The 55,373-nt window shown below is 61.1% G+C and carries 55 protein-coding genes and 1 pseudogene; 17 read left to right on the top strand and 39 right to left on the bottom strand.

The window, feature by feature from the left end; genetic code table 11:
- Nucleotides 1-100: 100 nt before the first annotated feature.
- From FHS09_RS20790 to FHS09_RS20805, 4 genes and pseudogenes are all read right to left on the bottom strand, one after another.
- Complete coding sequence (locus FHS09_RS20790) at nucleotides 101-547, bottom strand: OsmC family protein (RefSeq protein WP_183463542.1); 447 nt, start codon at nucleotides 545-547, stop codon at nucleotides 101-103.
- 68 nt (nucleotides 548-615) lie between these two features.
- Nucleotides 616-1,773: an acyl-CoA dehydrogenase family protein gene (locus tag FHS09_RS20795; RefSeq protein WP_183463544.1), complete on the bottom strand. Its 1,158-nt coding sequence runs from the start codon at nucleotides 1,771-1,773 to the stop codon at nucleotides 616-618.
- Between the two features lie 237 nt (nucleotides 1,774-2,010).
- Nucleotides 2,011-2,300 (bottom strand): annotated as a pseudogene (locus FHS09_RS23460) (RNA-guided endonuclease InsQ/TnpB family protein).
- Nucleotides 2,301-2,490: 190 nt separating this feature from the next.
- Nucleotides 2,491-3,000, bottom strand: a complete 510-nt coding sequence (locus tag FHS09_RS20805) for an Lrp/AsnC ligand binding domain-containing protein (protein WP_183463546.1) — start codon at nucleotides 2,998-3,000, stop codon at nucleotides 2,491-2,493.
- A gap of 145 nt (nucleotides 3,001-3,145) precedes the next feature.
- Here FHS09_RS20805 and putA point away from each other — a divergent pair, with 145 nt between their 5' ends.
- Nucleotides 3,146-6,322, top strand: a complete 3,177-nt coding sequence (gene putA / locus FHS09_RS20810) for a bifunctional proline dehydrogenase/L-glutamate gamma-semialdehyde dehydrogenase PutA (protein WP_183463548.1) — start codon at nucleotides 3,146-3,148, stop codon at nucleotides 6,320-6,322.
- 267 nt (nucleotides 6,323-6,589) lie between these two features.
- Here putA and mddA read toward each other — a convergent pair whose 3' ends face one another.
- A complete protein-coding gene (gene mddA / locus FHS09_RS20815; RefSeq protein ID WP_183463550.1) occupies nucleotides 6,590-7,342 on the bottom strand; it encodes a methanethiol S-methyltransferase in 753 nt (250 codons plus the stop codon).
- A gap of 252 nt (nucleotides 7,343-7,594) precedes the next feature.
- Between mddA and cyoA the strand changes: the two genes are divergently transcribed.
- The 4 genes from cyoA to cyoD are packed head-to-tail and all read left to right on the top strand — an operon-like array spanning nucleotide 7,595 to nucleotide 11,308.
- A complete protein-coding gene (cyoA, locus tag FHS09_RS20820; protein ID WP_183463552.1) occupies nucleotides 7,595-8,398 on the top strand; it encodes a ubiquinol oxidase subunit II in 804 nt (267 codons plus the stop codon).
- A gap of 3 nt (nucleotides 8,399-8,401) precedes the next feature.
- Nucleotides 8,402-10,393 (top strand): cytochrome o ubiquinol oxidase subunit I, encoded by a 1,992-nt coding sequence (gene cyoB, locus FHS09_RS20825; protein ID WP_221192168.1) that lies wholly within the window; start codon nucleotides 8,402-8,404, stop codon nucleotides 10,391-10,393.
- Complete coding sequence (gene cyoC / locus FHS09_RS20830) at nucleotides 10,390-10,989, top strand: cytochrome o ubiquinol oxidase subunit III (RefSeq protein ID WP_183463553.1); 600 nt, start codon at nucleotides 10,390-10,392, stop codon at nucleotides 10,987-10,989. The genes cyoB and cyoC overlap by 4 nt, the downstream gene beginning before the upstream one ends.
- Before the next feature lies 1 nt (nucleotide 10,990).
- Nucleotides 10,991-11,308: a cytochrome o ubiquinol oxidase subunit IV gene (cyoD, locus tag FHS09_RS20835; protein WP_183463555.1), complete on the top strand. Its 318-nt coding sequence runs from the start codon at nucleotides 10,991-10,993 to the stop codon at nucleotides 11,306-11,308.
- 41 nt (nucleotides 11,309-11,349) lie between these two features.
- Here cyoD and FHS09_RS20840 read toward each other — a convergent pair whose 3' ends face one another.
- On the bottom strand, nucleotides 11,350-11,745 hold the full coding sequence (locus FHS09_RS20840; protein ID WP_183463557.1) for a glycine zipper family protein: 396 nt from the start codon (nucleotides 11,743-11,745) through the stop codon (nucleotides 11,350-11,352).
- 526 nt (nucleotides 11,746-12,271) lie between these two features.
- Nucleotides 12,272-15,793, bottom strand: a complete 3,522-nt coding sequence (locus FHS09_RS20845; RefSeq protein ID WP_183463558.1) for an indolepyruvate ferredoxin oxidoreductase family protein — start codon at nucleotides 15,791-15,793, stop codon at nucleotides 12,272-12,274.
- Between the two features lie 297 nt (nucleotides 15,794-16,090).
- Here FHS09_RS20845 and FHS09_RS20850 point away from each other — a divergent pair, with 297 nt between their 5' ends.
- Nucleotides 16,091-16,576 carry an Lrp/AsnC family transcriptional regulator gene (locus FHS09_RS20850; protein ID WP_183463559.1) on the top strand — a complete coding sequence of 162 codons (486 nt, stop codon included), beginning with the start codon at nucleotides 16,091-16,093 and terminating at the stop codon, nucleotides 16,574-16,576.
- Here FHS09_RS20850 and FHS09_RS20855 read toward each other — a convergent pair whose 3' ends face one another.
- The 6 genes from FHS09_RS20855 to FHS09_RS20880 form a co-directional block, all read right to left on the bottom strand.
- The gene (locus tag FHS09_RS20855; RefSeq protein WP_183463560.1) at nucleotides 16,577-16,783 is read right to left on the bottom strand and encodes a DUF2905 domain-containing protein; all 207 of its coding nucleotides are present in this window, start codon (nucleotides 16,781-16,783) and stop codon (nucleotides 16,577-16,579) included. It lies immediately after the preceding gene.
- Between the two features lie 254 nt (nucleotides 16,784-17,037).
- Nucleotides 17,038-19,248, bottom strand: a complete 2,211-nt coding sequence (locus FHS09_RS20860) for a M3 family metallopeptidase (protein ID WP_183463561.1) — start codon at nucleotides 19,246-19,248, stop codon at nucleotides 17,038-17,040.
- A 428-nt stretch (nucleotides 19,249-19,676) separates the two neighbouring features.
- The gene (locus FHS09_RS20865) at nucleotides 19,677-20,357 is read right to left on the bottom strand and encodes a glutathione S-transferase family protein (protein ID WP_183463563.1); all 681 of its coding nucleotides are present in this window, start codon (nucleotides 20,355-20,357) and stop codon (nucleotides 19,677-19,679) included.
- A gap of 256 nt (nucleotides 20,358-20,613) precedes the next feature.
- A complete protein-coding gene (locus FHS09_RS20870) occupies nucleotides 20,614-21,978 on the bottom strand; it encodes a class II 3-deoxy-7-phosphoheptulonate synthase (RefSeq protein ID WP_183463565.1) in 1,365 nt (454 codons plus the stop codon).
- A 209-nt stretch (nucleotides 21,979-22,187) separates the two neighbouring features.
- The gene (locus tag FHS09_RS20875) at nucleotides 22,188-23,378 is read right to left on the bottom strand and encodes an amino acid aminotransferase (protein WP_183463567.1); all 1,191 of its coding nucleotides are present in this window, start codon (nucleotides 23,376-23,378) and stop codon (nucleotides 22,188-22,190) included.
- 25 nt (nucleotides 23,379-23,403) lie between these two features.
- On the bottom strand, nucleotides 23,404-23,901 hold the full coding sequence (locus FHS09_RS20880) for a MarR family winged helix-turn-helix transcriptional regulator (RefSeq protein ID WP_183463569.1): 498 nt from the start codon (nucleotides 23,899-23,901) through the stop codon (nucleotides 23,404-23,406).
- A gap of 231 nt (nucleotides 23,902-24,132) precedes the next feature.
- Here FHS09_RS20880 and hppD point away from each other — a divergent pair, with 231 nt between their 5' ends.
- The 4 genes from hppD (at nucleotide 24,133) to maiA (ending at nucleotide 28,220) form a co-directional block, all read left to right on the top strand.
- Nucleotides 24,133-25,194, top strand: a complete 1,062-nt coding sequence (gene hppD, locus FHS09_RS20885; protein ID WP_183463570.1) for a 4-hydroxyphenylpyruvate dioxygenase — start codon at nucleotides 24,133-24,135, stop codon at nucleotides 25,192-25,194.
- Nucleotides 25,195-25,246: 52 nt separating this feature from the next.
- Nucleotides 25,247-26,371 (top strand): homogentisate 1,2-dioxygenase, encoded by a 1,125-nt coding sequence (locus tag FHS09_RS20890; RefSeq protein ID WP_183463573.1) that lies wholly within the window; start codon nucleotides 25,247-25,249, stop codon nucleotides 26,369-26,371.
- A gap of 113 nt (nucleotides 26,372-26,484) precedes the next feature.
- Entirely contained in the window at nucleotides 26,485-27,471 is a 987-nt protein-coding gene (locus FHS09_RS20895) for a fumarylacetoacetate hydrolase family protein (RefSeq protein WP_183463575.1), read from the top strand.
- A 119-nt stretch (nucleotides 27,472-27,590) separates the two neighbouring features.
- Entirely contained in the window at nucleotides 27,591-28,220 is a 630-nt protein-coding gene (maiA, locus tag FHS09_RS20900; RefSeq protein WP_183463577.1) for a maleylacetoacetate isomerase, read from the top strand.
- On the opposite strand, the gene FHS09_RS20905 is transcribed toward maiA, so the two are convergent.
- From FHS09_RS20905 to FHS09_RS20945, 9 genes are all read right to left on the bottom strand, one after another.
- Complete coding sequence (locus FHS09_RS20905) at nucleotides 28,217-29,197, bottom strand: mechanosensitive ion channel family protein (protein WP_221192169.1); 981 nt, start codon at nucleotides 29,195-29,197, stop codon at nucleotides 28,217-28,219. The genes maiA and FHS09_RS20905 overlap by 4 nt on opposite strands.
- A 230-nt stretch (nucleotides 29,198-29,427) precedes the next feature.
- Nucleotides 29,428-30,246 carry a hydrogenase nickel incorporation protein HypB gene (gene hypB, locus FHS09_RS20910; protein WP_183463579.1) on the bottom strand — a complete coding sequence of 273 codons (819 nt, stop codon included), beginning with the start codon at nucleotides 30,244-30,246 and terminating at the stop codon, nucleotides 29,428-29,430.
- Nucleotides 30,246-30,587 (bottom strand): hydrogenase/urease maturation nickel metallochaperone HypA, encoded by a 342-nt coding sequence (locus tag FHS09_RS20915; RefSeq protein WP_183463582.1) that lies wholly within the window; start codon nucleotides 30,585-30,587, stop codon nucleotides 30,246-30,248. Before FHS09_RS20915 ends, hypB begins: the two co-directional genes overlap by 1 nt.
- A gap of 45 nt (nucleotides 30,588-30,632) precedes the next feature.
- Entirely contained in the window at nucleotides 30,633-31,694 is a 1,062-nt protein-coding gene (gene hypE / locus FHS09_RS20920; protein ID WP_183463584.1) for a hydrogenase expression/formation protein HypE, read from the bottom strand.
- Entirely contained in the window at nucleotides 31,691-32,833 is a 1,143-nt protein-coding gene (gene hypD, locus FHS09_RS20925) for a hydrogenase formation protein HypD (protein ID WP_183463586.1), read from the bottom strand. Before hypD ends, hypE begins: the two co-directional genes overlap by 4 nt.
- Nucleotides 32,830-33,516 carry an SIS domain-containing protein gene (locus tag FHS09_RS22990; RefSeq protein ID WP_183463587.1) on the bottom strand — a complete coding sequence of 229 codons (687 nt, stop codon included), beginning with the start codon at nucleotides 33,514-33,516 and terminating at the stop codon, nucleotides 32,830-32,832. The genes hypD and FHS09_RS22990 overlap by 4 nt, the downstream gene beginning before the upstream one ends.
- Nucleotides 33,513-33,824 (bottom strand): HypC/HybG/HupF family hydrogenase formation chaperone, encoded by a 312-nt coding sequence (locus FHS09_RS20935; RefSeq protein WP_183463589.1) that lies wholly within the window; start codon nucleotides 33,822-33,824, stop codon nucleotides 33,513-33,515. The genes FHS09_RS22990 and FHS09_RS20935 overlap by 4 nt, the downstream gene beginning before the upstream one ends.
- Nucleotides 33,815-36,229 carry a carbamoyltransferase HypF gene (gene hypF / locus FHS09_RS20940; RefSeq protein WP_221192171.1) on the bottom strand — a complete coding sequence of 805 codons (2,415 nt, stop codon included), beginning with the start codon at nucleotides 36,227-36,229 and terminating at the stop codon, nucleotides 33,815-33,817. The genes FHS09_RS20935 and hypF overlap by 10 nt, the downstream gene beginning before the upstream one ends.
- 351 nt (nucleotides 36,230-36,580) lie before the next feature.
- Entirely contained in the window at nucleotides 36,581-37,750 is a 1,170-nt protein-coding gene (locus FHS09_RS20945; RefSeq protein ID WP_183463591.1) for a dipeptidase, read from the bottom strand.
- Between the two features lie 39 nt (nucleotides 37,751-37,789).
- Between FHS09_RS20945 and FHS09_RS22995 the strand changes: the two genes are divergently transcribed.
- A complete protein-coding gene (locus FHS09_RS22995) occupies nucleotides 37,790-38,263 on the top strand; it encodes an LEA type 2 family protein (protein WP_183463593.1) in 474 nt (157 codons plus the stop codon).
- 61 nt (nucleotides 38,264-38,324) lie between these two features.
- Here the strand turns inward: FHS09_RS22995 and FHS09_RS20955 are convergent, their stop codons facing one another.
- Genes FHS09_RS20955 through FHS09_RS20970 form a run of 4 tightly spaced genes read right to left on the bottom strand, consistent with a single transcriptional unit; the run spans nucleotide 38,325 to nucleotide 40,354 of the window.
- Nucleotides 38,325-38,690: a hypothetical protein gene (locus FHS09_RS20955; RefSeq protein ID WP_183463595.1), complete on the bottom strand. Its 366-nt coding sequence runs from the start codon at nucleotides 38,688-38,690 to the stop codon at nucleotides 38,325-38,327.
- Nucleotides 38,683-39,237, bottom strand: coding sequence for a sigma-70 family RNA polymerase sigma factor (locus FHS09_RS20960; protein WP_183463597.1), 555 nt, complete (start codon nucleotides 39,235-39,237; stop codon nucleotides 38,683-38,685). The genes FHS09_RS20955 and FHS09_RS20960 overlap by 8 nt, the downstream gene beginning before the upstream one ends.
- A gap of 12 nt (nucleotides 39,238-39,249) precedes the next feature.
- Complete coding sequence (locus tag FHS09_RS20965; RefSeq protein ID WP_183463599.1) at nucleotides 39,250-40,056, bottom strand: DUF6249 domain-containing protein; 807 nt, start codon at nucleotides 40,054-40,056, stop codon at nucleotides 39,250-39,252.
- 34 nt (nucleotides 40,057-40,090) lie between these two features.
- Nucleotides 40,091-40,354 carry a hypothetical protein gene (locus FHS09_RS20970; protein WP_183463602.1) on the bottom strand — a complete coding sequence of 88 codons (264 nt, stop codon included), beginning with the start codon at nucleotides 40,352-40,354 and terminating at the stop codon, nucleotides 40,091-40,093.
- Nucleotides 40,355-40,726: 372 nt separating this feature from the next.
- On the opposite strand from FHS09_RS20970, the gene FHS09_RS20975 reads away from it, so the two are divergent.
- From FHS09_RS20975 to FHS09_RS20985, 3 genes are all read left to right on the top strand, one after another.
- Nucleotides 40,727-41,329, top strand: a complete 603-nt coding sequence (locus FHS09_RS20975; RefSeq protein ID WP_183463604.1) for a DUF924 family protein — start codon at nucleotides 40,727-40,729, stop codon at nucleotides 41,327-41,329.
- On the top strand, nucleotides 41,329-41,946 hold the full coding sequence (locus FHS09_RS20980) for a LysE family translocator (protein WP_183463606.1): 618 nt from the start codon (nucleotides 41,329-41,331) through the stop codon (nucleotides 41,944-41,946). The genes FHS09_RS20975 and FHS09_RS20980 overlap by 1 nt, the downstream gene beginning before the upstream one ends.
- Nucleotides 41,947-42,278: 332 nt before the next feature.
- Entirely contained in the window at nucleotides 42,279-42,617 is a 339-nt protein-coding gene (locus FHS09_RS20985; protein ID WP_183463608.1) for a YebG family protein, read from the top strand.
- A 137-nt stretch (nucleotides 42,618-42,754) separates the two neighbouring features.
- On the opposite strand, the gene FHS09_RS20990 is transcribed toward FHS09_RS20985, so the two are convergent.
- From FHS09_RS20990 to FHS09_RS21005, 4 genes are all read right to left on the bottom strand, one after another.
- On the bottom strand, nucleotides 42,755-43,150 hold the full coding sequence (locus tag FHS09_RS20990) for an MAPEG family protein (RefSeq protein WP_183463610.1): 396 nt from the start codon (nucleotides 43,148-43,150) through the stop codon (nucleotides 42,755-42,757).
- Between the two features lie 70 nt (nucleotides 43,151-43,220).
- Complete coding sequence (locus FHS09_RS20995; RefSeq protein ID WP_343057539.1) at nucleotides 43,221-44,531, bottom strand: amidohydrolase family protein; 1,311 nt, start codon at nucleotides 44,529-44,531, stop codon at nucleotides 43,221-43,223.
- A complete protein-coding gene (locus tag FHS09_RS21000) occupies nucleotides 44,528-45,877 on the bottom strand; it encodes an amidohydrolase (RefSeq protein WP_246395190.1) in 1,350 nt (449 codons plus the stop codon). Before FHS09_RS21000 ends, FHS09_RS20995 begins: the two co-directional genes overlap by 4 nt.
- A gap of 133 nt (nucleotides 45,878-46,010) precedes the next feature.
- On the bottom strand, nucleotides 46,011-46,331 hold the full coding sequence (locus FHS09_RS21005; RefSeq protein WP_183463615.1) for a helix-turn-helix domain-containing protein: 321 nt from the start codon (nucleotides 46,329-46,331) through the stop codon (nucleotides 46,011-46,013).
- Nucleotides 46,332-46,444: 113 nt separating this feature from the next.
- Here FHS09_RS21005 and FHS09_RS21010 point away from each other — a divergent pair, with 113 nt between their 5' ends.
- Nucleotides 46,445-48,073, top strand: coding sequence for a hybrid sensor histidine kinase/response regulator (locus FHS09_RS21010; RefSeq protein WP_183463617.1), 1,629 nt, complete (start codon nucleotides 46,445-46,447; stop codon nucleotides 48,071-48,073).
- Nucleotides 48,074-48,142: 69 nt separating this feature from the next.
- On the opposite strand, the gene FHS09_RS21015 is transcribed toward FHS09_RS21010, so the two are convergent.
- Genes FHS09_RS21015 through FHS09_RS21045 form a run of 7 tightly spaced genes read right to left on the bottom strand, consistent with a single transcriptional unit; the run spans nucleotide 48,143 to nucleotide 53,169 of the window.
- Nucleotides 48,143-49,303, bottom strand: a complete 1,161-nt coding sequence (locus FHS09_RS21015; protein ID WP_221192172.1) for a glutathionylspermidine synthase family protein — start codon at nucleotides 49,301-49,303, stop codon at nucleotides 48,143-48,145.
- 13 nt (nucleotides 49,304-49,316) lie between these two features.
- Nucleotides 49,317-49,916, bottom strand: a complete 600-nt coding sequence (locus FHS09_RS21020) for a DUF1190 domain-containing protein (protein ID WP_183463621.1) — start codon at nucleotides 49,914-49,916, stop codon at nucleotides 49,317-49,319.
- Between the two features lie 12 nt (nucleotides 49,917-49,928).
- Entirely contained in the window at nucleotides 49,929-50,345 is a 417-nt protein-coding gene (locus FHS09_RS21025; protein WP_183463623.1) for a DUF350 domain-containing protein, read from the bottom strand.
- A gap of 15 nt (nucleotides 50,346-50,360) precedes the next feature.
- Entirely contained in the window at nucleotides 50,361-51,011 is a 651-nt protein-coding gene (locus FHS09_RS21030; RefSeq protein ID WP_183463625.1) for a YjfK family protein, read from the bottom strand.
- Entirely contained in the window at nucleotides 50,996-52,069 is a 1,074-nt protein-coding gene (locus tag FHS09_RS21035; protein ID WP_183463627.1) for an ion channel, read from the bottom strand. Before FHS09_RS21035 ends, FHS09_RS21030 begins: the two co-directional genes overlap by 16 nt.
- 3 nt (nucleotides 52,070-52,072) lie before the next feature.
- Complete coding sequence (locus FHS09_RS21040; RefSeq protein WP_183463629.1) at nucleotides 52,073-52,768, bottom strand: PspA/IM30 family protein; 696 nt, start codon at nucleotides 52,766-52,768, stop codon at nucleotides 52,073-52,075.
- Complete coding sequence (locus FHS09_RS21045) at nucleotides 52,765-53,169, bottom strand: DUF2170 family protein (protein WP_183463631.1); 405 nt, start codon at nucleotides 53,167-53,169, stop codon at nucleotides 52,765-52,767. Before FHS09_RS21045 ends, FHS09_RS21040 begins: the two co-directional genes overlap by 4 nt.
- A 137-nt stretch (nucleotides 53,170-53,306) precedes the next feature.
- Here FHS09_RS21045 and FHS09_RS21050 point away from each other — a divergent pair, with 137 nt between their 5' ends.
- Nucleotides 53,307-53,606, top strand: a complete 300-nt coding sequence (locus tag FHS09_RS21050; RefSeq protein WP_183463634.1) for a DUF6471 domain-containing protein — start codon at nucleotides 53,307-53,309, stop codon at nucleotides 53,604-53,606.
- A gap of 51 nt (nucleotides 53,607-53,657) precedes the next feature.
- Here FHS09_RS21050 and FHS09_RS21055 read toward each other — a convergent pair whose 3' ends face one another.
- Both FHS09_RS21055 and FHS09_RS21060 read right to left on the bottom strand, forming a co-directional pair.
- The gene (locus FHS09_RS21055) at nucleotides 53,658-53,957 is read right to left on the bottom strand and encodes a hypothetical protein (protein ID WP_183463636.1); all 300 of its coding nucleotides are present in this window, start codon (nucleotides 53,955-53,957) and stop codon (nucleotides 53,658-53,660) included.
- A gap of 66 nt (nucleotides 53,958-54,023) precedes the next feature.
- Nucleotides 54,024-54,575, bottom strand: coding sequence for a GmrSD restriction endonuclease domain-containing protein (locus tag FHS09_RS21060; RefSeq protein ID WP_183463638.1), 552 nt, complete (start codon nucleotides 54,573-54,575; stop codon nucleotides 54,024-54,026).
- Between the two features lie 422 nt (nucleotides 54,576-54,997).
- On the opposite strand from FHS09_RS21060, the gene FHS09_RS21065 reads away from it, so the two are divergent.
- Nucleotides 54,998-55,300, top strand: a complete 303-nt coding sequence (locus tag FHS09_RS21065) for a hypothetical protein (RefSeq protein WP_183463640.1) — start codon at nucleotides 54,998-55,000, stop codon at nucleotides 55,298-55,300.
- Nucleotides 55,301-55,373: the final 73 nt, after the last annotated feature.

The raw sequence follows: 55,373 nt of genomic DNA on the forward strand, positions 1-55,373 counted from the left end.
CTTGAAAAGGGCGAGCCATTCCCTGCGAGCGGCGCCTTGCTGTGAACATTTTGGGGGGCTCTGATAACCGCATTTAGTACCTTACACCACACTAGTCCATTCATACCAGGACCAGCCGGGTACGCACCTTGATTTCGGAAGTCAGCGTCTGGTGCACCGGGCAGCGATTGGCGATACCCAGCAGCCGCTCCCTCTGCTCCCCGGTCAAGGGCCCCTCCAGGGTGATCTCGCGAATGATCTCGTCGATCTTGCCGTCCTTGGATTCGCAGTCCTCGCAATCTTTGGCGTGCACTTTCCGGTGCGACAAGACCACAAGCACACGCTCGAGGGGAATTTCCTTGCGCTCCGCATACATGCGCACGGTCATGCTGGTGCAGGCACCCAGGCCCATCAGGACATACTCATAGGGGCTCGGCCCCTTGTTGTCGCCACCGGCATCCTCCGGCTCGTCCGCAACCAACTGGTGCGGGCCCGAATGCATATCCTGGATGAATTTCCCTTCCAGGGTTTCCTTGACGCTGACGACAGTGGGCGTTGGGCCGCTCATATTGTTCTCCGTAGAGTTTTCCATGCCAATGTCCGGCCGCTCCTACAAAGGAACAGATAGACCGGAGTTTAGCGCACACCTTCCAGCAGGTGCCGGGCAATAATCAGTCGCTGGATTTCGCTGGTGCCCTCGTAGATGGTGGTGATGCGCACATCCCGCGCCATGCGCTCCAGCGGGAACTCCCGGGTGTAGCCCACACCGCCGTGCATCTGCAACGCGGTGTAGCAGGCTTCGTTGGCCTTTTCACTCGCATAGAGTTTGGCCATGGAGGCGGTGGGGCCGAATTGCATGCCGGCATCTTTCTGCCAGGCGGCTTGCATCAGCAGCAGGCGCGCGGCTTCCATTTCCGTGTACTTATCGGCCAACTGCCACTGCAGGCCCTGGAACTGGGCCAGCTTCTTGCCGAATTGCTCGCGCTCCTGGATATAACCGCGGGCGCGGTCCAGAGCTTCCAGGCCGATGCCCAGCGCCAGGGAGCCGATGCCAATGCGCCCGCCGGCCAATTCGCCGGCGGCGATGCGGAAGCCCTTATTCTCCTCGCCTACCAAGCTGACGGCGGGTATGCGGCAGTCCGCAAAGGACACTTCGTTGGTGACCGAGGCCTTCTGACCCATTTTTTCTTCCGCCTTGCCGATAACCAGGCCCGGTGTGCCCGCCTCCACCAGGAAGCAGGAGATGCCTTTGCCTTTCGGCGCTTCGGGGTCGGTCACCGCCCAGACCACGAAGACGCCGGCGAACTCGGCGCTGCTGATAAACAACTTGCTGCCGTTCAGCACGTAGTCGTCGCCGTCCCTGACCGCGCGGCTGCGCATGGCGGCGGCGTCGGAGCCAGAACCGGGCTCGGTGAGGCAGAAGGCGCCGGCGGCGTATTCGCCGCTGCAGATTTTCGACAGGTATTTGCTTTTTTGCTCGTCACTGCCCACCGCCTGGATCACTTCAGCCACCATATTGGTGACCGAGGTGGTGAGGGCGGTGGAAGCACAGCCGCGGGCCAGTTCGGTGATCGCCAGGCTGAAGGCGACGGTGTCGGCACCGGTGCCGCCGAATTCCGGGTCGATATTGATTCCCATAAAACCCAGCTCAGCCAGCTGCTTGAGCTTGTCCAGCAGCAGCTGGCGGTCGGCGGTCTTGTCCAGTTCCGCGGCGACGGGCTTCAGTTCGCTGTCGGCGAAGTGACGCGCCGCCTCCTGGATCATCTGTTGCTCTTCGGTCAGTGCGAAATCCATAGGGTACCTGTTTCTATTTATTGCTTACTGAGTTGCCAACGACTTTCTGTAGAGGTTTCTCGTGCAGTGCATGCCATCCCTGGCGGGTCGCCAACCAGCGCAGTATGCCTTGCAGGATCGTTACGCCGAGCATAATAAAAAATAGACCGACAATGGTTGCCATATGAACCCTTTCACCAACCAAAATCGCAATGAATAGCAAGGAGAAGGGCGGTGAAAGTTGACATCCTCCCCTTCCTAAAGGAAGGGGATTCCTCCAGTGAGACGCTCATGCCCGAGCGCAAGAATGTTCCTGGCCGCGTTGAGGTCGCGGGTGTGCGAGGCACCACACTCGCAGCAGGTCCATTCCCTTATTCCGAGCGCAGCCCTACCTTTCGGACTGCTGGCGGGAATAACCCCGCAGCACGAGCAGCGCTGGGTGTGTAGGATTCGTCGATCTCTTCGAACACGATGCCTGCGTGTGCGCATTTGTAGTCCAGCATCGTTTTCAATTGGCCCCAGCCGGCATCGAGCACGGATTTGGCCATGGAGGTTTTGACAAGTTGTTTAGAGCTGACATTGCCGACGAAGATGGCGGCACCGCGGTCCACTAGGCGGCGGCTGAACTGGTGCAGGTCGTTCTTGCGCCGGTTTCTGATCTGGCGTGGATGGCGCGCCGAAGCTACGGGGGTGGGCCTACGGCCCGCTGGCCGAGCTAGGGCTCGGCGCTCCCGGCTGTCAGCGCTTGCCACCTTTCGTCTTGGGTTCCGGGTCCGGCACTGCCACCGCGGTATCGGTCTTCACCTCCTCCATCACCACATAGGTGTGGGTCTCGCGCACCCCGGGGACGGACGCCAGTTTTTCACCGAGGAAACGGCGGTAACCGAGCATATCCTTGATACGTATCTTCACCAGGTAATCGAAGCCACCGGCGACCATATGGCACTCCTGAACCTCTTCCAATCCGGATACGTGCCGGTTGAACGCCTCCAGCGCCTCGGTGGCGGTGTCGGTCAGGCTGACCTGGATATAGACCACCAGGCCGGCGTGGACCTTGATCGGGTCCAGCAGCGCCACGTAGTCGCGAATAAAGCCCTCGCGCTCCAGGCGCTTGACCCGCTCCAGGCACGGTGTAGGGCTGAGGTTCACCCGCCGCGCCAGTTCCACATTTGGCAGACGGCCCGCGCCCTGCAAGATGCGCAGTATCTGCCGGTCAATCCGGTCCAGGTCTTCCAGTTGTCGAGACATAGCAACATATCCTACTAGTGATTACACTTTTCAACGTTATATTTAACCACAAGTGACGGCAAAATGGCGATTAATCCTGAGGTATTTACCACATAATCTGGCTTATTGTTCTGGTCACATTATTACAAAAGTTTGGGAGACCACCATGTCGACATCTTTCGCCGGAGATCTGCACAGCGCCCGCCAGCGGGCCCGACAATACCTGCACACCGACGAAAACCAGTGCGTCGGGGAGCTGCTGGCAGCCCCGCGTCCGGATGACGCATTGCGCCAGAAAATTCTCGATACCGCCCGCGACTTGGTGCGCCACTCCCGCCAGCAGCGCAGCAAGCGCGGCACCCTGGATGCGTTCTTACAGCAGTTCGGCCTTTCCAACAAGGAGGGCGTGGCGCTGATGTGCCTGGCGGAGTCCCTGCTGCGGGTGCCGGATGCGGATACTGCTGACAAGCTGATCGCCGAGAAAGTTCATTCCGGCAACTGGTCCAGCCACCGCGGCCAGTCCGATTCGCTGTTCGTCAACGCCTCCGCCTGGGGCCTGATGCTCACCGGCAATATCGTCGAGCTGGACCCGGATATCAGCGAGAAACCCTCCTCCTTTATCAAGCGCCTGGTCAGCCGCATGGGTGAGCCCATGGTGCGCGCCTCCATGATGCAGGCGATGAAGATCATGGGTGGCCAGTATGTGCTGGGCCGCACCATCGAAGAGGCGCTCAAGCGCGGCCCGGCGGAAAATGCCCCCGGCACCCGCTTCTCCTTCGACATGCTGGGGGAAGGCGCGCGCACCATGGTGGATGCCGAGCGCTATTTCAACGCCTATATGGCGGCGATCGAAACCATCGGCAAGGACAATACCCAAAAGGGTGGGGACAAGCGCGATGTGGTCGAGGCCAACGGCATCTCTATCAAGCTGTCCGCCCTGCACCCGCGCTACAGCGTGCTGCAGCGGGAGCGAGTGATGACCGAGTTGCTGCCACAGGTGAAACGTCTCTGTGCAGCGGCGGCCAAGTACGACATGGGCCTCAATATTGATGCCGAGGAAGTCGAGCGGCTGGACATCTCCCTGGATATTTTCGAAGCCCTGGCCCGCGACCCCAAGCTGAAGGACTGGCAGGGCCTCGGTTTCGTGCTGCAAGCCTACCAGAAGCGCGCCCCGCATGTAGCTGACTGGCTGATCGCCCTGGGCCGGGACACTGGCCGCAAGCTGATGGTGCGCCTGGTGAAGGGCGCCTACTGGGATACCGAGATCAAGCATGCCCAGCAACTGGGCCTGCCGGACTACCCGGTGTACACCCGCAAGTGTCACACCGACCTCTCCTACCAGGTGTGCGCCGGGAAGCTGCTGGACGCCCGCGACGCCATCTATCCACAGTTTGCCACCCATAACGCCTACACCGTGGGCCTGATCCTCGAGCTGGCCGGCGACGCCAATGGCAATTCCAACAACAGCTACGAATTCCAGCGCCTTCACGGCATGGGCCACCTACTCTACGCCCAGATCGAAGCGGTGCACGGCAAGCGGGTACCGATACGGGTCTACGCCCCCGTCGGCGCGCACAAGGATCTGCTGCCCTACCTGGTGCGCCGCCTGTTGGAAAACGGCGCCAACAGCTCTTTCGTCAACCGCTTTATGGACGAGAAGACCCCCGTCGAGGAGTTGGTGCAGGACACCCTCGAACAGAGCGAGGCCTGCAATCCCTATCGCCATCCGCAAATTCCACTACCGGAGGACATCTACATGGGCGCAGAGGTGCTACCAAGAAAAAATTCACATGGCCTCGAACTGACCGACCCGACAGCGGTGGAACCGCTGCTGGCGGCGATGGAAAAGCTGCGCGGCCGGCAATTCTCCGGTGGGCCGATCGTCGACGGCACCGTGCGCAGGGCCGAGGAGCCGGTATACAACCCGGCCACCGGCGAACTGGTGGGCCACACCGCCAACACCGACAAGCACCTGATAGACGCCGCCTACCGCTCCGCCACCGAGGCCCAGCGGGACTGGGACCGCCTGGGCGGCAATGAACGGGCGAAGATCCTCGACAGGATCGCCGAGCTCTACGAAAGACACATCCACGAACTGACCTCGCTGATCTGCCTGGAAGCCGGCCGCACACTGAACGACGGCATCTCCGAAGTGCGCGAGGCTGTGGACTTCTGCCGCTACTACGCCAACGGCGCACGCCAGCACTTCGGCGGGCCGCAGGAACTGCCGGGCCCCACCGGCGAGAGCAACGAACTGGTCCTGGGCGGCCGCGGCGTCTTCGTCGCCATCAGCCCCTGGAACTTCCCCCTGGCAATCTTCACCGGCCAGGTGGTGGCCGGCCTGGCCGCAGGCAACGCGGTGCTCGCCAAGCCGGCGGAACAGACTCCGCTGATCGCCGCCCGCGCCATCGAGCTGATGCACGAGGCCGGGGTACCCGCGAAGGTACTGCACCTGATTACCGGCACCGGCGCCGCCGTGGGCAAACCGCTGATCGAAGACCCGCGCCTGGCCGGAGTGGCCTTTACCGGTTCCACCGAGACCGCGCGCCTGATCAACCAGCAGCTGGCGGCGAAAGAGGGTCCCATCACCCCGCTGATCGCAGAGACCGGTGGCCAGAATGTGATGATCGTCGACTCCACCGCCCTGCCGGAGCAGGTGGTGGATGATGTGATCCAATCCGCCTTCCTCAGCGCCGGCCAGCGCTGTTCCGCCCTGCGCATTCTCTGCGTACAGGATGTGATCGCCGACAATCTGCTGGAAATGCTCCGGGGCGCCTGCGAAGAGCTGACCCTGGGCGATCCGGCGCTGCTGGAGACCGATATCGGCCCGGTAATCGACGAGAAGGCCCTGGGCATGCTGGAAGCCCACCGCGAACGGATGCAAAAGGAGGCCAAGCCGCTGTTCGCCTTCGACAGCGCCAAGCTGCCGAAAAAAGGCACCTTCTTCGGCCCACAGATGGTGGAGATCGAGGATTTCTCCCTGCTGAAGCGCGAGGTCTTCGGCCCCTTCCTGCACGTGGTGCGCTTCAAGGCCAGCGAGCTGGAAGACGTGATTCGCCGCATCAACGCCACCGGCTACGGCCTGACCTTCGGCCTGCACTCGCGTATCGAGGGCCGCGCCGGCGCGGTATTCAAGCGGGTGAACGTGGGCAACTGCTACGTGAACCGGGATATGGTGGGCGCGGTCGTGGGTGTAAACCCCTTCGGCGGCCAGGGCCTTTCCGGCACCGGCCCCAAGGCCGGCGGCCCTCACTACCTGTTCCGCTTCGCCAACGAGAAGACCAAGACCATCAACACGGTGGCTACCGGGGGCAATACACAGCTGTTCAGTCTGGCCCAGTAGGTCCGGGACTGAATTGCCGGAAAATCGTAGGGGTGAACCTTGTGTTCGCCCTTACCCGGTTATTGCACCTGACAGCGATGGCGCACTTGAAAAGACCACTGCTCTCGAAGCGAAGGTCCTGCTGCCGGGGGCTTTTTGCGGGACCGTATGAGGCAGGGATGCCGATTACGAGCGTACAGGGACGTATTTAAGGGGGGCGCCCAGCCCGTGTCCCGCAAAAAGCCCCCGGCAGTAGGACCGCCACGGCCAGGGACAAGGTTCGCGCCCCTACCGGGCCATTGCTTCCGCCGGCAGCCAGCGCCAGGGAACGGGGATCAGCCGCGGCACCCGCCGCTGGTATTCGCGGTAACTGTCGCCAAAACTCCGCTCCAGCTCCCGCTCCTCCAGTGCCATCCCCAGCCAGATATACGCGGTCATGCCCAGGGCAAACAGGAAGTGCGCCAGGGTCATCACCGGTGCCAGCCAGAAGGCGAGCAGAAAACCCAGATACATGGGATGGCGCACCAGCCGGTAGGGGCCGGGGGTGCGAAATTCCGGCGGCGGCGTCTCCCGGTTGCGCAGCTGGTCATAGGCCTGGCGCAGGCCGAGGAACCCCAAGTGATCCAGCAGTAAAGTGCTGCTGAACACCAGCAGCCAGCCCAGCCAGCCCAGGCTTATCAGCAGCGGCGCCCAAGAGGTCCCGCGCAGATCCCACAACACATCTCCCAGCGGCCGCCACTGCCACACCAGCAGCAACAGGGCCGCGCTGGAAAGCAGCAGGTAGGTGCTGCGCTCCAGCGGTGCCGGTATCAGACGTGTCCACAGCGACTTGAACCCCCGCCGCGCCATTACACTGTGCTGCAGCGCGAACAGCGCCAACAGCCCCAGATCGATCAGCAACGCATACCAGACGGGGGTATAAACACCGGAATTAATGGACTTGGGAACCATGGTATTGGTTACAAAACCGACAAGATAGAAAACCGTCAATACTGACAGCAAATAGCAGATCAATCCGTAGAAAAAAAATATCCGTCTCATAAGCTCCCTCCAAAATGCTCTGTTATCCCTAACCTCCCTCACCGGCGACCCCAAAAAAACAACCGGCAACATGGCGCCAGATTAAGCCTGTAGTAACTGTGCAGCAAGTCATATCGTCGCAACAAAACGGTAATTAATCAGATATTGCAAAGTACTAATATAGTACGAATAGGCTCACCCACCGGAAATCGTAAAAGACGTCTTTACTTTGTGGGAGAAAACAAATCCACAGACTGCCGGAGCGATAAGCCAATGGATGGCTGCACCCTGATTCGCGCCCCCCTTCTCCACCCCGCGGGTCCGGTGGCACTCGCCGAGCGCGATCTGCTGTTCACGGCGGTCCTAGTGATGCTGATCGTGATCGTTCCGGTATTCATCATGGCCTTTCTGTTTGCCTGGCGTTATCGCGCCTTCGGAGGAAGGGGACGCTACACACCCGAGTGGTCCTACTCGGCAAAGATCGACGCCGTTATCTGGCTTGTGCCCGCGGCCATCGTAGCGGCCCTGGGCTATCTGCTGTGGAACGAGACGCACAGGCTCGACCCCTACCGACAACTGGACCCGGGCACCGAGGCGCTCGAAGTGGAGGTTGTCGCCCAGAACTGGAAATGGCTGTTTATCTACCCCGAGCTGGGTATCGCCTCGGTCAACGAACTGGCCTTTCCCAGCGGCCGGCCGCTCAGCCTGAAAATCACCTCCGACACGGTTATGAATTCCTTTTTCATCCCCGCTCTGGGCGGCCAGATTTACGCCATGGCGGGCATGCAGACACGGCTCAACCTGCTCGCCGACAAGCCCGGCTGCTTTCGGGGCAGGAATATGCAGTACAGCGGGGACGGCTTTCCCGAACAGCACTTCAAAGCGCTCGCCCTGCCCCGCAAAGACTTCGACTCCTGGGTTGCCAATGTCAGGAAATCACCCCGAACACTGGATCGGACCACTTACAGAGCACTTGCCGCTCCCAGTATCGGTCATCCGGTCAGCTATTATTCCGGGGTCACACCGAATCTGTTCGACAGTATTATCGCGAAATATACCGGTGGGCATCCGGAGTAAGCCATGGAGATGCGGATACTGGGAAGGCTGACCGCCGATGCCCTGCCCTTCTATAGCTGGGTCGCGGTAGGGGGTGCCGTTGTTACGGTGCTCGGCTTCCTGACCGTTGTGGGCGTGATCACCTGGCTCGGCAAATGGCGCTACCTGTGGAATGAGTGGCTGACCAGCCTCGACCACAAGCGCATCGGCATCATGTACGTGGTGGTGGCCCTGGTGATGCTCCTGCGGGGGTTTGTGGACGCGATCATGATGCGCGCCCAGCAGGCGTTCGCGCTCAATTCCGACGGCTATCTGCCACCGGAACACTTCGACCAGATATTCAGCTCCCACGGCACCATCATGATTTTTTTTATGGCGATGCCGTTTCTGACCGGACTGATCAATATTATCGTTCCACAGCAGATTGGCGCTCGCGACGTCGCCTTCCCGTTTATGAATTCCGTCAGCCTGTGGCTGACCGCCGCCGGCGCTAGCCTGGTTTTGGTATCGCTGGTGATCGGAAGGTTTTCCACCGCGGGCTGGAGCGGTTATCCGCCCTACTCCGGCGCGGAGTACAACCCGGGGGTGGGCGTCGATTACTGGATATGGGCGATACAGGCCAGCGGCATCGGCACGACGCTCTCCGGTATCAATTTCATCGTCACCATACTCAAGCGGCGCGCGCCAGGGATGAGACTGATGCGCATGCCGCTGTTCTGCTGGACAGCGCTGGCCTCCAGTATCCTGATGATCTTCGCCTTTCCCGCTCTCACCGTGGCCACCGCCACACTGGCGCTGGACCGCATATTCGGCATGCATTTTTTTACCAATGCCGAAGGCGGCAACATGATGAACTACACCAACCTGTTCTGGATTTGGGGACATCCCGAGGTCTATATCCTGATTCTGCCGGCCTTCGGCATCTATTCCGAGGTTGTCGCCAACTTTTCCGCCAAGCGCCTGTTCGGCTACACCTCCCTGGTGTACGCCACCATGACTATCGCCCTGCTATCCTTTACCGTGTGGTTGCACCATTTCTTTACCATGGGCGCCAGCGCCAACGTCAACGCGTTTTTCGGTATCGCCACCATGGTGATCGCCGTCCCCACAGGGGTGAAGGTCTTCGACTGGCTGATGACCATGTTTCGCGGGCGCATCACTTTTCATCCGTCGATGCTGTGGACCCTCGGCTTTATTGTCACCTTCGTGATCGGCGGCATGACGGGAGTTCTGCTCGCCCTGCCGCCGGTGAATTACCTGGTGCACAACTCCACCTTCCTGGTGGCGCACTTCCACAATATGCTGATTCCCGGCGCGCTTTTTGGTTATTTCGCCGGCTATATGTACTGGTTTCCCAAGGCCTTCGGTTTCACCCTGGAAGCCCGCTGGGGCAAACGCGCCTTCTGGTGCTGGATTATCGGTTTCTACCTGGCCTTTATGCCGCTCTACGTCCTGGGCTTTATGGGCATGGCGCGGCGCACGGAGCACTACGACATCGCCGCATGGCAGCCCTTGCTGATTGTTGCGGCCCTGGGGGCTTTGGTGGTGTTGGCCGGTATTACCAGCCTTGTGATCCAGCTAATCACCAGTATCCGCAATCGGGACAATGCCCGGGACTTGACCGGCGATCCGTGGGACGGGCGCACCCTCGAATGGCTCACCGCCTCTCCGCCCGCACCCTACAATTTCGCCATTCTGCCGCAGGTGTGGGATATCGATGCTTTCCACGATATGAAACGCCGCAGTGTCGCCTATGCCAGGCCGGAGCGGTATGAAGACATTCTGCTGCCGAAAAACAGCGGCGCCGGTGTAGTGCTCGGAGGGCTCGCCTTCACCTTCGGCTTCGCCGTAGTCTGGCATATCTGGTGGGCGGCCATCGCCGCACTGATCGCCATTCTCGGCACAGCCGTGGCACGCAGTTTCCGCGACAGAACCGAATTCCGCCTGCCCGCTGGCGAAGTGAAGGAGATCGAGGACCGGCGCTTGAGGGATCTCGCCAAGGGGGGAGCAATATGAGCCTCGCAGGGGAAGATACCGCTCTGCTACCGGAAGCCGACGCCTACGAGCAAAGGGCCTTCGGATTCTGGCTCTACCTGATGAGCGACGCGATTATTTTCGCACTTTTATTTGCCACCTACCTGGTGATGGCGGGCAACACTGCCGGCGGACCGGCCGGCAGCGACCTGTTCAGCCTGCCCCATACCCTCGGCGAAACCCTGCTGCTGCTCACCAGCAGCCTCACCTTCGGCCTCGCCTCGGTGGCGATGGATGCCGGCAGGCGACCGCAGCTTCTGGCTTGGCTGGCAGTTACCTTTGTGCTGGGCCTGGGCTTTGTGGCGATGGAAATCCGCGAGTTCCACGGCATGATCATCCAGGGCGCAGGACCGGACCGCAGCGGATTCCTCTCCGCCTTTTTTACCCTGGTGGGCACCCACGGGCTGCACGTGAGCGCGGGCCTGGTCTTTATCCTGGTGATGATTACGCAAGTGATAGCCAAAGAGCTGAGCCAGCCGGTGAGTTCGCGCCTGTTGCGACTCGGCCTCTTCTGGCATTTCCTGGATATTGTGTGGATCGGTATTTTTTCCGCAGTCTATCTGCCGGGAATTCTGTAATATGGAAAACGCGGAAGCGGCCGCGGGCCGCAAACTGAAATCCTACCTGACCGGTTATGGGCTGGCGCTTGTGTTGACGGCAATCCCCTTCGGAATCGCCGCCTCCGGTTTCCTGCCCAGAGGTACCGCCCTTTTCGTAATTGGCACTGCCGCGCTCATCCAGGTGCTGGTTCACCTGCGTTACTTCCTGCAGCTGCGCCTGCGCTCCGCTTCGCCAGAGAGGCTCCTGGCCACCGCCTTCGCCGCCGTCCTGATTGTAATTATGATCGGCGGCAGCTTGTGGATCATGTTCAATCTGCATTACCGAATGTGGGTGTAGGCAGGGATTCTTATCCGGGCAGGCCCTTAACTTAGTGCCAGTCAGTTCAGCACCCGGTATCCCCGGCCGCGCAGACAGTTCTTCGCAATACGATTGGCTTCGGAGTGCGCGCTGCCCACTCCGGAGACACCGCCAATAATGGCACCGGTACCCGCGCCGGCCACCGCGGCGCGACTGGAGTCGCCAATAATCGCGCCCAGGGCGCCGCCCAGCAGTGCCCCGCCAGCGGCGCGGACGATACCCCGGCGCCCCTCATCGCGGCGCGCTGCCATGGCCAATCCTTTGCAGTCCGCCAGGTCCAGCTGGTATTGGCGCATATTTACACCATAGGTATCGATCACAATATTCCCGGCTCCCGGCACCTGTTCCTGCTGAGTGGCGCAGCCGAATGCCATCAATGCACTAAGACTCACAGTGGCCGCTGTTCCAAATTTCATTTCACGCTCCTCCAAACCTCTACCTCTGCGCCAGTGCTCGCGCCGCAGAAATGTCGCGTATGTACTCATTAGGTTTAGTAGTTGGTTGAAGTTAGCGCCAGCGGTGTGGAGGGGGAACGATGACTGATTGGACACGATATCGTTAGTAGCTGGGATCTGTGTAGGAGCGGCCGTTGGCCGCGATCGGCAATCGATAAGAACAATGAGCTTGACGAGAAGGCCCTGCTACCGGTGGGCTTTTGCGGGACCGGATGACTCGCGCCATATCTGGCGCTTGCCCTGCGGGCGCCTTCAGCGTCCAAATCTGCTCCCGCAGATTTGTGAGGTATGGATGCCGATTACGAGCGTACGACCGCCACGGATGGCGGAATGCCGCCCAGCGGAAGTGCAGGTTTTGCAGGAGCAAAAATCTGCCAGGGATGTATTTAAGGGAGGCGCCCAGCCCGTGTCCCGCGAAAGCCCACCGGTAGCAGGGCCGCCAACTCTTTAACTACGAAGCGAGGCCGATCGCGGCCAACGGCCGCTCCTACAGGGTGTTTTCCGCGCTGGTGGGAGAGAAGATGGCGTTGCGACCGCCAGTAAACCGGGAGAGCAGTTCCTGCCAGTGCCCGTTCACCCGGGAGAATTTCTCCTCGCGCACATGGCCATAACCGCGCACCTGCTGCGGCAGCTCCAGCAGTTCCAGCGCCGTGGAAAAATTGTCCGCCCGCAAGCAATCGGCCACGAGTATTACTGCCCGCTCGACCTGCCGCGCCCAGCGGCGTTCCGCGCGACGCTCGCCCGTATAGCCGAACAGGTCGAGTACGGTCCCGCGCAGAATTTTACCCTTCGCCAGCAGCGGCATCAGTTTTCCCAGCCAGGGGCCGAGGGTAATCTTCCTGATGCGACCGCTGGCGTCCGGGCGTGCGATCAGTGGCGGCGCCATATGGAAGCGCAGGCGGTAGTCGCCGGTAAAGGTCTCTCGCAGCTGACGCTGGAAATCCTCACCGCTGTATAACCGTGCCACCTCGTACTCGTCCTTGTAGGCCATGGCCTTGTACAGGCTGTTGGCGGCGGCGCGGGTCAGGCGGCCGTCGCTGTGCGGCAATTGCCGTTCGCTGCGGTGCAGTTTTTCCACGGCCCGGGTAAAACAGCGCGCATAGGCGGCGCTCTGGTATTGGGTGAGCTCCGCGGCCAGGCGCGCGATCAACTGCTCCACCGTCTCCTTTGGCTCCACCAGCTTGACCGGCTGCGCCGGTACCGCCAGCTGCTCCACTGCGCGCGGATTTTCCGCAAGCAACCGGCCGGCGCGGAATCCGCGCAGGTTGTTTTCCACCGCCACCCCGTTCAGCACGATGGCCCGCTCCAGCGCGGCCTCGCCGATGGGCAGCAGGCCCTGCTGACAGGCGTAGCCCAGGATCATCAGGTTGCTGGCAACGGTATCGCCAAAGAGCGCCTCGGCGTATCTGTTGGCATCGAAGGCGAAATACTCTGCGCATAGGGACTCGATACTCTCCCGCGTTGCATCGGCGGGAAACGCCAGTTCGTTGTCGCGCACAAAAGCCGCCACCGGCACTTCCGCGGTATTCACCAGCGCACGCATTTTACCTTCTGCGAACTTTGGCCTCTGGCTGGCGGCGGTGACCATATCGCAACCGAGCAGCAGTTCGGCGGCACCGTCGCGAATGCGCGCGGTGGTGATACTTTCCGGGCGCTGTGCCACTTTCACATGCGCGACCACGGCACCGTTCTTCTGCGACAGGCCGGTGAAATACAGGGTGGTGCTGCCCTTTTCCTCCAGGTGCGCAGCCATGCCCAATAATGCGGCCACGGTGAGCACACCGCTGCCACCGATACCGGCCACCAGGATGCTCAGCGGTCGCTCCAGGTCCGCCTGCGGCGCCGGAGGCAGTTGGGCAATGGCTGCGTCCAGGGACTGGGCCAGGGACTGCACCGGCGGCTTCTTCAGTTCACCGCCCTCGACGCTGACAAAGCTGGGGCAAAAGCCGTCGGCGCAGCGCATATCCTTGTTGCAGCTGGACTGGTTCACCTGCCGCTTGCGGCCGAATTCAGTTTCCAATGGTTCCACCGCGATACAGCTGGACTGCACGCTGCAATCGCCGCAGCCCTCACAGACCCGGTGATTGATCAGCAGCCGGGTGGGCGGATCGATCATCTGCTTTTTCTTGCGCCGGCGGCGCTTTTCCGCCGCGCACACCTGCTCATAGATAATCGCGGTCACGCCCTGCACTTCGCGCAGGCGGCGCTGCACTGTGTCCAGTTCCGAGCGGGGCAATATCTGTACCGCCGCGGGCACTTGCCTGCGATGCTTGTGCCAATAATCCGGATTTTCACTGAGCAAAATGACGTCGCGCACCCCCTCGGCGAGCAACTGCGCGGCGAGACTGGGGGCGCTGACCTCGCCGTCGGCAGGCTGGCCGCCGGTCATGGCCACCGCGTCGTTGAGAAGTATTTTGTAGGTGATATTGACCCCGCTGGCCACCGCCTGACGGATCGCCAGCAGGCCGGAGTGGTTGTAGGTGCCGTCGCCCATATTCTGGAAAATATGCCCGGCACTGGAGAACCGGTGCAGACCCACCCACTGAGCGCCCTCGCCGCCCATATGGGAATAGGTATCGGTGCGCAATCCCTTGCCCAGGGCCATGATATGGCAGCCGATCCCGGCGCTGCCCACGCTGCCCTCCGGCAGTTGGGTGGAGGTGTTGTGCGGGCAGCCCGCACAGAAAATCGGTTCGCGGACGAGCAGTCCATTGGCTTTCGCCGGAATATTGCCGCCGAGCTTCTCCGCCAGTGGAATGAGTTTCTCGCCCAGCTCGGTATCCGCCAGCCAACGGGCGATGGCCACAGCCACCCGGTCCGGGCCGAAACCCCAGATGGCTGGCAGCAGGTCGTCTCCATTCAGGTCTTTCTTGCCCACCACTTTCGGACGCCGCTCGTCCACCCAGGCGTAGAGCAGGTTCTTCAGCTGCCCTTCCACCAGCGGGCGCTTCTCCTCCACCACCAGCAGGCGTTCCATACCGTCGGCAAACCCGCCGATTCCCCTGGGCTCCAGTGGCCAGCTCATGGCCACCTTGTAGATGGAGATGCCCGCATCCCGTAGATCGCGCTCGGAGAGATTCAGCAGTTCCAGTGCCTCGAGCAAGTCGCCGTGGGCCTTGCCCACAGTAATGATGCCAAAGCGATTTTTCGGCGCGGAAACGACGGTTTTGTCCAGCCCGTTGGCGTAGGCAAAAGCTTGCGCCGCGGGCAGTCGCTCTTCCAGCATGCGGCGCTCGTATTCCAGTCGCTCAGCCGGCCAGTTAAGCTTGGGGTCGTAGTTGAGGCCGTGGGGCGGGAGGGGAAAATCTGGTCGGACAAACTGTGGGAGTCCCGGCACAGGAATGGAAGCGCCCGCTTCCACGGTTTCGGTAATGGCCTTGAAGCCCACCCAGAGCCCGGAAAAACGCGACAGGGCGATACCTGCCAGGCCCAGAGTCAGGTACTCGTCGATGGTTGCGGGAAACAGCAATGGCATCATCACCGACTCGAAAATCTGGTCGGTGTTGTGGGAAAACATGGAGGATTCGGCGGTGTGGTCATCGCCGCACAGGGCCAGCACGCCGCCCAGCCTGGAAGTGCCCTGTACATTTGCCTGGCGAAAGACGTCCGCGCTGCGGTCGACGCCGTGGCCCTTGCCGTACCAGATGGCGAAAACGCCGTCGCGAGTGGCCTGCTGGCGGTAATGATCGAGCAGCTGGGTGCCCCAGATATTGGTGGCCCCCAGGTCCTCGTTGATACCGGGCTCGAAATGGATATCCCGTTCGGCGAGCAGGGATTTGTGCCGCCAGAGTGCCTGGTCGTAACCTCCCAAGGGCGAGCCGCGGTAGCCGGATATAAACCCGGCGGTGTTGTGCCCGGTGCCCTCGTCCAGTTGCTTCTGCATGATCGGCAACCGCACCAGGGCGTCGATGCCGGTGAGGAACACCCGGCCCGACTCGCGGGTGAACGCGGATTTCAGGGAGTAGTCGCGATCAAAGCCCAGCTCCGGATCGCCTTCGACCATCGCCATGGATACCACCTGCTTATGATTATTAATCTGCGGGTAAAATTAACACTCGTCGGCGAAGCAGGTCATACCAAATTCACCCGTACTAAGGCATAATGGGGACACAAGTCACCATACATACTCAAAAACTCGCAATTAATCGCCCTATCGACATCGATTTCGAGAAGGTATGGCCAGCGGCTCATGGCGCCGATTTCCTTGTGGAATGCACCTCGCTGGCCAGCCCGAAGGGGTGGAAGTATAGTTAGCAATTGGCCGTGTAGCGGGGACGGCCGATTACAAGAGAGAACGGAAAGGTTTATGGCCTATTTACTTGACGCCATCGACAAGAAGATCCTGGAAATTTTGCAACAGGACGCCACCATCCCCAATATCGAACTGGCGGAGAAAGTCTGCCTCTCTCCCTCCCCCTGCTCCCGCCGGGTGAAAAACCTGCACGAACAGGGTTTTATCAAGCGCGCGGTCACCCTGCTGGAACCGGAAAAGGTCGGCCTGCCGGTGAGCGTATTTATCCAGGTCACCCTGAACCACCAGGTTAAGAAGGAACTGCAGGACTTCGAGAAAACCATCGGCCAGTGGCCGGAGGTGATGGAGTGCTACCTGATGACCGGCGACTTCGACTACCTGCTGCGGGTGGTAGTGCCGAATCTGCAGGCGTACCAGGAATTCCTGGATAAAAAACTCACTGAACTGCCCGGCATCGACCATATCAAGAGCAGCTTTTCCCTCAAGCAGGTGCGCTACCGCACTGAGCTGCCGCTGGAGCAGTTGCTGGAACGGGGCTGATCAGCGGCGGAAAAGACTGACAATCACGCTGAGTACAATACTCAGAATGATCATCAAGGTAATGGGAATAAACACCTTGCTGCGCGGGGATTCGATACGGATATCGCAGGGCAGCCGACCAAACCAGTTGAACAGCCATGGGGCGTAGTGCAGCAATACGCCCGCGGCGATCAGCAGACAGCCCGCCAGAATCATCCATTTGGCCATTATTCAGCCTCTCTCCAGCGATCTTTTTCCTTATTGTAGGAGCCTGCTCGCAGGCGAATGGCGGTGGTTTTGAACCAGCTGATGTTCAAGCAGCCGTCCATGGAGCTGATGCCGGCCCGGCCATCCATGGCCGGTCGAAAAACTACGCAACGAGCATGCTCGTTACACGCGCAGTTTTGCCCTGCAAGCTGGCTCCTACAAAAAAAGCCGCGGGCATTTGCGCCGCGGCTTTTTGTTGGGCCGGAAAATAAACCTTAATTTTTGCTGGCTACCGTTCCCGATTTCTCGCCGGGAACCGGAAAACCCCAATCGCGCATCAGCGCCTCGATCTTCGCATCCCGTCCGCGGAAGGCGCGGTAGGCTTCCGCCGGGTCCAGGGCGTTGCGCGGGGCAAAGAGATACTTCACCAGCTTGCCGGCCACTTCCTTGTCGTAGAAACCGCCGTCCGCCTCGGCAAAGGCTTCCGCCGCATCGGAGGTCAGCACGTCCGCCCACAGGTAGCCGTAGTAACCGGCGGAGTAACCCTCGCCGGAAAAGATATGGCCGAAGTGCGGGGTGCGGTGACGCATTACCAGCTCTTTGGGCATGCCCAGTGCCTCCAGGGTCTCGCGCTCGAACGCATCCGGATCTATTTCCTTGGGATCGACGGTGTGGAATTTCATATCCACCAGCGCGGAGGCCAGGTATTCGGTAGTCGCGAAGCCCTGGTTGAAGGTGGCGGCCTTCTTGATCTTGGCCACCAGTTCATCGGGAATCGACTCACCGATCTTGTAGTGCACCAAGTAGTTGTCGATCACCGCATCGGTGGCCAACCAACGCTCAAGCAACTGGGACTGGAATTCGGTGTAGTCCCGCACACCGCTGTTCAGGGTCGGGTAACTCACGTTGGAGGCGAGGAAATGCAGTGCGTGGCCGAACTCGTGAAAGAAGGTCTCGGCATCGTCCCAGCTCACCAGTACCGGCTCACCCGGGGCTCCCTTGATAAAGTTGGAGTTGTTGGAGGCCAGTACCGTCTCCCTGCCATTGAAAGTGGTGTGGTCGCGATACATGGTGGCCCAGGCGCCGGAGCGCTTGCCGGAGCGGGCAAAGGGGTCCAGGTACCATAGGCCGATATGCTCGCCGCTGGCCTTGTCCTTCACCTCCCAGACCTTCACGTCCTGATGGAAGACCGGAACCGTGCCTTCCTTCACCGGGGTAAAGCTGAACTCGAACAACTCACCGGCAACGTAGAACATCGCCTCGCGCAGCTTGTCCAGTTGCAGGTACTGCTTTACCTCATCGGAATCCAGGTCGTACTTGGCCTTGCGCACCTTTTCCGCGTAGTAGCGATAGTCCCAGGGCGCGATAGCGATGTCCGCACCCTCGGCGTCCGCCACCGCCTGCATGTCCGCTACTTCTTCTTTAACCCGGGCAACCGCCGCCGGCCACACAGCCTTCATCAGCTCCATTGCGCGTTCGGGGGTCTTGGCCATGCGATTCTGCAGGCGCCACTGGGCATAGTTGTCAAAACCCAGCAGGCCGACGCGCTCGTCGCGCAGTTGCAGTATCTCGGCGATGATGGCGTTGTTGTCATGCCCGTCGCCGTTGTCCCCCCGGTTGTAGTAGTTATTCCACACCTTCTCGCGCAATTCCCGGTTGTCGGAGTATGTGAGAAAGGGGTCCATGGAAGAGCGGGTATTGGTGATTGCGTATTTGCCCTTGTTGCCCTTCTCCTCCGCGAGCGCCGCAGCCGCCGCCACGAAAGATTCCGGCAGTCCGCTCAACTGGTCCTTGTCCAGGAAGAGATCGTAGCCCTCTTCATCCGCCAGCACATTATTGGAAAACCGGGTATGCAGCTCCGCGAGACGTTGGTTGATCTCCCCGTAACGCTTTTTGGCCTCGCCGGTGAGGGTCGCGCCGTTGGTGGCAAACTTGTCGTAGATGAGCTCCACCACGCGCCGTTGCTCGGCATTCAGGTCGGATTCGCTGCGCTGGTCATAAACGGCCTTGATCCGCTGGAACAGCGTGTCGTTCTGGATAATCCGGGATTCGAAGTCCGCCAGCTTCGGCGCCATCTCCTGCTGGATGACGCGAAACTCCGGGGAAGATATATTGGCACTCCAAATGCCGTAGTAGGCAAAGACCCGGTCCAGTTCACCGCCGCTGCGTTCCAGCGCCTCGATGGTATTGGAAAAAGTCGGCGCCTCGGGATTGGCGGCGATCGCATCTATCTCCACCAAGTTCTTGCTCATGGCGGCTTCCAGGGCCGGTTTCAGGTCCGCGACCTCCATCTTGTCGAAGGCCGGCACACCACCGTAAGGGCCGGTCCACTCGGCCAACAGCGGATTCCTGTTCTCCAGGGCCGCGCTTGCGGCTTCGCTCTCAGAAGCGGGGTCTTGTGCCGGCCGGCTCTGCTGGTCCTCTTTGTCGCAACCGGCGGCGGTCAGCGCGGCGGCTATAGACAGCGCGATCAGTGTCTGGCGCATGGGTTTTCTCCTGTGGTACTGCTTTTCTTTAGTTTTTAATCGCCCGAGTCTAACGCTTTTCACCCTGCAGCTGCCATTCAACGGCGCGCCGTCTGTGGCCCAGGGCGACAGTTAGAAAGATTTCCGCGACAAACCCCCTGTTCTGGCCAACTTAGTGCTTGAGATAGATCTTTCAAAGAGTTGTTTATAAGCTGATAACGACTTTTTAAGTGTGTTCTTTTAAATTCTGTATTTGCTGGCCGATACGCTGGGTGGATTGGCGATTGGTCAGGAACGCCGCTGGCACCGGAACAGACCGGATTTCGGATGGTGAGATGGCCGGAAATGGAGGCGGAGGTAATGCGTCGGAGTGTTCGGAGATGCCTGGGCCAACACAATATTCGCCCAGGCGCCGACCGCTCTCGACAGAGGCTTCAGTGCCCCGCTGACTACTGGCGGAGATCTTCGAGGATGGCGCCGGCGCGCAGCAGCTCCTCCTCGTGATCGGCCTCGCGCCAGGGCTCCTGCAACGCCTCGGCGATCCACGCCTGCATGACCGGCAGTTGCAGCAGTCGCTCGGCGTAGGCGGCCGCGGTTTCGCTCAGTGGCAGGGAAAAATTCTTTGCGCGGATGGCCACGGGGGCAAAGAAGGCGTCCACTGCAGTGAATTCCTCTCCGGCCAGATAGGGCCCGCCAAAGCGCCGCAACCCTTCGCACCAGAGTTCGTCGATGCGACCGATATCCTTTTGCAGTTTCGCGGGAATTTCCGCGAGCTGCACGCGTACACCGCAATTCATGGAGCAGATATCCCGCAGAGCGCCAAAACCCGCGTGCATCTCTGCCGCTGCGCAGCGCGCCCAGGCGCGGGCGTCTTTCTCCGAGGGCCAGACCTGCGGGTGCACCTCCGCCAGGTATTCGACGATCGCCAGGGATTCCCAGACGGTTGTATCTCCGTCCACCAGGCAAGGCACCAGGCCGTTGGGAGCGAAGCGGCGGTACTTTTCCCAGCTGCCACCTTTTTCGAGAGTGACCAGTTCCTCAGCGAATGGAATATCCAGCTGGCGCAGCAGCAGCCAGGGGCGCAGGGACCAGGAGGAGTAGTTTTTGTTGGCGATAAACAGTTGGTACATGGGCACCCCCAAAGTTGAGCCAGAAATGAAAACGCCAGACCGAACACTACAAACTTTTCGGCTGGCTCGATGCGAGCCCCCATCGCGGATGGCCACCCGGGAAATATTTACCGATCAGGTTTTTTCCCGGGTGGCCATCCGCGGTGGGGCCCATCGGAGCCACCGACTAGCAGCATCCCGGTAACCGTCAATCTACTGTCGCCCCTGCGGGGCGATTGCGGAGCTGGAGCTCCGCGCTCCCGGGCGGTCCCGAAATTTATGTGCGGCCGTCGCGCAGCCACTCGGCTACGCAGAAGGCCAGTTCCAGTACCTGGTCCGCATTCAGGCGCGGATCGCACTGGGTGCGGTAGCAGGTGGCCAGGTCCGCCTCGGAAATCTTCCAGGCGCCGCCGGTGCACTCGGTGACATGCTGGCCGGTCATTTCAAGATGAATGCCGCCGGGATGGGTTCCTTCGGAGCGGTGCACGGCGAAGAAATCGCGGATCTCCCGCAGTATCTTGTCGAAGTCGCGGGTCTTGTAACCGCTGCTGGCCTTAACGGTATTGCCGTGCATGGGATCGGTGCTCCACACCACCGAGCGCCCTTCCCTCTTCACCGCGCGCACCAGTGTCGGCAGCTTTTCACCCAGGGTATCGGCGCCCATCCGGGTGATCAGTGTCAGGCGGCCGGGCTCATTATTGGGGTTGAGCCTGTCGATCAGGTGCAGCAATTCATCGCCGCTCATGCCCGGTCCCACTTTGACTCCGATGGGGTTCCACACGCCGGAAAGAAACTCCACATGGGCTCCGTCCAACTGGCGGGTGCGTTCGCCGATCCACAGCATATGTGCCGAGCAGTCGTACCATTTGCCGGTGAGGCTGTCGGTGCGGGTCAGTGCCTGTTCGTAGTTGAGCAGCAGCGCTTCGTGGGAGGTGTAGAGCACCGTTTCCCGGATGGCCGGGGTGTTTTCCGAAGTTACCCCGCACACCGCCATAAACTCCAGCGCCTCCTGCAGCCGCTCCGCCAACTGCGCGTACTTTTCCCGCTGGGGATTGTTTTCCAGGTAACTCAGATTCCAACCGTGCACCTGGTGCAGGTCGGCGAGGCCGCCCTGGGCGAAAGCGCGCAGTAGATTGAGGGTGGCTGCGGACTGGTTATAGGCGGTGAGCATCCGCTGCGGGTCTGGCCGGCGCGCCTGCCCGGTGAATTCGATACCGTTGACAATATCGCCGCGGTAGCTGGGCAGCTCCACACCGTCGACGGTTTCCATATCCGAGGAGCGCGGCTTGGCGTACTGGCCAGCCATGCGCGCCACCTTCACCACCGGCAGGTTGCCGGCGAAGGTGAGCACCACCGCCATCTGCAACAGCACCTTGAAGGTATCGCGGATACGGTTGGCATTGAAGTCGGCAAAGGATTCGGCGCAATCGCCACCCTGTAGCAGGAAGGCATTGCCCTCCGCCACCTGCGCCAATTGCCGACGCAGTTCCCGGGCCTCGGCGGCGAATACAAGCGGCGGGTAGCCGGCCAGCTGGCGATCGACCTCGGCGACCTGGTCGGGGGATTCATAGTTGGGTTGCTGGCGGGCGGTGAAGTTGCGCCAGCTCTGTGGGGTCCAGGGTTGGGTTGAAGAATTGGACACGGTGGCTCCCTGTGGAAAGTCCGTTGATTCGCGCCATCCATGGCGCTCACCCTTCGGGCGCCTCCGGCGCCCAAATTTGTTCCAGACAAATTTGTCGCGGCCATGGGCGGATGGCCGCCCCGCCGCTCCTACAATTGGCGGGCCTGCGGCCCGTGATGCGGAGCTGGAGCCTTCAACGCTCTACGGCAAACAGCTCCGCGGTCCCGGGTTCAGAGTATGCTGGCCACGGCCTTGCAGAAATACTCCATATTGCCCTGGCTCAGCCCGGCGATGCTGATTCGGCTGGAGTCCACCATATAGATGGAGTATTCCCGCTGCAGGCGCTGGACCTGCTCCGGGGTGATGCCCAGGAAAGAAAACATACCGTTCTGGCGCTGAATAAAGCTGAAATCGCCGGCGGCGCCGGCCGCATCCAGGTTTTCCACCAGGCCGGCGCGCAGACCGTTGATGCGCTCGCGCATCTCCTCCAGCTCTGCCTCCCAGTTGGCCCGCAGGCCGGCGTCGGTGAGAATGGACTCAACGATCGCCGCACCGTGGGAGGGAGGCATGGAATAGTTGCCGCGCACCACATTGAGCATCTGGCTCTGGCCCTTGTCAGCGGCAGCGGTATCGTTATAGATCACCATCGCCAGGCCCACGCGTTCGCGGTAGAGACCGAAATTTTTTGAGCAGGACGCGGCCACCAGCATTTCCGGCACCGATTCCGCCATCAGGCGCAGGCCCCAGGCGTCGTCGTCCAGGCTTTCGCCAAAGCCCTGATAGGCCATGTCGACAAACGGCGTGAAGCCCTGCTTCTGTGCCATCTCCGCGAGCAGTTGCCACTGTTCGCGGTTCAGGTCCGCGCCGCAGGGGTTGTGGCAACACGCGTGGAACAGCACCAGATCGCCCTCGCCCACATTCTTCAGGGTCTCCACCATCGCGTCGAACCGCAGGCTGCTGGTGGCGCGGTCGTAGTAGGGGTAGCTCTCGATCTTCAGGCCGGCGTTGCCCAGCAGGGGCACATGGTTGGCCCATGTGGGATCACTCACCCAGATGGTGGCACCGGACTTGGCGCGGTTGGTGAACTCCGCCAGCACACGAAGCGCGCCACAGCCACCGGGGGTCTGCGCGGAACGCACGCGGTTGGCGAGCAGTGCCGGATGTTCGGCCCCCAGGACCAATTCCTGCATGGCGCTGTTGAAACCCGGGGTGCCGGCGGGGCCGATATAGGCCTTGGTTTCCTCGCTCTGCAGGAGTCGGGTCTCCGCTTCCTTGACCGCCTGCAGCACCGGTGTGTGCCCCGACTCGTCCTTGTACACCCCCACGCCCAGGTCGATCTTGTCGGGATTGTCGTCGGCGCGGTAGCTTGCCAGCAGGCCCAGGATCGGATCAGGCGGCAGACTGCTCATATGCTCAAACATGCGGAAACTCCTGCGATTTTTTCTCTCAATCCATCAAACCGCTCTCGGCCCAGGCCTGAGCACGGTCCATCAGTTTTTCAATAATGCTGTCCAACTGCCGACGCTCTTCGTCGGTGAGCGAAGCCATCAGGTCGCGCTCGTACCGCTGCGCCAGCGGAACTATGCGCTCGTACACCTCCCGCCCCAGTTCGGACAGGTTCAGCACCTGGCGACGGCGGTCCGCCGGGTCCTCGCTGCGGGTGATGTAATCGTTTTTCAGTAGTGAGGACACCGCGCGGCTGATGGCTACCTTGTCCATAGCGGTCTGCTCCACCAACTCGGCGGCGGACAGGTCCGGGAAACGCCCCAATATCGCCATCACCCGCCAGGCGGGAATGGTCAGGTCGAAACGGGCACCATAAGCTTGGGCTATCGCATTGCTCACCCGGTTGGAAAGCACCGACAGGCGATAAGGCAGAAACTTCTCCAGGTGCAGATCGTCAGGCCCTGCCGCCTCCTGCGGGCCCCGGTTTTCGGTTGTCATCTCTCTGGTTACCTGCTTTGCGCGGGGGGATATTTGAATCAGGCTATAAATGTAACTAACATTAGTTTCAATTGTAACCACTACCGCCGGAAATTTTCCGGTGAAGCCCGGCCCCCAATGGCACAGGAAATTGGCCGCGCATTATACGGCTTTGCACGCCATTTTTGGTATCCAAAACCCGTCGCGACGCAAAATATTTGCGCAGTGGGACAGAGATATGAGGCACCCGTGATGAGCAAAGACCTGTTTGACAACCCCCTCGGCACCGACGGCTTCGAGTTCGTGGAGTACGCGGCTCCGGAGCCCGAACTGCTGCGCTCCCTGTTCGAACACCTGGGCTTTGCGGAAGTGGCCCGCCACCGCTCCAAGGACGTCACCCTGCACAAACAGGGAGAGATCAACTTCATTATCAATGCCGAACCGGATTCTTTTGCACAGAGGTTCGCCAAAAAGCACGGCCCCTGTGCCTGTGCCATGGGCTTTCGGGTCCGGAACGCCGCAAAAGCCTACCGCGAGGCCATCGACAAGGGGGCCACCGCGGTGGAAACCCACCCCGGACCGATGGAACTGAACATCCCCGCCATCGAGGGTATCGGCGGCAGCCGCATCTACCTGGTGGACCGCTACGGCGACAACACCATCTACGATGTGGACTTCCTGCCCACCGGCAAGATGCCGCCGTTCGATGCCGGCCTCACCTACATCGATCACCTCACCCACAACGTACGCCGCGGCAATATGGACAAGTGGGCGGGCTTCTATGAAAACATTTTCAATTTCCGCGAGATCCGCTACTTCGACATCGAGGGCAAGCTTACCGGGCTGACCAGCCGGGCCATGACCAGCCCCTGCGGCAAGATCCGTATCCCCATCAACGAATCCTCCGACGACAAGTCGCAGATCGAGGAATACCTGAAAGAGTACCGGGGAGAGGGCATCCAGCACATCGCCCTGGGCACCGATGATATCTATCAAACCGTGCGCACCCTGCGCAAGCACGAAGTGAAGTTCCAGGACACCCCGGACACCTACTACGAGAAGCTGGATGAACGGGTAAAAGGCCACGGCGAAGACAAGGAAGCCCTGCAGAAACTGAAAATCCTGGTCGACGGCGCCCCCACCGAGGGTCAGGGCCTGCTGCTGCAGATTTTCACCCAGAATGTGATCGGCCCGATCTTCTACGAGATCATCCAGCGCAAGGGCAACGAGGGCTTCGGTGAGGGCAACTTCCAGGCGCTGTTCGAATCCATTGAGCTGGACCAGATTCGCCGCGGCGTTCTTCAGGACAAATAATCGCCCCGGCCGGACCGCTCCTACCAGATCACTAACCGACAAGTGAAAACTCATGAAAAACTGGATCAACTTTCCCCGCGTGGAAGGTGAAGCCAGCCGGCAGGCCCACGCGGACTTCCCCGCGAACACCTACGAGCGGGAAATGAGCAAGGAGGGCTTCTTCGGCCCGGCCACCCATTTTTACCACCGCCATCCTCCCACCGGCTGGAGCAATTTCGAGGGCCCGCTGCGTCCCCACGCCTTCGACAGCACCAGAATGGCTCACAGCGGCAATAGCCCCTGGGACCACAAACCGATACTTCAGAACAGCGGCAGCCTGGTGGCCCTGTGGACTTGCCGCGAAGCCATGGACCACCTGGTCCGCAACGCCGACGGCGACCAGCTGCTGTTCGTGCACAATGGCAGCGGAGATCTCTACTGCGATTTCGGCCACCTGCATATTCGGGACGGCGACTACATCATGCTGCCCCGCGGCACCCTGTGGCGCCTGGAGCCCGCCGAACCGCTGGAACTGTTGATGGTGGAGGCCACCGGCAGCCACTTCCAACTGCCGGAAAAAGGCTTGGTGGGCCCCCACGCCATCTTCGACCCGGCAATGCTGGACGTACCCACAATGGACGGCAAATTCCACGCGCAGCAGACCGAGGACGAGTGGCAGGTAAAGGTGAAGGCGCGCCAGCAGCTGTCCGTGATCACCTACCCGTTCAACCCGCTGGACGCCGCCGGCTGGAAGGGGGACAACCTGGCAGTGCGCATCAACTGGCGCGACATACGCCCGCTGATGAGCCACCGCTACCATCTTCCCCCATCGGCCCACACCACCTTCGTGGCCCGCGGCTTCGTGGTCTGCACCTTTGCGCCGCGCCCCATCGAGAGCGACCCGGGCGCTTTGAAAGTGCCCTTCTTCCACAACAACGACGACTTCGACGAACTGATCTTCTACCACCGCGGCGACTTCTTCAGCCGCGACAACATCCACCCGGGCATGCTCACCCTGCACCCCATGGGTTTTACCCACGGACCGCACCCAAAGGCCCTCGAGGCCGGGGCCCGGCACGCCAGAAAGGAAACCGACGAGGTGGCAGTCATGCTCGACAGCCGCACCCCCTGGAACATCCTTCCGGATGCCCATGCGGTGGAGTTACCGGAGTACGTCGATAGTTGGAAAACCAAGTAACTATCCCTTGCAGGAGCGGCCGTTGGCCGCGATCGAGCTGTGAAATAAACCACCATTGATCGCGGCCAACGGCCGCTCCTACAGTGCGACTCGGCAACAAGGAACAAGAATCCATGAAACTAGCCTCCCTGAAAAAAGGCCGCGACGGCGAACTGATCGTGGTCTCCCGCGACCTGACCCGCCACTGCGGCGCCGCCGATATCGCCCCCTCCCTTCAGGCGGCCCTGGATGACTGGGAAACCATCGAACCCCGGCTGCGGGCCCGCTTCAACGCGCTGCAACAGGGCGAGGTCACCAGCTTCCCCTTCGATCCCGGCGAATGTCACAGCCCCCTGCCCCGCGCCTACCACTGGGCGGACGGCAGCGCCTACGTCAATCACGTGGAGCTGGTGCGCAAGGCCCGGGGTGTGGAGATGCCGGAATCCTTCTGGACCGATCCACTGATGTACCAGGGCGGCTCCGACACCTTTCTCGCCCCCAGGGAAAATATCGCCATGGCAAGCACCGAGTGGGGCATCGATTTCGAGGCGGAAGTGGCGGTGATCACCGGCGATGTGCCCATGGGCACCGATGCGGAGAAAGCCGGCGGGCATATCCGTCTGCTGATGCTGGTCAACGACGTCTCCCTGCGCAACCTGATCCCCGGCGAGTTGGCCAAGGGCTTCGGCTTCTACCAGTCCAAGCCCTCCAGCGCCTTCTCCCCGGTGGCGGTGACACCGGATGAACTCGGCCACCGCTGGCGCGACGGCAAAGTGCACCTGCCGCTGCACGCGAGGCTGAATGGAGAGAAAATTGGTTCCCCCAATGCCGGCGTGGACATGACCTTCAACTTCCCGCAGCTGATCGCCCATGCGGCGAAAAGCCGAAATCTCGGCGCCGGTACCATTATCGGCTCCGGCACCGTCTCCAACGTGGACCGCTCCTCCGGCTCCTGCTGCCTGGCGGAAGTGCGTATGCTGGAAATGATCGCCGACGGAAAACCCAGCACGCCGTTTATGCAGTTCGGCGACCGCATCGAGATCGCCATGTACGACGAGATGGACGCGGATATTTTCGGTACCATCGATCAGCGGGTGGTGGAATACGTAGCCCCCCAGTAATCTACTGCCCTTTCCCTGTAGGAGCGGCCGCTGGCCGCGATCAATTTTTCAGAATTCTTCTGAGTTAGATCGCGGCCAGCGGCCGCTCCTACAGATACGAACCGGAACAAGGAATAACAATGGAATTACACGGCTACTTCCGCTCCTCCGCCAGCTACCGCGTGCGCATCGGCCTCAACCTCAAGGGCCTGGAATATGACTATTACGCGGTCAACCTGCTGAAGAGCGAACAAAAGGGCGACACATACCGCAAACTGAACCCCCAGGGCCTGGTGCCGGCGCTGGTGGATGGCGACACAGTACTCACCCAATCCCTCGCCATACTCGAGTGGCTGGACGATCGGCATCCCGAACCCGCACTTCTGCCCCGGGATTCACTGCAACGGGCGCGCATTCGCGCCTTGAGCTATACCATCGCCTGCGATATCCAGCCGGTGCAGAACCTGCGAATACTCAAATACCTGCAATCGGAGTTTGCGGTCGACGATGAGCAGAAAACCGGCTGGGTCCGCCAATGGATTCACGAGGGATTCAGCGCACTGGAACAGCAACTGGACCCGGCACCTTTTGCCGCTGGAGAAGAACCGGGACTGTTCGAGTGCTGCCTGATTCCACAGATCTACAACGCCGAACGCTTCGGCATGGATATCGCCGACTACCCGGCAATCCACCGCATCGCCCGGGCCTGCGCGGAGATACCGGCTTTTATCGAGGCGCGGCCGGAAAACCAGCCGGACAGCACTCTCTAATCGGGCTCACTACGCAGAGACAACGGCTCCTTGAAAGTCAGTGTCCGGTAGGGGAAGGGAATCTCGATACCAGCGCTGTCCAGAGCGTCCTTGATCGCGGTCACCACCTCGCCGCGGGACTTGCGCATCGCCACCGGTGTGGAGCCCGTCCACCAGGTGACCTCGATATCGATACCGCTGTCGCCGAATTCCTGTGGAAATACCTGGATGGGATCGTCCTCCCGCACCAACTCACAAGAGGCCACTGCCTTTTCGATCACCTCCACCGCCTCCGCCAGCTTCTCGCGGTAGGCCACCCCCACGGTAATGGCGACCCGTCGCTTGATCCGATCGGTGAGGATCTCACAGGGATTCTTGAACAGGAACAGATTCGGCACTATCACCAATTCTCCACTGGTCTTGCGGATCGCGGTATTGCGCACCTCCACCGCTTCCACACGGCCGGCAACCCCCTCGCACTCGATAAAATCCCCCTCCTCGAAGGGAAAGCGCCACAAAATCAGGATGCCGGCGAAGAAGTTCTCGAAGATATCCTTGAATGCCAGGCCCACGGCAACGGATAGCAGGCCCAGAGCTCCCAGCGCCCGGGCCGGGGTCAGCCCGGGGAAAAGCACCATTGCCGCAAACAGAAAGCCGAGCACCCAGACCCCGATATTAATCAGGCGCACCAGCAATTCGCGCAACGACTTTCGGGATGTAGTCCGTTTGAATATGCGCCGCCCAGAATGCTTGATCACCAGGGCAATAATCCAGGTCACCAGCAATACCACAAAACTGGTAAGCACGTAGGGAACATGGACGAGGAAATTGCTCCAGATATCCGCCAGCGACTCCAGGATGGTCGTCACCGCCTCTGAGAAGGACGTAGGTGCCATTTTGGCCAGCTCCAACTCCTCCTGCGGTTCCTGCGGCTGGGGATCCTGCAGGGGATTCAGTTGGAGAAACATTGCAGCGTAGAGCGTGGGAAGTGCTGCCATAAACCTTTACAACTCCGTCTGTAGGGCGAAGATTTCAGACAGGCTCGAAGAACCTGTTTGGAATCTCGCACAAAGCTCTCAGGAGCGGGTGGGGTAGCGCTTTCCGGGACTGTCCGCGAGAGGGACCTGCGGACAAGCCTACAGGGATGTATTTACGGGGGGCGCCTAGCCCGTGTCCCGGAAAGCGCTACCCATCCGACCCCGCACCGCGGCCGGGAATATCTGAGAATTCAAACAGGCTCCAAGAGACGCCGGCCCTGCAGCCAGTCGTACCAATCTTTCAGGCCGTAACCGCCGGTGGCGGAGAGCTGCAATACGTCGATATGCGGGTTGACCCGGCGCGCATAGCCGATACAGGCATCCAGGTCGAAATCCACATGGGGCAGCAGGTCGGTTTTGTTCAGAATCATCAGCGACGCGGCGCGAAACATATGGGGATATTTGAGCGGTTTGTCCTCCCCCTCGGTCACCGAAAGAACCACCACCTTGGCGTGCTCCCCGAGATCGAAGAGTGCCGGGCACACCAGGTTGCCGACATTTTCGATCATCAGCAACGAACCCTCCGGCGGCTCCAGTTCGTTGAGCGCCCCCTCGATCATCGACGCCTCCAGATGACAGCCGGTGCCCGTATTGACCTGCACCGAGTGGCAACCGGTAGCGCGGATGCGCTCGGCGTCGAACTGGGTCTCCTGGTCGCCCTCAACCACGCTGATCGTAACCGTTCCGAGCAGATCCAGGATGGTGCGCTCCAGCAATGTGGTCTTGCCAGCGCCGGGGGAACTGACCAGATTGAGGGCGAAAATATTGCGCTCGCGTAAACGAGCGCGGTTGCGCTCCGCAATCGCCCGGTTGTACGCGAGCAGGTCCCGCTCCAGGTGCAACCGGTCGATCTCCCGATCCGGCGCGCCCGCTTGGTGTTCACTGTGCTGGCGGTGCAGTGCGGGACCGTCATCGGCCGCAATCGGTTCACCGATACTCAGCACTTTGCCCGTGGCGGTATTGGTCAACAGGGACCGAGCGCCTCCGGAGCAACCACAGGTGGTACACATCAGACCGCCTCCTCGATTTCCATGGATTGAATCCGCAACTGGTCGCCGCCACTGGGAGGCTCCAGGTTCCCGGAACCGCAGCTGCAGTTATCCAGCAGGCTGCGCAGCGACAGTTCGCGGCCGCATTCCCGACAGCGGCTGCGGCCCGGCCGCACCAGGATTTCCAGCTCCGCCCCCTGCAGGGCGGTACCATCGCTCACCGCGGCAAAACAGAAGCGCAGCGCCTCCGGCATCACGCAGGACAGCGCGCCCACCTCCAGGGTGACTTTGCGCACCCACGCGCCGTTTGCCCGTGCACTACAGGCCTCGACGATGCTCTGCACCAGGGACAGCTCATGCACGGCAGCCCACCTCGGCGGTCCGGGTTCCCCCGCGGAACATCCACATCAACAGATCCTCGGCAACTGCTCGCCAATCAGCATGTCGACGATGCGCCCTCCGCCGAAACCACTGCGCATCACCACCCGTCCCGCAGGTTCGGCGGTGACTTCGCCGATTGACGCCGCCTGCGCGCCGGCGGGATGCGCGCGCATGGCCGCCAGCGCGCGGTCCGCGCAGGACTCGGGCACGATCGCCACCAGCACGCCCTCGTTGGCGTAGTAGAGCGGGTCCAGCCCGAGAATTTCCGATACGCCCCTGACCTCGTCGCGCACCGGGATCGCCGCCTCTTCGAATTCCATACAGACGCCGGCGCTCTCAGCGAATTCATTCAATACCGTCGCCAGGCCGCCGCGGGTGGCATCGCGCAGACAGTGCACCTGCGGGCAGGCGTCGAGCAGCGCACGCACCAGGCCATTGAGCGGGCGCGTATCACTCTCTATCGGCACCTGCAGGGCGAGGTCCCCCCGCGCGGCGAGAATCGCCACGCCGTGATCGCCGATAAAACCGTTGACCAGGATTCTGTCGCCGGGGCGGGCGCGGCCCGCGGCAATCTCAACCCCTGCGGGAATCGCGCCGACGCCGCTGGTATGGATAAACAGTTTGTCCGCCGCGCCCTTTGGTACCACCTTGGTATCACCGGTGACGATTTGCACCCCGGCAGCTTCGGCCGCCCGCGCCATGGACTCGACGATGCGGCGCAGGTCGGCCAGGGCAAAGCCCTCTTCGAGAATCACGCCGCAGGACAGATACAGCGGCACCGCACCGCTCACCGCCAGGTCGTTGACGGTGCCGTTCACCGCCAGCTCGCCAATATCACCACCGGGGAAAAACAGCGGGTCCACCACATAGGAATCGGTGGTGAACGCCAGCCGGTCCCCGGCGACACAGAGGTCCGCGAGCGGTATGCGGGCCTGGTCCTCCAGCGCGGCGAGAGCGGGATTGGCAAAGGCGGACAGAAAGACATCGTTCACCAGGTCGCGCATGGCGCGGCCGCCGCTGCCGTGGGAGAGGTCGATTCTGGCTTCCTGTGCCGCACTCCGCGGGCGCTCGGCCGTGGTGTCGCTCATTCGCGCTCCTTTTGCAGCTCGCGGGCGCGAATCAGGTCCATGCGCCCGTAGTTGTGCATCGCCGCGCAGGCGCCCTCGCTGGAAACCATCAGCGAGCCCAGCGGGGTTTTCGGGGTACAGGCGGTGCCGAATACCTTGCACTGCCAGGGCTTGATCGCGCCTTTCAGCACTTCGCCGCACTGGCAGGATTTCGGATCGGCGATTTTCAGGTTGGGCAGGGAAAAGCGCTTCTCCGCATCGAAGCGGGCGAACGCCCCACGCAGGCGCACGCCCGAATGGTCGATGGAGCCGAGCCCCCGCCACTCGAAAAACTCGCGCAGCTCGAAAACCCGCTGCACCGCCTCCAGCGCGGCTGTGTTGCCGGCATCGGGAACCACGCGGCGGTACTGGTTCTCCACCTCACAGCGGCCCTCGGTGATCTGTTTCAACAGCAGGTAAACGGAGTGCAGAATATCCAGCGGCTCGAACCCGGAGATCACCAGCGGCTTGCGGTAGTGCCGGCAGATAAATTCGTAGGGCGCGCTGCCGATCACCATGCTCACATGACCCGGGCCCAGGAAGCCGTCCAGGCGGATATCCGGCGAATCCAGGATGGCCTTGATGGTGGGAATAATGGTGATGTGGTTGCAGAAGACGGAAAAGTTTTCGATCCCCTCCTCCGCGGCGCGCAGAACCGTCAGCGCTGTGGGGGGCATGGTGGTCTCGAACCCCAGGGCGAAAAACACCACCTCGCGGCCGGGATTGTCCCGCGCAATTTTCAACGCGTCTTCCGGCGAATAGACCATGCGCACATCGGCGCCCTCCGCCCGCGCCTGCAACAGGCTCTTGCGGGAGCCGGGCACGCGCATCGCATCGCCGAAGGTGGTGAAAATCACGTTGGGATGCTCGGCCAGGGCCACGCAGTCATCCACCCGCCCCATGGGCAGCACACACACCGGGCAGCCGGGGCCGTGCACCATCTCGATATTGCGCGGCAGCACCTGCTCGATACCGTAGCGAAAAATGGAATGGGTATGCCCGCCGCAAACCTCCATCAGATGCAGCGGCCGCTCGCGCTGCAGTTGCGCCGCCAGATTCCCGATACTGGCCAGCAGTGCGCGGGCTTTGGCCGGGTCGCGGAACTCGTCGATAAATTTCACCGCCCCGCCTCCGCTCCCGCCAGATCGCCACGGCTGTCCGCCAGCAGTGTGTGCACCAGGTCCCAGAGGATGTGGTAGATGGCCAAGTGCGTCTCCTGGATACGGTGCACACTGTCGCTGGGCACAACCAGGCATCGATCGATATTTGGCGACTGCGCCATGGCGCCGCCGTCACCGCCCACCAGGGCAATGGTGGCCAGCCCCATTTCCCGCCCGCGCTGGAAAGCCGCCAGCAGGTTGGCGGAACTGCCGCTGGTGGAAAAACCCACCAAGGCATCCTCGGCCCGGCCCAATGCGGATACCTGGCGCAGGTAGATCTGCTCGACACCCACATCGTTGGCCAATGCCGTCAGCGTCGCGTTACTGGCGCCCAGGTCAACGGCGGGCAGTGCCGGACGCCCGGCGGTGACCGGATGCAGGAATTCCACCGTCAGGTGCGCCGCATCGCAGCTGGAACCGCCGTTGCCCATGCACAGGAGCCGCCCGCCCCGCCGGAAGCGGTCCGCCAGTACGCGCGCCACGGCCACGACGCCTTCACCGCAGCGATCAAAAAACTGTGTTTTCACCCGGGCGCTTTCCCCGGCCTTTTCCCGCACCGACACCAGCAGCGCCGCGTCGATCGAATCCGCACTGCGCTCGCCGCCGTGCAGAAAAGGATAAAGTTGCTGCAAATGATCCGTCACGGGGATTCCTCCTCCAATTGGCCGGACGCTCGCCCCTCCCGCTCCGCAATGGTCGACAACTTCTCCTCCATCTCCCCCAGCTCCCGTAGGAGTTCCAGGGTTTTCTGCGCTTCCAGCGGGTCCAGGCGGCTCATCGCGAAACCCACATGTATCAGCACCCATTCGCCGACACACTGGGCGTGGTTGCGCTCGTCACTCACCACACAGGCGATATTGACCGCGCGGCGCACACCGCAGATTTCCACCACCGCGGTATCGCTCGCCGCGTCGACTATCTCGACGATCTGTCCGGGAATTCCTACGCACATGTTCCAGCCCCGCGCGATTGCAAAAGGCGCGCGGCGGCCACCGCCGCCTGGCCCAGGCTCAGGCCGCCGTCATTGGCAGGCACGCGGCGATGGCACAGCACTTCCAGCCCGCGCCGCCGCAATTGCCGGACCAATAAACTGCTCAGCACTGCGTTCTGGAAGACTCCGCCGGAGAGCGCCACGCGGCCGCTCCAGCCCGCACCGCAGCGATCGCCGAGACGGTCGACCATTCGCCCAATTGCCTCCGCCAGCCCAAGGTGAAAGCGAGCGGCCACGACGCCGGCGGCGGTGCCCCGGCGAAGGTCCTCCAGCAGCGCTCGCCACATAGGCTGCGCGCACAACCGCGACAAGCCACCCCGCTCCCCGATCTCAAACGGATAGCCGTTTCCGCCGCCGGCCAGCGCGGCGCTGTCCACGCAGGCCTCCAGGGCCATGGCCGCCTGGCCCTCGAAGCTGATCTCGCGGCACAGGCCGATCACCGCGGCCACCGCATCGAACAGGCGGCCGCAGGAACTGGTCAGTGGACTGTTGAAACCGGTATCGATCATGCGCGCCAGGGTTTCCAGGGGCTGGCGGGCGAGGAAGTCGCCAAATTCGCCCGGCAGCCGTTGCCGCGTGGAGAGATCGTTGCCGAACACCTGGTGCAACCAGGCAAAAGCCATGCGCCAGGGCTGGCGGATGGCGCGCTCGCCGCCGGGGATGGGCACCGGCTCGAAACTTGCCAACCGCTCAGAGTTCCTATAGTCCGCCAGCAGGAATTCGCCACCCCAGAAGCTGCCATCCGTTCCGTAACCCAGCCCGTCCAGTGCGATGCCCAACACCGGCTCCGCGTCCAGCGGTACGCCATTGTCGGCGAGGCAGGCGGCGATATGGGCGTGGTGGTGCTGCACCACCTCCAAGCGCAGCGACTCCCGCGCCGCCAGCGCGCGGCCGATTTTGCCCGACCGGTACTCCGGGTGCGCGTCCACCGCGATCGCACGCGGCGCGTGATCAAACAGCTCGCGATAGAACTGTAAGGACTGCTCGAAGGCATCGCCGACGGCGCGGTTGTGCAGGTCGCCGATATGCTGGGAGAGAACTGCCTGGCCGTCCTTCAGCAGGCAGAAAGTGTTTTTCAGTTCCCCCCCCAGGGCCAGCAGCGGCGGCGCGGCGGCGAATGTCTCCGGCAGCATCAGCGGTTCCGGCACATAGCCGCGCGCGCGGCGCAGGATGGCGGGGCGCCCGTCGATTTCGCGCACTACGGAATCGTCCAGGCGGTTGACGATGTCGCGATCGTACAGCAGCGCCGCGTCCGCCACCGCGCCCAGCAATGCCCGCGCGTCATCGTTGGCGATGCATTGGGGTTCGCCGCTGCGGTTGCCACTGGTACACACCAGCGGAAATTCCAGCCCCGCCATCAGCAGGTGGTGCAGCGGCGCGGGGGGCAGCATGAATCCGTAACAGCGCTGTCCCGGCGCAACCCCGGGAGCCAACGCGGCCGCGCCGGTTTGGGGAAGCAGCAGGATCGGCGCGGCGCGGTGCTGTAGCAGTTCGCACCCGGTATCGCTCAGGCTGCAATAGCGCCGGATCATTTCCAGGTCCCGCGCCAGCAATGCAAAGGGTTTGTGGGGTCGCCGTTTGCGCGTCCGCAGCCGCGTGACCGCGTCGGGATCAGTGGCATTGCAGGCCAGGTGAAAGCCGCCGACGCCCTTGAGCAGCAGGATTTTTCCCGCGCGCAATGACTCTTGTGCCCGCGCGATCGGGTCCGCTTCGGGGCCATGGTCATGGCCCTCCGCCCACTCCAGCCACAGATGCGGCCCGCAGTCCGGGCAGCAGTTCGGTTGGGCGTGAAAACGGCGATCGGCGGGGTTGCGGTATTCCTCCAGGCAGGCGGGGCACTGTGCAAACGCTCCCATGCTGGTATTGATACGGTCGTAGGGCACGCTGCGGACGATACTGATCCGCGGGCCGCAGTGGGTGCAATTGGTAAAAGCGAAACCGCGGCGCCGACCGTCGGGGGCAAACAACTCCCCGAGGCAATCCGCGCAGGTGGCGGCGTCGGCGGCGACCTGGGTATGCATTTCCCCGGGCAGGCTGGCGGCGATATGAAAACCGCTCTCCGCCGGCCCCACAGGGGCGCGGGGCAGGCGCTCGATGCTGTCGATGCGCGCGAGGGGCGGCGGCGCACTGCGCAGTGCCTCGACGAGGCGATCGACCTGCCCGGCGACGCCGCTGACGTGAATCCACACTCCCTCGGCGTCGTTCCCCACGCTGCCGGACAGGCCGTATTTCCCCGCCAGTCGCCACACCAAGGGGCGAAGACCCACGCCCTGCACCAGGCCGCGCACGCGGATGGACTCGGCGATACGCGGTTCGAGACTTGAAGCCTGTGGCGTCTTTTTTTGCTGTGGCGCGTAGCTGTCCAATAATCACTCCGGTATTCACCGATAAAAATCGAGACAGTAGTTTTTATCGGTTTTTATATTCGGGTTCGTGCAATTTGTCCGGTGAGAAAAACGCTCCCGCTACATCTGCGGATTTTGCGTTGGATTTTGCGACCGTAAGGTGTGCCGCCTGAATCGGCTATCGCGGGCCTTCCTCGATAGGTCGAGGGATGAGTGTCAGCAGCGCGGGGGCGCCGGTTCACCCCACTATAGTTGAGAAATTAAAGCGGGCCTGGCGGATAAAGTTTCAGGTAGGGCAAAAATGCGCCGGGGATTATTTGCGCAGCTGTTTTTGTAAATGAGGCGGGTATGTCGAGTTGACGCCATATCACATCAGGCCGGGGGCAGCTGCGCGAGGAAAAAATCCCGCACATTCTCCCCCATGATCTTGCGGATTTCCGTTTCGCTGAATCCCTGCCGGAGCATCTCTTCCGTCAGCAGGCCCAGCTCGCTCACATCGAAGGCCGTGGTCACGCTGCCGTCGAAGTCTGAGCCCAGGGCCACATGCTCCAGTCCCAGCAGGTCGATGGCGTAGCGCAGGGTTTTGACGATACCCCGCGGGCTGGTATCGCAGACGGCGGCGTCCCAGTAGCCGATACCGATCAACCCACCGCCCGCGGCGATCCGCTGCAGCAGCTCGTCACGGATATTCCGCGGGGTATCGCAGGTCCCCTTGAGGCCGGTGTGGGAGAGAATCAGCGGTTGGTCCACCAGGTCCAGCACGTCGCGCACCACCTGCTCCGAGGCGTGGGCCACGTCGATCACGATGGAGCGCGCGGCCATTTCCCGCACTGCCGCGCGGCCGAACTCCGTGAGACCGGCACCGCTCCGACCGTGCAGCGAGCCGCCCAGCTCGTTGTCGAAGAAGTGCTGCAGGCCCATCACCCGGTAGCCGGCGTCGTAGAGCACGCCGATGTTCTCCAGTTCCCCCTCCAGCGGATGGGCGCCCTCGATACCGAGAATGGCGGCCAGCTGTTCGCCGCCCTGCTGCCGGGCCGCAAGTACCCGGCGCAAATCGGCGGCGCTATGCACTACGGCCAGTTGATCAGGGGATCTGCGTTCCAGTTTGGTCACCCGCTCCGCGTGGTGGAGGGCCCGCTGCAGCAGGCTGTTCCAGGTGCGTGGCGGCCAGCCCTGGACGATCGCCAACAGGGTGATATTGTCCACGGTTTTGGAGGAGTTCTCCGCGTAGTTCTGCCCCCGGGGGGATTTGGTCACCGCGGTGAACACCTGGATAGCCAGGTTGCCGCGACGCGCCCGGGGAAGGTCCAGATGGCCGTAGTCCGCCTCATTCTCCAGGTTTCGGGCCCAGAGGAAGCTGTCGGCGTGCAGGTCGCCGACCACCAGGGAAGGGTGCAGCGCGGCCGCCTCTTCCGACAGGGGAGGATACTTGGGGCCGGTGCGCTTGTTACGCCCCTGCTCGATGCCCGGAAGCAACAGCCACTTCCAGCCGGTGAACAAGACCAATGCCAACGCGGTCGATAGAAAGAGAAGTTTCTTCATGCTTCGATATAACCGATATCAAAAACCCAGGAACTATCCGTGACACAACTATACCGCCCTCTCCTGCTTTCGCTGCTCGCCCTGCTGATCGGCGGCTGCGCCGTACTCTCCCCCAGCTACCAGAAGCCCGAAGTCGAGGTTACCGCAGTGGAGCCGCTTCCGGCGGGCCCGGGCAACGACCTGCGCTTTCGCATCCACCTGCGGGTGTTCAATCCCAACGACTCCGAACTGGCGCTCTCCGGGCTTTACTACACCCTGAGCCTGGCGGGGCACAAAGTGATTACCGGCACCTCCAGGGAACTGCCGCCCATCGCCCCCTATGGGCAGGACAATATTGTGGTGGATGCGACGGCGAGCCTGGTGGGCTCCATCTTCGCCGCGGCGGAGCTGATCGGCACCCGGCGGGAGTCGGTACCCTATGAGCTGGTGGCCAAACTGGGATTGCGCCGGTCGATAGTGCCGTCGATCACTGTGCGCAAGGAAGGAGAGATAAGGCTGAACCAGCGGATGTAGGGAGGCGAACGCCCGGGTGGGACAGATGGAACAAGGGCGAACACTGGGTTCGCCCGGGCGCTTAACGCCGCGCGGCGAAAATGCCGCCGGCCATGGCTGCCAGGGAGGTGAGTATGCCCACCCCGACGAGACTGTAGAGACTGATGGACTGCTGCACGGCCTGGATGAACACCTGGTCGAAGGGGAACTGCCAAGCGACGATCGTAGAAGCGGCCACCACCGCGGCATACTGTACACGGGTGGCGCGGCGCTCAGAGCGCCTGGAGGGCGCCGGCAGGCGCGCCATCACGCGCTCGCAGAAGCCGTCGTCGTCCACATAGGGCTCGCTGAACTGCAGCTGTTGGCCCAGCCAGGTATCGAAATCCGGCTCGCCGCCCGCGCTGTTCCAGCTGTCTGTTCTGTCGCGATTGTTCAAACCATTATCCACTGACTACCTCCTCGCGCCATGCCTGCAGCAGAGTCTGCAATTTGGCCCGCGCGCGATTGACGTGGGATTTTACCGTGCCCAGCGGCAACTTCATAATACTGGCCGCCTCCTCGTGGGAAAAGCCGCGCTGCATACACAGGTGCACGGCCTGGCGCTGGGCCTCGCTGAGCTCCTCCATGGCCGAGTTGAGATCCCGCGCCATGCCCAGTTGCTGGGCCTCCTCGACGCTCTCCTCCTGCTGTGCGCGATCCACCGCCTCCTGATCCACTTCCGGGGACTTCTTGCGCCGGTAGCTCATGACGAGATTGTAGGCGATACGGTACAGCCAGGTGCTGAAACGCGCATCCCCACGGAATGCCGGCAGGGCCTTGTAGGCTTTGATAAAAGCCTCCTGGGCCATATCGTCGGCCAGGGCCTGGTCGCCATCGCACAGCTGGCGGAGCGAGAAACGCAGCTGTGACTGATAGCGGCGCACCAGGTGGGCGTAGGCCCGCTGGTCCCCGTCTTCGACGACGCGCCGGATCAAATCCTCGTCATTGAGGTCCATATACCGCTGTCCTTACGCCTGCTTGTTATCCAGTTTCCAGTTGACAAAGCGGGCGATGCCGATAAACAGCGGTATCAGGCCGAGACTGCCGACCTCCACGCCAGAGGATATGCTCAGCCAGATGAATATCGCCAGGCCGACGGCGATCAGCGTGAATCCGCGATCCTTCATATTGCGGGGGGACTCGCCTTCCATGGCATCCAGCAGCTCCGGCGGAATATCGCGGCCCTCGGCCACCATGCGGTTGATGTGGTCCATCAGCAGTTGCTTCTTGCGGTAGCTGTTGCGGGCCACCAACCACACGATCAGTATCGGCGTACCGAACACCGCCAGGATCGCGATGATGGGAATCAACACGGCTATGTCTCCATCAAAGGGGAAATCATCGCGGTGGCCGCGAGGCTGGTCGAAATCGCCAGAGATACCGATACTGATATTCTTCGGCACACCGTCCATGGCCTCTTCCACCACCAGGCCCTTCTCGTCGAGGATGCCCTTTTCCTCCAGCTTCTTGTAGATGCGCCGGGTCAGTTCGCCGCCGAACTCTTCGCCCAGGTCCAACTGGACATCGGTGCGCTTGCCCTGCCCGTCCCGGGTCTTGATCACCAGGGTGCCGTCATCCTCGCGCAGTATGCGCACCTCCTTCTCCTCCGGGGTCTCCGGCGCTTTCTCTGCTGCCGGCGGCGGCGGTGGCTCCGGCATGGTTTCGTCCTGTGCCGGGGTCTCTTGGGCCCAACTGGCGGAGAGGCTCATCGCCGCCAGCAGGGCCATCAGCCAGCGGGCGCCGGCCCGCTGTGGGTGAAGATTTCTCGCTCTCATTTTTTCGTGCTCTCGATAGTGCTTCTGTTTCAAACTACGGTGCGGTCAACTGTGCTCCGGAAAACCGGACCGGGGTGCCCCCCGAGGACTCGTCGGCGAGCCGCACCGGGAAACGGGGATAGCTGCGCTCTTCCCGCTCCTTTTGCCGGCACTCCGCCAGCTTGCGCAAAAAGGCTTCGTCGATCTTTTCGGAAAGCTGTTGCTGCACCTCCGCCAGGGGGGCCGCCAACTCCGCGGCCTCCGCCTGCAGGCCCCCAAGCAGCAGGGCCAGGGCGGCGTAAAATTGTACCTTTTTCATAGTTCCTGCGGTTAACATGGTCGCCTCCAGGTAGAATTTCCTTGTACACCTAGTGTGGTGTAAGGTACTAAATGCGGTTATCAGAGCCCCCCAAAATGTTCACAGGAAGGCGCCGCTCGCAGGGAATGGCTCGCCCTTTTCAAGAGCGGCAACGCAGCTGTGGGCATTTTGGGGGGCTCCCTTCGGGCGGGCCGCTAAGCAGCCATCTGCGGCGTTGCATTTGCTTGACGTAGAACAACTACGCCAGCGCAAATGCGCCTTGCATCTGGCCGCTTAGCGGCCCGCTGATATCCGCATTTAGTACCTTACACCACACTAAAGACGATACCGGCGCAGCATCTGGATGCAGCGCGAGAAAATAAAGGAGCCGCAATGACAGAGCCCGCAGACGTACTGACTTTCTGGTTCGGCCAGGCGCAGCTCGACGCCGTCCCCGGCGCCGAGTACCGCCAGCGGTGGTTTTCCGGCGACAGCAGTTTCGACAGCCAGATAGAGGAGGATTTCGGCGCGCAGGTGGAGGCCGCCCTGGCCGGGGAGCTGACCCACTGGCGCCAGAGCCTGGAGGGGGAACTGGCCCTGGTGCTGGTGTGCGACCAGTTCACCCGCAACATCTACCGGGGCACCACCCGGGCCTACGCCGGCGATTCCCTGGCCCGTGACGCCGCCCTGACGGTGATCGAACGCGGCGACGAGCGCAAGCTGGGCCTCTACCAGCGTGCCTTCCTCGGTATGCCCCTGGAGCACGGAGAGACCCCGGAGATGCAGGCGCGATCGGTGGCTTACTTCGACAGGCTGCGACGCGACTACTTGAACGGCGCGGAGGCCGCCGCCCAGGCTGAGAACTTCTACCAGTACGCCCTCGCCCACCGCGAGGTCATCGAGGAATTCGGCCGCTATCCCCACCGCAACGCGGCACTGGGGCGGGAATCCACCCTCGCGGAGCAGAAATGGCTGGAAAAAGGGGGAGGTTTCTGATGGATTGGCTCGCCTGGTTGTCCCTGGCCGGAATCTGCGCCCTGGGAGCCATGTCCCCCGGTCCCAGCCTGTTGATCGTACTGCGCAGCGCCGCCTCCGGCCCCCGCCAGGGTTTCGCCTGCGCCCTGGCCCACGGCGCCGCTATCGCCGTTTACGCCGGCCTCACCGCCTTTGGCCTGGCGGTGCTGATCACCCGCTCGCCGCTGCTGTTTACCGCCCTGCAGTGGGCCGGCGCGGCCATGTTGATCTATTTGGGTTGGAAGGCCCTGCGTGCACCGGCGCCGAATCCCGCAGCGGGCGCCATTCCCGCTCCGCAGCAGCCAACGGCCCGCTCCGCACTGCAGGGGTTCGGGGTGGCATTCTTCAACCCCAAGGTGGCCTTGTTCTTTACCGCCTTGTTCAGCCAGTTCGTGACGGAACAACAGGCGCTCACCACCAAACTGGGAATGGCCGCAATGGCGGCGGGCATCGACGCCGGCTGGTACTGCCTGATCACTTTGGCAGTCCTCGCCGGACGCAATCGCAACTGGGTCGGCAACTCACTCGGGCACCGCCTGCAGCAGCTGTTCGGTGTCTTGCTGTTGGGGCTGGCGGCGCGGCTGGTGCTGACACTCTAGTTCCAGAAATTAGAAAATTAGAAAAGCCGCAAGGGAAGTGGGAAGTCGTGTTACAACAGACAGATAAAAAGAAGGCCCGCACTGCGGGCCTAAACATCTTACTGCGGGGTCGTGGCGGACCACCCGTTTGGGGGGGAGGCGGCCCGCCACTGAGTCTATTATGGCAGCTGCAGCCTCTTTACGCGGACCACTCAACGCACGCCCCGCTCCACTTGTCGCACCACCAATAAATTTTACTTTCCGGTTGACACTGAACACTTACACATATACTGTACATTTATACAGACAAACAAAACGCGTTAACAAATTCTTAAAAATACTGGAGGCGCAGAATGGCCGTAGTAGCTGTGTGGAAATGCGATAGAGACGGAGCAATGTTCGACAACAAAAAAGATGCGGAAGAACACGATAAGATGCTGGAACTAGCCGCCAATATTACCTCGTTGATCGAGCGTCATATCGACGGTATCTCCGAACAGGCCGGCGAAGAGATCGGCCTTCTGCTGGCCAAGCGCAGGGACGACCTCGCCAAAGCCTGCAAGGGCAAACCGGAAGTACTGCTGGAATCCGACGGAAGGGAAACCAACGAAAGGGAATCCAACGAAAGGGAATCCGAACAGCAGGATGAGACCAGCGAAGAGCAGGTTACCCCCCTGGCCGCCAATCAATAGATTTTCACGATTCCATCCCTGTATCTGCCCGGCCCGCGCCGGGCTTTTTTGTTGCCGATCCCATTTCCCTACCCCATCATTTCCCATCTCATGTAGGAGTGGCCGTTGGCTGCGATCGGCGTAGTTGCGAAGCGCTCCTACAGGTTTTTCACTGCGAGCCCTATATCGATGGCGGCCAGGACCAGTATCACCACCCAACTGAGCGCGGTCCCCCAGAAACGCCCCGGATGGTAACCACCGCCGCTGGCAGTAAAGCCAAAGGCGTGCACCAGGCGCGCCAGCACAAAGACGCCACCAAAAATATGCAGCCAGAATGCGGAAAGTCCACCCAGCTCCGCAACCAGCATCAGTATCAATGCCAGCGGGATATATTCGACGGCGTTGGCGTGGGCGCGCACACGGACTTCGTTATCGGGGTCCCCGCCAGTGCCGAGGCCCACCTTGCCACTGCGGCGGAACTGCACTACGCGAAATGCCAGGGCGATCACCAGGACTCCGCAAAGGCCCGCGTAGAGGGCTGTGATATTGGCCATTTATATCTCCTGCTAAAAGGGCTTGTTTCGTAGGGTGCGCCCTACTCACGATTGAGAGAATACTCTTAAATCAAAACTTGTAACCGAAGTCGTGCCCCTGCTGCGGCTTCAGGTAGCGATCGCGCAGACGGGTGGAGCGGTTGACCAGCGACTGGAGTTTACCGTCGATCAGCACCTCTTCCACATAGCTGGTAACTTCCAGGGGATCGCCGCTCCACACCACGATATCCGCCACCGCCCCCGGTTCGATGGTACCGCCCTCGATACCGAACACCTCCGCCACATTGGCGCTGATGGACTTGAGCGCGTCCTCGTAGGGCAGGCCATTGGCCACCGCGTTGCCCGCGGACTGGCGGGACAGGTAGACGTTGTGGGTGGAGGCGTAGTCCGGGCCACTGATCAGCACCGTCACGCCCGCGCGCTTTATCAGTGCCGCATTGTCCAGCCGCGCGCCCAGGCTCTCGAAGGAGATGGGCAGATTGTTCTGCGCATCGACGATCACTGGCACCCCGGCCTCCGCCAACTGGTCGGCGACCATCCAGCCCTCGGCCCCACCGAGCACCACCAGCTTCAGATCGAATTCCCGGGCCAACTGGATGGCCTGCAGTATATCGCTGGCCCGGTTGACGCTAACCAGCAGCGGCTGCTCTCCCCCGAGCAACGGCTGCAACGCCTCCAGATCGGCGAGGGAGTGGTTCAGTTCCCGCCATTCGCCGCGGCGGATCGCATCCCGGTTGGCCCGGTACTCCCGCGTCTCCTCCAGGGCATTTTTCACCTTGGCGTAGGCGCTGGCGCGGCTGCCACCGGCGAGCTGTCCGCCGGCCTCCCCCAGGTAGGCCCTCTGCCCCAGGTCGGTGGCCACCACGCTGTCGAAACCGCCGTCCAGCCTGATCGCAAAACTGCGCCCGGCGAAAACCCGCTGGGGGTTGCCGGCAGTGTCGCCCCACAGCTGGATACCCGGTAGCACCAGCGCACGGGTGACACCGCCGGCGCGGTTGAAGGGGATCAGGGTGGATTTGGGGTTGTAGGCGGGCAACGGGTCAAAGGCACTGCCGATGCTCTCGCCGGTCACCGCGTAGTCGTTGGTGGCGCTGGCGGCACCGATCTCGGTGAGTCCCAGTTCCGATACCGGCGCGATCACTCCCGGGGTCACCACTTTGCCGGCAGCATCGATCACCCGGTCGGCACCGCCTTCCAAGGATGGGCCCACCGCTTCCACGCGGCCGTCGCGGATCAGGATATCCGCCCGCTCGAAACTGCCGGCGTCGGACAGGGTGTGTACCCTGCCGCCTTTGATCAACAGGGTTTCCGCCTGCGCAAACGGCGCCAGGCCCAAAAACAGAGTGCAGATGGCCGCTTTGTATTTCGCTATCTTTTTCACAGCCGCTCTCCCTCCGCGTTCAGGATTCCCAGCTCGAAATCGCTATGGGGCTGGCGCGCCTTATCTGCGCGGTCGTACATCAGTTCGCCGTCGATAAACACCATTTCCGCCTTGGTGTAAACACTGAACGGGTTGCCGGACCAGAGCACTACATCCGCCATCTTGCCCTTCTCCAGGCTGCCGGTCTGCTCAGCAATGCCCAGGGCCTTGGCGGGGTTGAGGGTCATCCACACCACCGCATCCGCGGGCCCGATATCGAAACCAGCCCGCTGCCCCGCGGTCATGGCTTTGGCCACCTCCTGGTTGAGGCGCTGGATGCCCACGGCGGAATCCGAATGGATCATCGCACAGGCTTTGGCCTGGTCGACGATGGCGATATTGGCCTCGGTCATATCGAAAGCCTCGTGCTTGAAGCCCCACCAGTCGGCCCACATGGCCGCGCAGACATTGTTCTCCGCCAACAGGTCCGCCACCTTATAGGCCTCCACCGCGTGGTGGAAGGTGGAGATCTGGAAACCGAACTCCCTGGCGATATCCATCATGATCGCCATCTCCTCACCCCGGTAACAATGGTTGTGCACGAGGATGTCGCCGTTGAGTACGCCGGCCAGGGTCTCCAGTTCGAGGTCGCGCTCCGGCTTGTCACCGCCGTTTTTCTCGTAGCCTTCCCACGCTTTCCTGTAATTGGCCGCGGCGATCCAAGCCCTGCGGTAACCGGCCACATTGCCCATGCGGGTGGAGGGCGCGGTTCCCTTGCCGCCATAGACACGCTTGGGATTCTCCCCGCAAGCCATCTTCAGGCCGTAAGGGGCACCGGGGAACTTCATATCCTGTACCCGGCGGCCGGGCACATTTTTCAGGGTCACGCCGCGGCCGCCGAACAGGTTGGCGGAACCTGGCAGTATCTGCAGGGTAGTCACGCCGCCGGCCAGAGCGAGAGCAAATTGCGGGTCCTGGGTCCACACCGAGTGCTCCGCCCACACTTCGGCGGTGTTCGGCGAGGTCATTTCATTGCCATCCTCAGAGGACTCGATGGCCGGCGCGGGGTAGTCGCCCAGGTGGGAGTGCACGTCGATAATACCCGGAGTCACCCATTTGCCGCTGCCGTTCACCAACAACGCACCCTCGGGCGCTTTCAGCCCCTCACCTATCTCTGTGATTGCGCCGTCCTGCAGCAGCAGGTCAGTATTTTCCAGTTGCTCGCCGGTACCAGTGAGCAGAGTGGCCCCGACGATCAGCACCGGACGGGATTGAGTGACGGAGTAGGTGGAAGGAAAGGCCTGTTGACGGGCGAAATCCGCAGATTCGCCGCTTTTTTTGTCCCCCCCGCACCCGGCCAGAAACATTGCGGCGCACAAGGCGGCTGCAATGCAACGAGCGTGCAACTGCATAACAATCATCCAATTTATTGATATTGTGCGTACATGCTAACAGGAAGTACTTTTGCCGCCATTACCAAAACTGCCAACCTGTCACTATTTACGACGAATTGTATTTGCGCGGGGAAGACGCTCTCCGGCGCGTGTCGCCATCGGCAAGTATCGTGCCTTCTCCCCTCTCCGCCAGCTGGGCAAAAAATGACTCCAGTTCGCCGAGATGGCCCAGTGCCGCCAGCAGTTGCACCAGCGCCGCCAGGTTGCAGCCTCGCCCACTCTCAAACCGCTTCAAGGTGCTAAGGCCTACACCGGAATTCTCAGCCAGTGCCTCTTGGGAAATATTGCGGACCAGGCGCAGTCGACGGAAACGCTCCCCCAGGCGCGCCAGCACCTGCTGCTGTTCTCTGGGGTTTATCGGAGGCATAGGCATTTTTCCCGTGAAAAGAAAATTATAGCTCTTTTATGGACTACTGTTCCCTAGACATTTCCCCATCAGCGTGGTGCAATCCTTGCGAACGGCATATCCAGGATGGGTCGATGGCGAACAATAAAATCCATATCGCTTCCACAAAAACCATCGCGGAGTCCCCTCCCCCCTCGCGGGATTCCCTGGAAATCTATCAGGCACTGCGCAAGAGCGAAGAGCGCTACCGGGAACTGGTCGAGCACGCCAATTCCATTATCATCCGCTGGGACAAGAACGGCGTCATCACCTTCTTTAACGAGTATGCGCAGCAGTTTTTCGGCTATACGGAAGACGAAATCATCGGCCGCCACGTGGTGGGCACCATTGTTCCCGCCAGCGAAAGCACCGGCCGTGACCTGCGCCCCCTGATGGAGCATATCTGCAACCACCCGGAAGAGCATCGCTACAACGTCAATGAAAACGTCACCAAGAGTGGCAGGCGGGTATGGGTAGCCTGGACCAACAAGATACTGACCGATGACCGGGGCGAGGCCATCGGTGTACTGAGCATCGGCAGCGACATCACCAAGCAGCGCCTGCTGGAGGAAGAGCTGCGCCAGGCGCAAAAAATGCAGGCCATCGGCGAGCTGGCTGGCGGCATCGCCCACGACTTCAACAATATGATTCACGGTATCAGCGGCTACGCGGAAGTAATCCACCAGATCACCAGCGACTCCCGCATTGCCGAATACGCCAACAACATTCTCACCACCGCCCACCACGCCGCGGAACTGACCAAACAGCTACTGACTTTTGCCCGCAAGGGTTCCTACCAGTTGATCGAATGCAACACTCACGAAATTATCCGCGATGTCTGCGCCATGCTGGAGCGCACCATCGACCGGCGCATTTACATCGAACAGCAGCTGGACGCCAGCCGCCCCCACGTGATGGGTGATCCGACACAGCTGAAAAGCGCATTGCTCAACCTGGGGATCAATGCCAAGGATGCCATGCCCGAGGGCGGCTCCCTTAGCTTCTCTACCAGTAATGTGTCGGTGGGTGAGGAGATCACCATTTCCGATTTCGAAATCGCCCCGGGCCAGTATTTGCTGATCAATGTCAGCGACAGCGGTACCGGCATGTCGGCGGAAATACGCCGACGCATCTTCGAGCCGTTTTTCACCACCAAGGAAAGCGGGCGCGGTGCCGGCCTGGGTCTCGCGGCAGTCTATGGCACCACTCACCTGCACAAAGGCGCGATTCGCTGCCGCAGCCGCGAGGGCCAGGGCAGCAGCTTCGATCTCTACTTGCCCATTATCAGGGACAGCGCCAGGCAACCGCGACCAGGCGCGGCAGATTCGCCCAGGGAGCGAAAAATTCACATCATGCTGGTGGATGACGAAGCCATAGTGCGCAGCTACTCGAAAACCCTGTTCGAAATGCACGGCCACAGGGTGGAGACTTTTTCCACTGCGGAAGAGGCGATCAGCCACTACCGGCAACACTTCCGGGAAATCGACCTGGTGCTGTTGGATATGATCATGCCGAAGATGGATGGCCAGCAGCTATTCGCTTTTCTCAAGCGCATCAACCCGGAGATCCGCGCGATCCTCGCCACCGGCTATAGCGTGGAAAGCAAGGTGCAGGAGATTCTTGCCGACGGCATTCTCGACTGTATCCAGAAACCCTTTACCTACGAGCAGCTGCAGCAGAAAATTGAAAAGCTGGTGGCGGAGGGAGTTTTGGCTGAGCCGTAGGTGCGCACCGTTCCAAAGCTGGTGTAGATATCCCGTCCCGCGGTGCGCACATCGCACCCTACGAAACGGCTAGCTGACGATGGCGTGCGGCAGGTAGCGGCTCATATCCTGGGTGATCGGGCTTCTGTCTTCGCGCATCGACATCCCCGCCGCCTCGTCGTCCACCAGCCAACTGCCGATCAGAGTGTGGTTGCCTCCGAACTGCGGCAGCGGGTGCAGGGCTTGGTAGATATAGCCCTCCTCGCCGTAGGGCCCATCGGAAACGGGAGCGACTTCGGCACCGCGAACGATCGAGATATTGGCTCCCTCGCGGGAAAAGATCGGCTTTTTCACCAGCGCATCCAGATCCGAGGCTTTATCCAGCTCGTCCTCGAAATAGGCCGGCAGCAGATTGGGATGCCCGGGAAAGAGCCGCCAGAGCATGGGCAGCAGTGCCTTGTTGGACAGAATCGCTTTCCACGGAGGCTCCAGCCAACGGATGTTGTTTCCACCGAGAAACTCGCCGTACTCCTCCCGGAACATAAACTCCCAGGGATAGAGCTTGAACATCCAGGTGATCACCTGGTCCTTCAGGTCGGTGAAATTGCCCTCCGCATCCCGGCCGATATCCTCGATATAGACAAAATGGCTGTCGATGCCGGCCTCGCGGGCGCAGTCCTCCAGGTACTGCACCGTACCCCGATCCTCTTCCGTGCCCTTGCAGCAGGCAAAGTGCAGCTCCCGCCCGGGGGTCAGGAAGTACAGGTCCCGGAAACGGTTGACCAGTTTTTCCTGCAGGCAGTTGAACTGGTCCGCCTGCAGCGGCAACGCGCGGCTGTCCACATTGTCCTGCAACCACAGCCACTGCCAGAAGCCGGTCTCGTAGAGGCTGGTGGGGGTATCCGCATTGTTCTCGTACAGCTTCGCGGGACCGCTGCCCGAATAGGCGAAGTCCAGGCGCGAATAGAGGCAGGGATCGCCGTTGCGCCAGGACTCTCGCACAAAATCCCAGTGCCCCTCGGGAATGCGGAAACGGCGCATCAGTTCGTCATCTTCCACCACCCTGGCCACCACCTCCAGGCACATCTGGTGGATCTCCTCGGTGGGGCCCTCGATATCCTTTTCGATTTGCTCCAGGGAAAACTGGTAGTAGGCGCTTTCATCCCAGTAGGGCTCGCCGTACATGGTGTGGAAACCGAAACCGAACTCCCGCGCCCTGTCCCGCCAGTGCGGCCGCTCCCGGATGGGCATGCGCAGCACCGAATCAGCCCCCCCAGCCGCCCGAGCGTCCGCCGCCCCAACTGGATTTGGCGGAGGCGACCGAGCCGAAGCCGCCGCGGGATACGGTGCGGGTCACTGTGGGCTTGGGCTTCATCGCCGAGCGGTCGACGCTGTAAGAGCCCTTGCCGTAGCGGCCGATCACCGTGCCGTCCGCGGTCATAATGCGGTTGTAATAGGATGAATGGGGGCGGGAGTAGCGGTAGACCGGATTGTAATAACCGGAATGATAGTCTCGGTCATTAAGCATGGAACCGATCATAAACCCGGTCATCAGCGGCATCCAGACGCCGGAACCGGTGCGCTGGCAGCTGTCGAACTCGGTTTCGCACTGGGCGCGCCCCGGGTATTTAGGGCCGGTGCGCTCAGCCTCCGCCAGTGCCTTCTGATAGGCGGCCTCGCACTGCTGTTCGTCCAGTGAGGTATTACTCACACAGTCCTCGATGGAGGAGACCACCTTTACCTCTTCTTTCTGCGCACAACCCGCCAGGGCAGCCGCCACGCCGAGAGCCAGCGGGCGCATGAAAAAGCTCCTGCCGGCAGCTTTGCGCATACGGTTGAGATCAATATGTCTGCTACGTTTCATGGCCGCCCCCGATCAGTAAGACATACAGGCAGCATTGAGCACGCCCACGGCAATGGTGGTCGCGGCCAGCATGATTCCCGCGCTGATCTCCCCTTCCTCGATACGCGCAACAATGCGCGGCATAAAACCGAAACGGATAATAGCAAAGGCGAGCAGCTGTGCGATCAGGGCAATCAGAGCCCAGGTTGCAAAATCCAACAGGGAGACCGAATTGCTGGCGGCACCGCCGAGGGCAATGGCAAAACCCAGTACCGCACCGCCAAAGCCAATGGCTGCGGCGGTATTTTTCTGCTCCTTGATCAGCTTCCACTCGTCGTGGGGCGTCACCAGGGTGTAGAGAAACTTGAAGGCGATAAGCAACACCAGCGACAGGCCAAAATAGGCCGCAAAATGCACAATACCGGTCAATAGATCATACTGCTGATCCATGGGAACTTCTCCTTATTATCCGTGAATAGTTAGCTGTGAAGGGGTTAGGGTGATTCCGGTGCTCAGCACCAGGCAGCGGCTCAGGTAACCGCCCTCTTCCAGTTTTTCCTCTGCCGAGAGAAACAGCGATTCGGTGCGCCGGTCGGAAAGCTCCCGCTCGAACAGCATGGTGAACTGGTCGGTGGTGGAATGATCTCCACCCTCCTCGTAGGTCTTTTCCGCCATATGCACGGGATTGTGATAATCCCCTGCCGCGGTCCACACCCGTTGGTAGTTTTTATTTTCCAGTGTATAGCTGGACTGGCCGATTTGCCGCTCAAGCAGCTGGTCCCAGGCCTGCTTGGAAGCGATGTCCCGGGTGTCGTAAAAGTGGAACAATTTGACATCCACCACATGCTCGTCGCGGTTACCGCCCTCCGCCACTACCTGCAGCCAGGCGTCGTCGTCGGTGTAAAAGCGATACACCCAGGTGCCGTCGAGGTCGATGACCCCAGCCGCCTTAATAATCTGCGTGGGTGAACAGGATTCGATGGTCAGCTCGTCCAGCATCAGCTTGATGGCGAGCGGGTCCACCTCAAAACTGGCGCCCAGGCGCAGGCCCATAATGGACGGGGTCTGCACTGTAGGGGCCGGCTTGCTTATTCTCTTTATCAGCTTGGCGAACATTCTGTAGTCGCTTCCATGGCCTGATTTTTGATCGCGAAACAGCGTTTTTCATCCAGTCGCTCCGCGGAGATGTAATAGAGAGTATCCCCTTTCTCCACGGTTTCATCCAGCGCGGGATTGATATCGACCTTCTGCTCACCGGCGCGCCGCACGCCGATCAGCGTAGCGGCCAGATTGTGCTTGAAGTGATCGAACAGCCCACCCACCGGCAATGCAGCTTCACCCTGGTAGGGTACGCTGTACTGGGTCATTCCATAGGTACTGTCCAGCAGCTGGCGATGCAGGCGGGCGGAACCCGGGTCCAGTGAGGACTTGGCCAGCAGCTCCACCGCCACCGAAGGGATACACTCGATCTTCGGGCAATGGGCGCGCAACAGCTCGCCCACCGACTCATCCTGGAAATAGGCCGTTTTGTGGCTGTCCGGGCTCACCTTGTCGCAATAGAGGGCGGTAGTGAGGGTCACGTCGTCCAGGGGGTTGTCGATAATAATCCGCGAGGCTCTGTCCAGCGCCGCCCGCTGCATGGTTTCGGCGTGGGAGAAGGATTCTACCCGCACAAAATCGATACGTTCCGGCAGCGGATTTTCAATTTCCGCATCCACACACAGAACCACATGCCCGGCGTCACCATTGGTCTTAGCCAGCAACAGCTCGACCAGGCGCAGGGTTCGGGGGCCGTTCCAGCCGATAATAACCGTGTGATTCTTGAGATTGATCATACGCAAACCTTTCTTTCCCCGGTGAGCAAAATCGGAAATCGCAAATCCCACCTTGGTGATCACCATGGCGAACAAGCTCAGGCCCATGGGAATCACCCACAGACTGACCGCCAGTTTTCCCATCGGAGTCGCAGGGGAATAATCCCCGTAACCCACCGTGGAAGCGGTAACCACCAGCCAGTAAAGAAAATTCTCCCGGGCGACGATCTCCGTTTCGCCGGCGGCGCTCAGCAACAGGTAACAGGTAGCCGCATAGAGCGCGACCGCAAAGATCACCGTGGAGAGATTGGCCCTAATAAAAAGCGACGCCAGAAGGCGTCGCACTTTATACAGCAACACGGATTAGGCCTTTTCGCGGCTTGCCAGCAGTTGTGCCAGTTTATCGCTTCCGCTGACCTGACCGCCCGGCTGGATCCCGGCCGCTTTCAGTTTGGCTTCCAGGCTGGAGCCGCTCTCGTCCGCGGCCAGTTCCTCGGCCGCCTCCAACTCGGCAGCGCGCTGCTGCTGTTTGTTCTTGATGCGCTCCAGGCTGTCCAGCGCAGTCTTGACTTTGCTGTTTGCCCCCATATGGCGGGTGGAGACAGCAACCTGGGCCTTCTGCACCGACTCAGTGGCCTTGATCTGGTCGATCTGCTGCTCCATGCGGCGCACGTTGGTCTTGGCCTTGGCAATATTGCTCTTCAGGGAGCGCTCGGAATTGAGAAAGCCTTCGAGCAGGCCCTGCTCGGTTTGCAGCTGCGTCTCCAGCTCCGCCACGCGCTCGGCGCACTCGATGGCGAGGCTCTCGTCGCCCTTCTCGCTGGCGGCAATGGCGTGGGTGCTATAGCTTTCGATATCCACCTGCAGGGAGTTGACCTTGTTTTCTGCCAGCTTGCGCTTGGCCATGATTTTGGTCAGGTTCTCGTCGCAGGATTTCAGTTCGGATTTGGCCTCGCGCAGCTCCTGATCCAGGATGCGAATGGACTGGCTGTCGACAATAGCCTCGGTACCTTCGTTTACCGCACCGCGCAGGGCGGTCCAAATTTTTCTCAGGCTCATGCCACACTCTCCTTCTCAAGATGCTCTGCATACAGGTCCAGGAAATCCCCCACATTGGTGAACAGGGTTTCAATCTCCTCGACCACCACCTCCTCCTTACTGGACACCGACAGCGCACCGAAGGCAACGTAGTAGTCCTCGCCACCAATATTGTTGATACCGATAGTGGTGAGCGGCACCAGTTGGTGGGTCTGCAGGATCAGCTTGTTCAACGCCGCTTCATTGGCGACATCCGCGACGGGGAAGAGAATGGTCTCCACCACTATCTGCTTTTCGCCGGCATAGACAAAGGCGTCGACGCCCTCGTCGTTGGAAATGCTGAGGCAGTCCCCCTCCGCCTCGACCACCCACTCCGGGTGGCGCTCGGCCAGTTCCTTAAGGTTCTCTTTGTTCCAGGTCATCTCGACTCCCTTTCAGGTGTGGAATATTGGTCACGAATATAGCAGCTAAAATTAGAGCGTCAATAGCTTATCAATGTTTTTTGTTGCATATCTTCCACGCAAAGCTATCATAGGTCACATCTTGAGCGAGGATATCTATGGACCACAAGCAAAGCCTGGAAAACCAGCGTGCGCTCACCCCTTACAAGCAGGCCATCGCCCGCTATGTGCGCGCCTCCATGGCCCTGAAGAGCGTGCGCTACAGCGACCTTGCCAGCGCGCTGGACGAAAGGGGCATTTCAGTCACGCCGGAAAACCTGCGCAGCAAGGTGAGCAAGTGCATGTTCTCCGCCGACCTGCTGGCGGCCATTATCGATGTACTCGGTGTGGAAGACAGCGCGATGCGGGATATTCTCAAACAGGCGCGCGAACTGCAAAGCCCGCGGGAAAAAATCTGACCAGGGGAAGGAATTTACCGGTACTCGGGGGGAGGAAACCCCACAAAGCGGTCAATAGTGCAGCAGTTTGATGATAGGCTCGCCGTTATCGCACTCCCCCACCACCACCGGCTCGGTGATTTTCGAGCCCGCCTGCAGGATCTTGTTGCGGGGATAGGGGACAAAGCAGGCGTACCTGAAGTCCACTGCCCAGTTGCACAGCAGGCGCCCCTCATCCTCCTCGTAGAAGCGCAATTGACAGAAGCTCAAAGTGGGGCTATCCCCCTCCACCTCCAATAGAAGAACACTATTCTCACCACTACTGTAGGCAACCGGCAATATCAGACCGGCGGCGAGCAACCACTGCCTCATAAGGCCACCCGTTACAACGACCGACTCCAGTTAAGCTTAGCAGCGGCGGGCGTATTTCTCCTCTGCCTAGGAGCCAGCCGCCAGCGTCTGGAAGCGGCTGGCTTCCGCCAATTTGGGCCGCAGGCCATACTTTTGCGCAATCGCCATAAAGCGCTGCACGTAGAGAGCGGCCACAGGCGCATAGGGCGGCATCCACCCATCGGGCCCGCGATCCCCCTTGCTCTGGTTGCGGCCGTCGTCCACCAGCCAGAGGTTGTCCGGGTCTTCGGCAAACTGCCGCTTCAGTGCCCTATCCCAGTGGGCACCGCCGTGATCGTGGGCCCACTTCAGCGGCACTATATGCTCCACATCCAGATCCGATGCCTTGGTATAAAAGTTGCCCGTATAGGGGTCCATCCACATCCCGGTAGCCACTTTGCACTTGTCGGAGCGGGTAAACGTGACCGGAGCCAGAGAGTAGCGGATTAACAGCTCGTGGCGGGTGTCCTGACAGTCGCGATCAAAGTCTGACCAGCGCGGCAGCCAATCTGCTCTCTTATAGGAATCCGCCGGTACCGATGCGCTGACCAGCAGGGAGAAAAGGAATACAACTCGTGCGGAGATTGATCGAATACGCATACGACTTCTGCCAACCAAATTCTGGCACTATCGTACACAAAACTAGAAAACCGTAATATCGACCAATTCACTGAGTTTTGAGTCGCAGATTGGTGGCGGCTACTTTCAGGTTGGGCGCGTTGATAGCCGCTTAGAACCTATTCAGAATATCGCGAAGAGCTTTCCAGGGTGGGGCCTCTCTCCCACCCAGTCTGGCAGCCTTATGAGAAGACTTTAAACAGGCGCCAAGTTAATGAGAGCAGGTCCGCAGCCGGCAACGGATGGATATATTTTATCCAGCTGCTTGCAGATTTGTCATATTCTTATTTCTATCAGCAAATCAAAAATAAGCGTTCCAATTACTGGTAATGAACGCAGGATACAAATATTATTCGACCGCTTGTGGAACATCACTGCATAATCAAAAGCTTCTAAGGAAACTTATGGATAATTTCGGCAAGGCCGCCATATTAGGGGGCTGTATGATGATCGCTGCCTGTGGTGGTGGTGGAGGCTCGGATGATAGCGACGGTCCGGCACCAGCAACCAGACTCAATTTCACCGTCCAGGGATCGGTCGTTGAGGCGGGAGCGGCGGACATCGAAATTACTGTCGGGAGCGAGCGCTTCAACACTAATGCAGATAGCAACGGCGTTTACTCATTGGAACTCAGCTTGGATGAAGCCCTGGCAGGCATGATAGTCACCGCGAGTGCCAAGACTTCACCCGGTAGTTGCATAAATTAATCGGATCTCAGTCATGAAACGCCTTGTTTTACAGGCTCGATCACGGACTCCATCAGTGTCACTGGAATTCACC

The organism is Microbulbifer rhizosphaerae, assembly GCF_014191725.1.
GTDB classification, from domain to species: domain Bacteria; phylum Pseudomonadota; class Gammaproteobacteria; order Pseudomonadales; family Cellvibrionaceae; genus Microbulbifer; species Microbulbifer rhizosphaerae.

Bases quoted from the DNA above. Each gene is read 5' to 3' on its own strand.
- putA (WP_183463548.1), top strand. From the start codon at position 3,146: ATGTCGACATCTTTCGCCGGAGATCTGCACAGCGCCCGCCAGCGGGCC.
- FHS09_RS21055 (WP_183463636.1), bottom strand. From the start codon at position 53,957: ATGAGGCAGTGGTTGCTCGCCGCCGGTCTGATATTGCCGGTTGCCTAC.
- cyoA (WP_183463552.1), top strand. From the start codon at position 7,595: ATGGATGGCTGCACCCTGATTCGCGCCCCCCTTCTCCACCCCGCGGGT.
- FHS09_RS21015 (WP_221192172.1), bottom strand. From the start codon at position 49,303: ATGCCCATCCGGGAGCGGCCGCACTGGCGGGACAGGGCGCGGGAGTTC.
- FHS09_RS20845 (WP_183463558.1), bottom strand. From the start codon at position 15,793: ATGGCGATGGTCGAAGGCGATCCGGAGCTGGGCTTTGATCGCGACTAC.
- FHS09_RS21050 (WP_183463634.1), top strand. From the start codon at position 53,307: ATGGACCACAAGCAAAGCCTGGAAAACCAGCGTGCGCTCACCCCTTAC.
- FHS09_RS20865 (WP_183463563.1), bottom strand. From the start codon at position 20,357: ATGTACCAACTGTTTATCGCCAACAAAAACTACTCCTCCTGGTCCCTG.
- FHS09_RS20990 (WP_183463610.1), bottom strand. From the start codon at position 43,150: ATGGCCAATATCACAGCCCTCTACGCGGGCCTTTGCGGAGTCCTGGTG.
- FHS09_RS20965 (WP_183463599.1), bottom strand. From the start codon at position 40,056: ATGAGAGCGAGAAATCTTCACCCACAGCGGGCCGGCGCCCGCTGGCTG.
- FHS09_RS20880 (WP_183463569.1), bottom strand. From the start codon at position 23,901: ATGACAACCGAAAACCGGGGCCCGCAGGAGGCGGCAGGGCCTGACGAT.
- FHS09_RS21040 (WP_183463629.1), bottom strand. From the start codon at position 52,768: ATGAGCCTGAGAAAAATTTGGACCGCCCTGCGCGGTGCGGTAAACGAA.
- FHS09_RS21020 (WP_183463621.1), bottom strand. From the start codon at position 49,916: ATGAAACGTAGCAGACATATTGATCTCAACCGTATGCGCAAAGCTGCC.
- FHS09_RS21045 (WP_183463631.1), bottom strand. From the start codon at position 53,169: ATGACCTGGAACAAAGAGAACCTTAAGGAACTGGCCGAGCGCCACCCG.
- mddA (WP_183463550.1), bottom strand. From the start codon at position 7,342: ATGAGACGGATATTTTTTTTCTACGGATTGATCTGCTATTTGCTGTCA.
- FHS09_RS20790 (WP_183463542.1), bottom strand. From the start codon at position 547: ATGAGCGGCCCAACGCCCACTGTCGTCAGCGTCAAGGAAACCCTGGAA.
- FHS09_RS20985 (WP_183463608.1), top strand. From the start codon at position 42,279: ATGGCCGTAGTAGCTGTGTGGAAATGCGATAGAGACGGAGCAATGTTC.
- FHS09_RS20855 (WP_183463560.1), bottom strand. From the start codon at position 16,783: ATGGCCAAATGGATGATTCTGGCGGGCTGTCTGCTGATCGCCGCGGGC.
- FHS09_RS21000 (WP_246395190.1), bottom strand. From the start codon at position 45,877: ATGTTTCTGGCCGGGTGCGGGGGGGACAAAAAAAGCGGCGAATCTGCG.
- FHS09_RS20860 (WP_183463561.1), bottom strand. From the start codon at position 19,248: ATGCGCCAGACACTGATCGCGCTGTCTATAGCCGCCGCGCTGACCGCC.
- FHS09_RS20905 (WP_221192169.1), bottom strand. From the start codon at position 29,197: ATGGCAGCACTTCCCACGCTCTACGCTGCAATGTTTCTCCAACTGAAT.
- FHS09_RS20840 (WP_183463557.1), bottom strand. From the start codon at position 11,745: ATGAAATTTGGAACAGCGGCCACTGTGAGTCTTAGTGCATTGATGGCA.
- cyoB (WP_221192168.1), top strand. From the start codon at position 8,402: ATGGAGATGCGGATACTGGGAAGGCTGACCGCCGATGCCCTGCCCTTC.
- FHS09_RS20890 (WP_183463573.1), top strand. From the start codon at position 25,247: ATGAAAAACTGGATCAACTTTCCCCGCGTGGAAGGTGAAGCCAGCCGG.
- cyoD (WP_183463555.1), top strand. From the start codon at position 10,991: ATGGAAAACGCGGAAGCGGCCGCGGGCCGCAAACTGAAATCCTACCTG.
- FHS09_RS20980 (WP_183463606.1), top strand. From the start codon at position 41,329: ATGGATTGGCTCGCCTGGTTGTCCCTGGCCGGAATCTGCGCCCTGGGA.
- maiA (WP_183463577.1), top strand. From the start codon at position 27,591: ATGGAATTACACGGCTACTTCCGCTCCTCCGCCAGCTACCGCGTGCGC.
- FHS09_RS20975 (WP_183463604.1), top strand. From the start codon at position 40,727: ATGACAGAGCCCGCAGACGTACTGACTTTCTGGTTCGGCCAGGCGCAG.
- hypE (WP_183463584.1), bottom strand. From the start codon at position 31,694: ATGAGCGACACCACGGCCGAGCGCCCGCGGAGTGCGGCACAGGAAGCC.
- FHS09_RS21060 (WP_183463638.1), bottom strand. From the start codon at position 54,575: ATGCGTATTCGATCAATCTCCGCACGAGTTGTATTCCTTTTCTCCCTG.
- FHS09_RS20970 (WP_183463602.1), bottom strand. From the start codon at position 40,354: ATGAAAAAGGTACAATTTTACGCCGCCCTGGCCCTGCTGCTTGGGGGC.
- FHS09_RS20795 (WP_183463544.1), bottom strand. From the start codon at position 1,773: ATGGATTTCGCACTGACCGAAGAGCAACAGATGATCCAGGAGGCGGCG.
- FHS09_RS21030 (WP_183463625.1), bottom strand. From the start codon at position 51,011: ATGTTCGCCAAGCTGATAAAGAGAATAAGCAAGCCGGCCCCTACAGTG.
- FHS09_RS21065 (WP_183463640.1), top strand. From the start codon at position 54,998: ATGGATAATTTCGGCAAGGCCGCCATATTAGGGGGCTGTATGATGATC.
- FHS09_RS20805 (WP_183463546.1), bottom strand. From the start codon at position 3,000: ATGTCTCGACAACTGGAAGACCTGGACCGGATTGACCGGCAGATACTG.
- FHS09_RS20875 (WP_183463567.1), bottom strand. From the start codon at position 23,378: ATGTTTGAGCATATGAGCAGTCTGCCGCCTGATCCGATCCTGGGCCTG.
- cyoC (WP_183463553.1), top strand. From the start codon at position 10,390: ATGAGCCTCGCAGGGGAAGATACCGCTCTGCTACCGGAAGCCGACGCC.
- FHS09_RS21025 (WP_183463623.1), bottom strand. From the start codon at position 50,345: ATGGATCAGCAGTATGATCTATTGACCGGTATTGTGCATTTTGCGGCC.
- FHS09_RS20850 (WP_183463559.1), top strand. From the start codon at position 16,091: ATGGCCTATTTACTTGACGCCATCGACAAGAAGATCCTGGAAATTTTG.
- FHS09_RS20960 (WP_183463597.1), bottom strand. From the start codon at position 39,237: ATGGACCTCAATGACGAGGATTTGATCCGGCGCGTCGTCGAAGACGGG.
- FHS09_RS21010 (WP_183463617.1), top strand. From the start codon at position 46,445: ATGGCGAACAATAAAATCCATATCGCTTCCACAAAAACCATCGCGGAG.
- FHS09_RS20935 (WP_183463589.1), bottom strand. From the start codon at position 33,824: ATGTGCGTAGGAATTCCCGGACAGATCGTCGAGATAGTCGACGCGGCG.
- hypB (WP_183463579.1), bottom strand. From the start codon at position 30,246: ATGTGTACCACCTGTGGTTGCTCCGGAGGCGCTCGGTCCCTGTTGACC.
- FHS09_RS21005 (WP_183463615.1), bottom strand. From the start codon at position 46,331: ATGCCTCCGATAAACCCCAGAGAACAGCAGCAGGTGCTGGCGCGCCTG.
- hppD (WP_183463570.1), top strand. From the start codon at position 24,133: ATGAGCAAAGACCTGTTTGACAACCCCCTCGGCACCGACGGCTTCGAG.
- FHS09_RS20895 (WP_183463575.1), top strand. From the start codon at position 26,485: ATGAAACTAGCCTCCCTGAAAAAAGGCCGCGACGGCGAACTGATCGTG.
- FHS09_RS20945 (WP_183463591.1), bottom strand. From the start codon at position 37,750: ATGAAGAAACTTCTCTTTCTATCGACCGCGTTGGCATTGGTCTTGTTC.